The following is a 57076-nucleotide window of genomic DNA, read 5'->3' on the forward strand; positions in this document are numbered from 1 at the left end:
TCGCCCGCCAGCACGATCCGCTTCCGGCCCTGCCGGGCCAGTCCGGGCTCGGCGGACAGGAGGGCCTGCGTGTACGGATGCGCGGGTACGTCGTACACCTGCTGGTGCTCGCCCAGCTCGGCGACCCGGCCCAGGTACATCACCGCGACCCGGTCCGAGACATGCCGGACTACGGACAGGTCGTGGGCGACGAAGATGATGCTGAGACCCAGCTCACGCTGCAGCCGCATCAGCAGGTTCACCACCTGGGCCTGGACGGAGAGGTCCAGCGCGGACACCGGCTCGTCGCAGAGCAGTACGTCGGGGTTCAGCGCGATCGCCCGCGCGATCCCGATCCGCTGCCGTTGACCGCCGGAGAACTGGTGCGGGAACTTCGTCTCGTCCTCTGCCCGCAGCCCGACCAGCTCGAGCAGCTCCCGGACCCGGTTCCTGATGTCCAGGCCGCGGGAGACGTCCGGGTGGACCTCCAGCGGCTCGGCGATGATCTCGCCGACCCGCATCCGCGGATTCAGGCTCGAGTACGGGTCCTGGAAGACGACCTGGACATTCTGGCGCCATTTCCGCAGCTCGCGGCCCCGGAGCTTGCTGACGTCGACACCGCCGTACGAGAGCTCGCCCGAGGTCGGCTTCTCCAGGGCGGCGAGCAGCCGGACCAGTGTGGACTTCCCGCAGCCGGACTCGCCGACGATGCCGAGCGACTCGCCTTTGCGCAGGGTCAGATCGACGCCGTCTACTGCACGGACCAGGGTCTTGGTGCCGAAGGACAGCGCCGGGCTGATGTCGTAGTGCTTCACCAGATCCGTTGCCACCAGCAACTCGTCCGCCATCACACCGCCTCCTTCGCCACAGTCATCCGATTCTCCGCTCCGCGGTGGCAGACGTACGCCGGATGCACGCGGCATCACGTCCTGGCGCGACGGTGAGCAACGGCGGCACCTCGTTGGCGCACTCGTCGATCGCGATCGGGCACCGCGGCCGGAATGCACATCCGGACGGGATCGAGCGCAAGGACGGCGGCGTACCGGGGATCGTCGGCAGCTCCTGACCCTTCAGGTCGGCCGACGGCATCGAGCCCAGCAGCCCTTCGGTATAAGGGTGAACGGGATGCTCGAGCGCCGCCGCGGTCGAGGCCCGCTCGACCACATGACCGGCGTACATCACCACCACGTTGTCCGCGACGTCCGACACCACCCCGAGGTCGTGCGTGATCAGTACGACGCCCATGTCCCGATCGGCCTGCAGTTCCGCGATCAGCTCGAGGATCTGCGCCTGCACGGTCACGTCGAGGGCCGTGGTCGGTTCGTCCGCGATCAGTACGTCAGGGTCGAGCGCGAGTGCCATCGCCAGCATTACCCGTTGCCGCATGCCACCGGAGAACTCGTGCGGGTAGTCGCCCACCCGCTTCGCCGCGGCCGGGATCCGGACCTGGTCGAGCATCTCCGCGGCCCGCTTCATGGCGTCCTTCTTGGACAGGCCGCGGTGGACCCGGTAGCACTCGGCGATCTGGGTGCCGACCGACTGGACCGGGTTCAGCGCCGACAGCGAGTCCTGGAACACCATCGTGATCCGGTCGCCGACGATCTTGCGCCGTTCCTTGGTCGTCATCGAGATCAGGTCCGCGCCGCGGTACTCCGCCGTACCGGAGACGATCCGGCCCGGCGGCATCTCCAGGATCCCGGTCAGCGCCTGGGTCGACACGCTCTTGCCCGACCCCGACTCCCCCAGGATCGCCAGCGTCTCCCCGGCCCGCACCTGCCAGGACACCCCGTCGACGGCTCGCACCGCGCCCCGAGGCGTGTCGAACTCGACGGTCAGGTCGTCGACCTTGAGCAGTACTTCACCGCTACTCATCGCATCAACTTCGGGTCGAGGGCGTCGCGGATCGAGTCGCCGATGATCATGAACGAGATCGTCATCGTCGAGATGAACAGCGCCGGCCAGATGAACAGGTGCGGGGTGTCCCGGTACGACGCCGCGACACCGAACTGCGAACCCCAGGAGATCGACGGCGGCTGCAGCCCGACCCCGAGGAACGTCAGCGCGGCCTCGAGGCCGACCATGCTACCGATGCCCAGCGTGGTCATCGCCAGCAGCGGCGCCATCGCGTTCGGGAACACGTGTTTGCGCAGGATCCGCAGCGGCGGCACACCGATCGACCGGGCGGCCAGCACGTACTCGCGGTTGCGGACCGAGAACACCGTGGCCCGCATCAGCCGCATCCCGCCCGGCCAGCCGATCAGCAGGATGACGCCGACGATGATCCAGATGCTGCGGTTCGGCACCGAGTTCAGGATCACGATCAGTACGACGATGCCCGGCACCGAGAACAGCACGTCGGCGGTCCGTGAGATCAGCCCGTCGACGAAGCCCGGAAAGTAACCGGCCAGCAGGCCGAACGTCCCGGCCAGCAGGAAGACGCCGAAACTCGCGCAGATGCTCACCAGCACCGACGGCCGGGCGCCGTAGATCACGTTGGCGAAGTAGTCGCAGCCCTGGATGTCGAAGCCGAACGGATGCCCCGGTCCGTGGCCCTGCCGGCTCTTGCCCAGCTCGCAGAACCGCGGATCGGTCGACGTGAACAGCCTCGGCACCGCGGCCATCAGGAAGAACAGCAGGAGGAGCAGGCTGCAGACCAGGAACTGCGGCTTACGCAGCAACGCGCGCAGCAGCTCCCGGTTCGACAGGGTGCGGCCGTCGCCGAGCTCCTGCGCCTCCGCACCGACCGTGCTCGAGATCGATTGGATGTCAGACATTGCGAACCCTCGGATCCAGAACGCCGTACAAGAGGTCGACCAGGAGGTTGATCAGGATGAACGAGATGAACGCCAGCGTCGACAGCAGCACCACGACGCCACCCTCCTTCAGCTTGATCGCCTGGAACATGAACTGGCCGAGCCCGGGCAGGTTGAAGATGCTCTCGGTGATGATCGCGCCGCCGAACATCCCGGCCAGGTCGATCCCGATGAACGTCACGATCGGGAGCAGCGCGTTCGGCAGGATGTGCTTCCACAGCACCCGCTGCTCGCCCAGCCCCTTGGCCCGTGCGGTCTTCACGAAGTCGGCGTTCACCGTCTCCACGATCGATGTCCGCATCAGCCGGGCCAGGCCGGCGAACCCGAGGACGCCGATCACCAGCGCCGGCAGCAGGTACGCCCGCGGGAACCCTTCGAGCACCCCGGAGACCGGGAACCACTTCAGCTCGACGCCGAACAGGTACTGCGCGGCGAAGTACGCCACCAGCCCGGGCACCGCGAGCAGTACGAGCGTTGCCAGCAGCAACGACCTGTCGATCAGGCCGTTGCGCTTGAAGCCGGCGTAGATGCCGAAGAACAGGCCCAGGGTCCACTGGAACGCGTTCGCCAGCAGGGTCAGCTTCAGTGTGACCGGGATCCGCAGCCGGAGCTGGTCGGCGATGTCCGCACCGGCGAACGTCGTACCGAAGTGGCCGGTGAGGATGTCCTTCATGCTCAGCAGGTACTGGACGATGAACGGATCGTCGAGGTGGAACTGGGCCCGCTTGGCCGCCAGCACGGCGGCCGGGATCGGCTTGTCACCGGCCAGTTCCCGCAGGGGGTCTCCGGGCATCGCGAACACGAGCGCGAAGACCCCCAGCGTGACGATCAGGCCGATCGGGACGGCCGCCACGATCCGACGGAGCATGAACCGGATCACGTTAGTTGTCGCGGGGCTCCCAGTGGTTCAGTACCGAGGGATTCCGCGACTCCCTCCCCTCGGTCATCAGAAATTGTCGGACCCGATTGATTAGATGCATTCCGTGTCCAGGTTCCGGATGTATCCGACTGCAGCGCAACAGCCAGCACTGCTGGAGCAGTGCAGGCATGCCAGGTATGTATGGAACCTGGCCCTGGAGCAGTGGGCGATGTGGACCCGCGACAAAGGTGCTACGCCGGGGTACACCGAACAATGTCGCCAATTGACCGAAGCGCGAATCTCGTTCAGTTGGCTGCGGTCCGGATCGCAGACCGTGCAACAGCAGGCGTTGCGTGACTTCGACCGGGCGGTGAAGAATTTCTATACCGGGACTCGCAAGCGACCGAAGTGGCGCAAGGCGGCCCTGCACGAAGGTTTCCGGATCGTTGGCCGCCAAGCCCGCCGGATCGTGAACCTGAGCCGCAAGTGGGCAGCGGTCAACGTACCGAAGGTCGGCTGGGTCCGCGTCCGGCTCTCGCGTGCCGTTCCCAACGCCAGGTCGTATCGGGTGACGCTTGACCGCGCTGGCCGCTGGCACATAGCGTTCGCCGCCATCCCACCACCGCTTCCGGCACCGGGCACTGGTCAGATCATCGGCCTGGACCGCGGGGTGACGGTGTCTGCGGCGCTGTCCAACGGCGAACTGCTGACGTGTCCCAAGCTGACGAGCCGTGAGGAGGATCGACTCACCAGCCTGCAGCGCCGTCTGTCTCGATGCCGTCGCGACTCCAAGCGTCGTCGGCGAGTGAAGACGGCGATCGCCAAGCTGTACGCCCGGGCTCGCGACCGCCGCATGGACTGGGTGGAGAAGACCAGCACCGACCTTGCCCGCCGGTTCGACGTCATCCGCGTCGAGGATCTGCGCATCGCGCAGATGACCAAGCGGCCCAAACCCAAACCCGACGGCGAAAAGCCAGGTAGCTACCTCCCCAACCGTCGCCGTGCTAAAGCCGGACTCAGCCGACGCATCCTGGCCAACGGTTGGGGCGCCTTGGTACGTCGCCTGGCAGACAAGGCTCCCGCACGAGTCGAGAAGGTCAACCCCGCGTACACCTCGCAGACCTGCAGCGTCTGCGGGCATTGCGCACCGGAAAACCGCAAGAGCCAAGCGGTGTTCCGGTGCGTAGCCTGCAGACATCAGGCGCATGCGGACGTGAACGCGGCAGTCAACATCGCGGCCGGACGGGCCGTCAGCGCACGCCGAGAGACGCCAATTCGGGTCCCGCCGAAGCGTGAACCTCAACTGTCTACCTCCACGTAGTAGTTGGAATCCCTGTTCATCACGGCGGGGAGGACGTCAATTGAACGTGGCGTAGAGGGCCGACACCCCGACGTACTTCGAAACCCGCGGCTCGATCTTCGCCGAGTGCAGGTACGCGTTCGACTTGGTGTACAGCGGGATCAGCGGCAGGTCCTCGAGCGCGATGTCCTCGGCCTGCTGGTAGAGCTTGATCGCCTTGTCCTGGTCCGGCTCGGCGTCACCCTTGGCCAGTACGGCGTCCAGCGCGGGGTTGCTGTAGCCGGCGAAGTTCGCGTCACCGTTGGACTTGAACATCGGGGTCAGGTAGTCCTCGATCGACGGGTAGTCGTGACCCCAGCCGCCGAACCGCAGGCCGTCCAGCTTGCGGCTGTCGGCCAGTTCGGTGATCTCCGAGCCCTGCTTGCCGGTGTACTTGACGGTCAGGCCGAGGTTCTGCCGCAGCATGTTGCCGATCGCCTCGGCGAAGATCTGCCCGGTCGCCGACGTGGTGCTGTAGCTGATGTTGACCGGACCGGAGAATCCGCCGGCCTCCTGCAGCAGCTGCTTGGCCTTGGCCGCGTCGAAGTCGCAGTATTTGCAGGCGTTGTCGCGGTAGCCGTTGATATCCGGCGCGATCAGGCCCTTGGCCGGCTCCGACAGCCCGACCAGGTCGGCGAACGCCTTGCGGTCGATCGCCAGCGAGAACGCGTGCCGCAGCTTCGGGTTCTTGTACCGGGTGTCCCAGGCCGGGAACACCAGGTAGTTCGCGCCGGAGCTGACGCTGGTCACCCACTGATCGGGGGCGTCGTTCTTGAAGCTCTGCACCTTGGTCGACGGCACGTCGGTGAAGTCGACGTTGCCGGCCAGGAACTCGTTGTACGCCGTGTCCGCGTTCGGGATGAACCGGTAGGTGATCGAGTCCGCCTCGGGCGCGTTCGGGCCCTTGTAGCCGTCCCACTTCGCCAGCTTGATGTCGTCACCGGCGTTCCAGTCGGCAGCCAGCTTGTACGGGCCGTTGCCGATCGGCTTGCGCTTGTACGCGTCCGGGTTCTTCCGCACCTCTTCCGGCAGCGGGGCCAGGCCGAGGTACTGCAGGGTCAGGCCGAACTGCGAGAACGGCACTTTGAGCTTGACCGAGAAGGTCAGGTTGTCGATCAGCTTCAGGCCGCTCATCGTCTTCACCGAGGTCGGCTTCGGCGTGGCGCCGTCCGGGGTCGGCGGGTTCAGCGCGTCGTACCCCTCGACCTTGGAGAAGAAGCCGTTGTTCTTCCAGGCGTTCGAGCCCTCGGCGGTCATGTTCCAGCTGTCCACGTAGTCCTTCGCGGTCAGCGGCTGGCCGTTCTGGAACGTGTTGCCCGGTTTGAGCTTGATCGTCCAGGTCTGGCTGGTCTTGTCCGGTGTGACCGAGTCGGCCAGCACGTTGACGGTCTTGCCCGAGTTCGGGTCGGTGGTCACCAGCGGGGCGAACATCGCCATCGCGATCTGGATCCCCGGACTGCCGTTCTCGTTCAGCGGGTTGATGTACTCCAGCGGGTCGGCGGCGATCGCGATGATCTCGCTCTTCGCACCACCGTCGCCACCGGAGCCGCCACTGGACTTTCCGTCTCCACAGGAGGCGAGCACCAGCGCTAGGCCGAGTGCCGCCCCCACTACCCCAGTCAGACGTCGCACGGTCAAACCAACTTCCTCGGCGGGAGGGCCGCTAGGCGGGCGGATCAAGCGTCATGGTGGCTGGTCGAAACTGCGCATGTCAACGTTGTCAGGCGCAAAGCGGCGGCGCGTAACGTGAGCGTTACTTTTCCAAGACCTCAGACGACCAGGCCACCATCCCGAAGGATCCGCCCACCTTAATCACAACAGTGCCCCCAAGTCATCAGACCTCACCCCAGATCCCACCCAATTCCCATGTGCGCACAAATGCGCACATGGGCACTCGGCCGTGTAAACGACTGATCACTGACAGCCAGCGACCTGAAGCGCGCGGAGCCCGCGGTTAGTTCGGCGGGATGTTTTGGTTCAGGTGGAAGAGGTTGGTGGGGTCGTATTTTTGTTTGAGGGACTGGAGGCGGTTGTAGGTTGACGGGCCGTAGGCGGAGCGGATGCGGGCGGGGCCTTCGTCGGTGAGGAAGTTGACGTAGACGCCGGACTGGTGTGGCTCCATCGCCCGTGAGGACTCACGGACCCAGTCCTGTTGTGCGTCGAATCCTTCCGGACCGGGAGTCGCGCCGACGAAGTTGAAGGTGTGTCCACTGGTCCGGCCGCCGAACGCCGTACTGTCCGCAGGCACCCGGGAGATCGCGCCGCCGAGCTGGAAGATCGGGTACGACGTGTACGGCGAATCGATCGCGAGACCACGCTCGACGGCGATGTCGATCACCTCGTCGGTCAGCTCGCCGACGTCACACGCGCGCATGTAGTACCACCGGCCGCGCGGGAAGCTCGGGTCGAGCATCGACTGCAGGGAGAGGAACGGTCGCGCCGTACACAGGTCCAGCAGCGGCGGCGCGAACGCCTTCAGCGGCGCGACCACCCGCTCACCGTCCTCGATCGAACCGCAGTAGTTCACGACCATCGCGACCACCGGCCGACCGTGCAGCTCGGCCGGGATGGTCGGTACGGCCGGGAGCCAGCGGTGGATGATCGCGGTGGTCAGTTCGTCGGGTACGTCGGTGATCCAGTCCCGGTAGAAGCGCAGCAGCTCCGGCGACCGGTCCATCGGCCACGCGAGCAGACCGCCGTACACGATCGGCCCGACCGGGTGCAGCCGGAACTCGAACTCGGTGACGATCCCGAAGTTCCCACCGCCGCCGCGGATCCCCCAGAACAGGTCGGGGTTGACGTCCTCGCTCGCGGTCACCAGCTCGCCCTCGGCGGTGACCACATCGACCGAGAGCAGGTTGTCGATGCTCAGCCCGTACTTGCGCATCAACCAGCCGATACCGCCGCCCAGCGTCAGCCCGGCCAGACCGGTATGGGTGACGATGCCGGACGGCGTGGCCAGTCCGAACGCCTGCGTCTCCCGATCGAGCTCTCCCAGCAGCACACCCGCCTGCGCCCGAGCGGTACGCCGGACCGGATCGACCCGGATGCCCTTCAAGAGCGCCAGATCCAGCAGGATGCCACCGTCACAGGTCGAGTGACCGGGGAAACTGTGGCCGCCACCGCGGATCGCGACCGGCCCACCGGTACGACGGGCGTACGCGAGCGCCGACCGGATGTCGGCCACCCCGGTACATCGCGCGATCAGTCCGGGCCGACGGTCGATCGACCCGTTCCAGACCTTCCGCAGGTCGTCGTACGCCGGTTCGCCCGGATGGACCAGCTCGCCGCGGAAGTCGTCGTCCAGTGCCTGAATTTCCGGAGTTGTCGTGCTCATGCCTGCCCCCAAGCCTCTCCCCCAGGCCTTCTCCGTCAGTTTCCTCCTGACGGTCCGGGGTGTCGAGGTGCTCAGAGGTCGAAGGCGGTGGTGTCTTCGTCGAAGGGGCCCATGACGGTGAGGGCGGGGGTGCCGGCGTAGAGCTCGGCGGCGAGCTGGGTGACGTCGTCGAGAGTGACGGAGTCGATGCGGTGCAGGATGTCGTCGACGGTGGGGAGTTCGCCGTAGACGAGTTCGGCCTTGGCGATCCGGGTCATCTTGGCGCCGGTGTCTTCCAGGCCCATCACGACCGAGCCGCGCATCTGGCCCTTGCCCCGCAGGAGTTCGTCGGGGGTGATGTTGCCGTTGGCAATCGACTTGAGTTCGCCACGGACGACGTCGAGGACCTCGGTGGCCTTCTTCGGCAGGCAACCGGCGTACACACCGACCATGCCGGCGTCGGCGTACGCCGAACCGAAGGTGAAGACCGAGTACGCCAGACCGCGCTTCTCCCGGACCTCCTGGAACAGCCGCGACGACATCCCGCCGCCGACGATCCCGTGCAGTACGCCGGCCACGTACCGGCGCTCGTCGTTGCGGACCAGGCCCGGCATCCCCATCACCAGGTGCGCCTGCTCGACGTCACGGTGATGGACCTGCACGCCGCCGTACGTCGGAACCCGCCGGGCGGAGGCGCGCCGTACCGGAGCCGGCTCGGCCTCGGCGGTCACCCAGTGGCGCTCGAACGCCTTGCGGACCAGGCGAACGACGTCGGAGTGCTCGACGTTGCCGGCGACCGAGACGACGATGTTGGAGGGCTTGTAGCGGCGCCGGTACCAGCCGACGACCTGCTGGCGGGTCAGCCCGGCCACGGACTCGGGTGAACCGGTGATCGAGCGGCCGAGCGGGGACTTGCCCCAGAGTTGCTCGGCGAACAGATCGTGGATGTGGTCCGACGTCTCGTCGGCGTGCATCGCGATCTCTTCGTCGATCACGTCGCGCTCACTCTCGACGTCCACGCCGGTCAGCGTGGCGGAGGTGATCATATCGCAGATGACGTCGACCGCGAGCGGAAGGTCGGAGTCCAGCACCCGCGCGTAGTAGCACGTGTACTCCTTGCCGGTGAAGGCGTTCATCTCGCCGCCGACCGCGTCGATCGCGGCGGAGATCTCGAGCGCGTCGCGGCGCTCGGTGCCCTTGAACAACAGGTGTTCGAGGAAGTGTGTGGCGCCGGCCAGCTGCTCCGGCTCGTCCCGGGAACCGACGCCGACCCAGACGCCGAAGGTCACCGACCGGAAGCCCGGGACGGACTGGGACAGCACACGGAGCCCGGAGGGCAGGATGGTCCGTTTGACCGGACCACCCGCCTCCGGGCTCAGCAGTGTGCTGGTGGTTGCTCGAATCACTCTGCGGACTCGGCAGCCTTCTCTTCAGACTTCTCGTCGCCCTCGATGACCGGGATCAGCGACAGCTTGCCGCGGTCGTCGATCTCGGCGATCTCGACCTGGAGCTTCTGGCCGACCGAGAGCACGTCCTCGACCGCCTCGACCCGCTTGCCACCGGCCAGCGGACGCAGCTTGCTGATGTGCAGCAGGCCGTCCTTGCCCGGCAGCAGGCTGATGAACGCACCGAAGTTGGTCGTCTTCACGACCGTACCCAGGTAGCGCTCGCCCTTCTCCGGCATGGTCGGGTTCGCGATCGCGTTGATCGCTGCCCGCGCCGCCTCGGCCGACGGACCGTCGGTCGCGCCGATGTAGACGGTGCCGTCGTCCTCGATCGAGATGTCGGCGCCGGTGTCCTCGGTGATCTGGTTGATCATCTTGCCCTTCGGGCCGATGACCTCGCCGATCTTGTCGACGGGGACCTTCACCGAGATGACCCGCGGTGCGAACTCGCTCATCTCACCCGGCGCGTCGATGGCCTTGGCCATCACGTCCAGGATCGTCAGCCGCGCGTCCTTGGCCTGCGTCAGCGCACCGGCCAGCACGCTGGCCGGGATGCCGTCCAGCTTGGTGTCCAGCTGCAGGGCGGTGACGAAGTCCTTCGTACCGGCGACCTTGAAGTCCATGTCGCCGAACGCGTCCTCGGCGCCGAGGATGTCGGTCAGCGCGACGAACTCCTCCTTGCCGTCGACCTCACCGGAGATCAGACCCATCGCGATACCGGCGACCGGGGCCTTCAGCGGCACACCGGCGGACAGCAGCGACAGGGTGGAGGCGCAGACCGAGCCCATCGAGGTGGACCCGTTCGAGCCGAGCGCCTCGGAGACCTGACGCAGCGCGTACGGGAAGTCCTCGCGCGACGGCAGCACCGGCACCAGGGCCCGCTCGGCCAGCGCGCCGTGACCGATCTCGCGACGCTTCGGCGAACCGACCCGGCCGGTCTCACCGGTCGAGTACGGCGGGAAGTTGTAGTTGTGCATGTACCGCTTGCGCGTCTCCGGGGAGAGCGTGTCCAGCTGCTGCTCCATCCGGAGCATGTTCAGCGTGGTGACACCCATGATCTGGGTCTCGCCGCGCTCGAACAGCGCCGAACCGTGCACCCGCGGGAGCACCCGCACCTGGGCCTTGAGCGGCCGGATGTCGGCCAGCCCGCGGCCGTCCATGCGGATCTTCTCCGTCAGCACGCGCTGCCGGACCAGCTTCTTGGTCAGCGAGCGGAAGGCTGCGGACAGCTCCTTCTCGCGGCCCTCGAAGTCGGCAGCCAGCTTCTCCACCGTGGCGGCCTTGACCGCGTCGGTGGCGTCGTCACGCTCGTGCTTGCCGGCGATGGTCAGCGCCTGGGCGAGCTCCTCGGTCGCGGAAGCCTCGACCGCGGCGAACGCGTCGTCCTGGTAGTCCGGGAAGACCGGGAACTCACCGGTCGGCTTCGCGGCCCGCGCGGCCAGGTCGGCCTGCGCCTCGACCAGGGTCTTGATGAACGACTTGGAGGCCTCGAGGCCCTCGGCGACGATCTCCTCGGTCGGCGCCTGGACACCGGCCGCGACCTTGTCGAAGGTGGTCGGGGTCGACTCGGCCTCGACCATCATGATCGCGACGTCACCGGTCTCGGTCACGCGACCGGCCACGACCATGTCGAAGACGGCGTCCTCGAGCTCGGTGTGGGTCGGGAACGCCACCCACTGGCCGTTGATCAGCGCGACGCGGACGCCGCCGATCGGGCCGGAGAACGGCAGGCCGGCCAGCTGGGTCGACATCGACGCGGCGTTGATCGCGAGGACGTCGTACAGCTTGTCGGGGTTGAGCGCCAGGACCGTGATGACGACCTGGATCTCGTTCCGCAGGCCGGACACGAACGACGGCCGCAGCGGGCGGTCGATCAGCCGGCAGGTCAGGATGGCCTCCTCGGAAGGACGACCCTCCCGGCGGAAGAACGAGCCCGGGATGCGACCGGCGGCGTACATCCGCTCCTCGACGTCCACCGTCAACGGGAAGAAGTCGAACTGGTCCTTGGGCTTCTTGCTGGCCGTGGTGGCCGAAAGCACCATCGTGTCGCCGTCGAGGTAGGCGGCGGCGGATCCCGCGGCCTGCTGGGCCAGACGGCCCGTCTCGAAGCGGATGGTGCGGGTGCCGAAGCTGCCGTTGTCGAGGACGGCTTCAGCGAACTCTGCGCCCTCCATGGGCGCGTTTGTGGATCCCGACACGGGATACCCCTCTCTCACAGTGTGACGACTGCGAGGCGCGAGCTTGCGGGGTGCCGGTCTTCGATCGAGGCCCGCGGGTGTCGTGCCAAAGAATCTGGTCAGTACCCGAAAGCCACTACCGAGGACCGGTCGTCCTCCCGCCACGCGCTTCGCGTCGCCTCGTACGTCTTGCGTGCTTTCTATTCAGTTGTGACCCACGCCCTTGAACGTGCACAGGGCGTGGATACGCGAGGAGCGGCCACCCGAGCTCGGGGGCCGCTCCTCACGACGTCATCGGCGGAGGCCGAGCCGCTCGATCAGGGACCGGTAGCGGTTGATGTCCTTCTTCGCCAGGTAGTTCAGCAGCCGGCGGCGCTGGCCGACGAGCAGCAGCAGGCCACGACGGCTGTGGTGGTCGTGCTTGTGCTCCTTGAGGTGCTCGGTCAGGTGCGCGATGCGGTGCGTCAGCAGCGCAACCTGGACCTCGGGAGACCCGGTGTCACCCTCGGTCAGGGCGTACTCACCCATGATCTTCTTCTTCGTGGCGGCATCAACAGATGACACGGAGTTCCTCTCGATTTCCGTTGCGCGGCGCACCGGGGCATTCTTCACCCGAGCACTCTCAGTCCGCGGCCGTTCAGACGGCAGCAGCCAGGGTATCAGTCCGTGGACGCGTCACCCTAATTCCCCGTAAGGATACGTCGCGCTCCGTCGACATCGGCTTTCATCTGCACGAGCAGCTCGTCGATCGTCTCGAAGCGGATCTGGGTTCCGCGCAGCCGGGAGACGAAATCCACCGCGATCTTCGCGCCGTACAGCTCCAGGTCGTCGCGATCCAGTACGTACGACTCCACCCGCCGGTCCACGCCGTCGAAGGTGGGGTTGCTGCCGACGCTGATCGCCGCCGGCAGGGGTTCGTCGTACGCCGGAGCTCCGGGGGCGGGCTCGAGGACAGTCAGCCAGCCTGCGTACACGCCGTCGACCGGGATCGCGGCGGCCGGGTCGGCGGGGATGTTCGCGGTCGGGTAGCCGAGCTCACGGCCCCGCTTGTCCCCCTCCACGACCACGCCGGTGACCCGCAGCGGCCGTCCGAGCGCCTCGGCGGCGGCCTCGACGTCGCCCTCGGCGATCCGCTCCCGGATGTACGTCGACGACCACGGCTGCTCGCCGCCCGCCAGGCTCAGGCCCTCGACCTGGAAGCCCGCCTCGGCACCGGCTGCGATGAGCGTGTCCACGTGCCCGGCGGCCCGATGGCCGAAGCGGAAGTTCTCGCCGACCACGACCGCCTTCGCGTGCAACGCCCGGACCAGCACGCGGTCGATGAACTCCTCCGGCGGCCAGCCGGCGACCTCTTTGGTGAACGGGAGGATCAGTACGGCGTCGGCGCTGTACCGGGTCAGCAGCTCGGCGCGCTCCTCGGCGCGGCTGAGCATCGCCGGCGCCCGGTCCGGCCGCAGCACCATCACCGGGTGCGGGTCGAACGTGAGCGCGACGACCGGGAGCCCACCGAGCTCGGACGCCAGCGTCTTGGCGTGCGCGAGCACCTCCTGATGCCCTCGGTGTACGCCGTCGAAGTTGCCGATGGTGACGACCGTCGGCCCGAATTCCGGGCTCACCTGGTCCAAACCGTGCCAGACACGCATGACAGCAGGATTCCATGCCGCGTTTCGAATTCGCGCGGCAGGTCCACGATCACCCCTTGTGATCGGGCGGTAACTCAACTTAGGGTGGGCCCGGCACAGCCAAGCCTGGGGAGGTCCTGTGAAGCTTCGACGCCTGGTCGCAGCCTGCGCATCGCTGGTTCTGGTCGGCACTTTGCCGGTGGCCAATGCGTCGGCGGCACCTACCTTCAGGCACTACGTCGCGCTCGGGGACTCCTATACGTCGGCGCCGCTGGTGCCCTTGCCGGATCTGCTCTCGCTCGGGTGCGTGCGCTCGTACAGCAACTATCCGAAGATGCTCGCGATCGCTCTCCGGGTGCACAGCTTCACCGACGCGAGCTGTGGTGGCGCAGACACCACGAACATGACGCAGCCGCAGAGCACGCCGATCGGGACGGCCGCGCCGCAGTTCGACGCGCTGACGCCGGACACGGACCTGGTCACGCTCGGGATCGGCGGGAACGACTTCGGGGTGTTCGGGGACATCGTCGGCACCTGTCCGGGGCTGCGGGCCTCGGATCCGAGCGGGGCGCCGTGCAAGGCGCACTTCACGGTCGACGGTGTGGACACATTGAAGGCGAAGATCGCCGAGACGCAGACCCGGATCTCGATTGTTGTCCAAGGCATCAAAGCACGGTCGCCCAAGGCCACGATCCTGCTGATCGGGTACCCGAAGATCGCCCCGGAACACGGCACCTGTCCGTCCATCCTCCCATTCGCGGACGGCGACTACGGCTACCTGTACTCGATCGAGCAGGCATTGAACTCGGCCGTGTCCACAGCCGCTGCCGCAACCGGAGCGACGTACGTCGACACCTTCGGACCGTCGACCGGTCACGACGCCTGCGCACCGGACGGGCAGGCCTGGATCCAGGGCAAGGACATCAACCTGCTCCGCGCCCTCAACTACCACCCACGCTACGAAGGCCAGGCCGGCGTCGCATCGCTGACCTACAAGAAGCTGACCGGTGCGCCCGCTGTGGTGACCGCGGCCGAACAGTCCACCTGGGCGGCACACGCCCGTACGTTGGCGACGCAGGCCGCCGCCTCCCCCAAGGCCGTGAAGGCCTCCCTAGACCGCCTACGGACCAGCGCGCAACGCTGACCCTTTCCAATCCGTACGGCGGACCCCGGGCCGAGCCACCTCACGCGTGGCCCGGCCCGGCGGTATTCAGAGCCGGTCCGTCAGGTCCGTGAGGGCCTGGCCCAGTGGGAGGTTGACCCGGTGGGTGGCGTACGGGTCGCCGCGGGTCAGGCCCTGGTTGATGATCAGGACCGGCGTACCGGACTTGGCGGCGTGGCGGACGAAGCGGAAGCCGGACATCACCGTGAGGGACGAGCCGAGGACGAGGACGGCGTTCGCGTCGTCGATCAGGTCGTAGCAGCGCTCGACCCTGGACTTCGGGACGTTCTCACCGAAGAAGACCACGTCTGGTTTGAGTACGCCGGTCCGGCAGGTCGTGCAGTCGACCAAGTGGAAGCTGCTGACCGCTTCGGCTGGGAGTTCGGCGTCGCCGTCGGGGTTGATCCGGGTGACCTCGGCCTCGAACGTCTCGTTGGCCGCACGCAGGCGACGGTCGAGTGCTTCGCGGGCTGACGTCGTACCGCATTGCAGGCAGATGACTCGGTCGAGGTTGCCGTGGAGCTCGATCACGTTCTTGGCGCCGGCGGCTTGGTGCAGGCCGTCGACGTTCTGGGTGATCAGGCCGCTCAGGTACCCGCGGGCTTGGAGGGCGGCGACGGCTCGGTGGCCGTCGTTCGGGTCCGCTCGGGCGATCGTCCGCCAGCCGAGGTGGCTGCGTGCCCAGTACCGTTGCCGGCCCGACTCACTCGCCACGAAGTCGCCGTACGTCATCGGCGTGTGGGTCCGCAGACTGCCCGTCTCGCCCCGGTAGTCCGGGATGCCCGACTCCGTGGAGATCCCAGCCCCACTCAGTACGACGACTCCCCCACCGGCCACGATCTCCGCAACCGCCCCCACGTCGGCGGCCCCGGGCGCCAACGCCAGAACCTCAGGCCCAGGAGCCCACTCCAAAGTAGGACGAGAACGCACCCCACCAGGATAGAACGCGGGGAAAGCCGGTGTGGGTCAGTCGACCCGGGGTGGGCCGGCTTTGAGGCGGCGTTCTGCGGACTCGCGGGTTGTGGTGGACCAATCGGCGTCGATCCACCAGGTGGCGCCGGCTTCGGCCCACGGGCGGACGGTGTCGGCTGCCTTCGGGTCGTCGGCGGAGGTGGTGCCTTCGGCGACCACGTCGTACCCGTCCATCGTCAAGCCGTGCGTGGCGCGCTCGGCTCGGATCCAGGCGACGCCTTCGGCGAGGAGCTCTGGGGTCAGGTCACCTGGTTCGCTGCCGGGCGGGACGATGTAGTTCGGCAGCCAGCCGTCCTGGAGGGCGGCTCGGCGCATCGACTTCGGGCGCGGCCAGGCGCCGACCACCCAGGTCGGGATTCGCGGCTGCTGCACCGGCGGTGGTGGTGCGGGTGGTTCGAGGTTCGCGACCTTCTTGGAGCGGTAGTGCCGGCCGGCGAACTCGAACGGCTCGTCGCGCCACAGGTACGGCAGCATCTCCAGCGACTCGTCCATCAGCTCGGCCCGGACCTTCCGCCCCGGATCCTCCTCGAACAACCAGAACCGCTCGTCCCCCGCCACCCCGAGCCCGACCGCCAGGATCACCCGCCCGTTGCTCAGGTTGTCCACGGTCGACGTCTGCCCGGCCACGTCCCACGGTTTCCGTCGCGGCAACGGCGTCAGCATCGTCCCCAGCCGAATCCGCTCGGTCGTCATCGCAGCGGCACCGAGCATCACCCAGGCGTCGATCCCCCAGATGGACTCCCACACGAAGAATCCGTCCCAGCCATGCTCCTCAGCCAACGCTGCCAACTCAGCCGCGTCCCGCGCATCCCCAGCCGCCATTACGAAGCCATATCTCATCCCCCGACGGTAGAACTTCCCACCGACAAAACCGGACCCCACAGATCCGTCTGGAACGATGTCGGGTCATGAGTACCGTCGGAGGACCGGACTGTCTGCTGGTGACGGGGATGCCCGGAGCCGGCAAGTCGACCGTGACCAGGCTGGTCGCCCAGCGGCTGGAGCGTTCCGCCCGGCTCGGCGGCGACGAGGTCAACGCGATGATCGTCAACGGCTTCGTCTGGGCACTAGGCGAGCCCGCCGACGAAGCAATGCGCCAGGTGGAGCTACTCCACCGCAACCTCTGCGCGCTGGCGAGCAACTTCTGCGACGCCGGATTCACGCCGCTGATCGACGCGATGATCCCTTCCCGCGAGAGGCTCGACTTCTTCCTCGAACTCCTCGCCCCACGCCGGCTCCTGTTCATCGTCCTCGCACCCGGCATCGACACCTGTCGATACCGCAACACGATCAGAGACCCCGGCGAACGCTTCGACTTCGACGGCTACGACAACCTCGAAGCCACCATGAAACGCGAACTGGGCAACGTCGGCTGGTGGTTCGACACCGCGACCCTCACCCCAGAGCAGACCGCCGACCGCATCCTCCAGGAAGCACCCAGCCGCGCCCGCGTGAGCTCAGCTCACGAAGACGGCGGTGGGTTTGGCTAGGGGGCCGTGGGGTTCGTAGAGGGCCAGGAAGGTGCCGGTGGGGTCGAACATGGCGGTTTGGCCTGGTTCGAGTTTGAGGCCCGGCAGCGGACGGCCGGTGCGGATGGCGGCGGCCTGGTCGGCGTCGGCGTCGTACCGGGGAAAGGTGCCGGCGGCAACGGCTGCGATCGGGAGCCAGGCGAAGTCCTCGGCCAGCGACTCCAACGTATGTGCCGCCGACAGATCAAAAGCCCCGACCCGCGTACGACGCAACGCGGTGAGGTGGCCACCGACGCCAAGCTCAGCCCCGAGGTCCCGAGCCAGCGCACGGATGTACGTCCCACTCGAGCAGTCGACCGACACATCCACGTCGATCGCGTCAGCACCCACGCGTACGTCGAGGATGTCGTACCGCGACACCGTGACAGAGCGAGCCTTCAACTCGACCTCTTCACCGGCCCGAACCCGTTCGTACGCGCGTTTCCCGTCGACCTTGATCGCGGACACCTTCGACGGCACCTGCGAGATGTCTCCACGGAACCCAACCACCGCAGCGGCGATCGCCTCCGCCGTGACGCCCGCGACCGACGCCGTGGCCAGAACCGAGCCCTCGGCGTCGTCAGTCGTCGTGGTCGAGCCGAGCCGGATGGTCGCGTCGTACGACTTGTCCGCCAGCTGCAGGTGACCCAGCAGCCGGGTGGCGCGGTTGATGCCGACGACCAGGACGCCGGTGGCCATGGGGTCGAGTGTCCCCGCATGGCCGACCTTGCGCGTCCCGGCCAACCGACGGATCCGGGAGACGACAGTGTGCGACGTCATCCCGTCCGGCTTGTCGACGACAACGATGCCGTCGGACGCCGGCGTGAAGTCCATGCCGGTCACTCGGACTGGTCGTCCTCTTCGTCGTCCTTGCGCTTGTACGGGTCCGCGTCGCCGGCCGGCTTGGCGCCCGCGGCGGACTTGGCCACCTCGGCGTCGGCCTCGCGGGCCTTGGCCAGCAGCTCCTCGATCTGACCGGCAGTCTCCGGCACCGCGTCCAGGAAGAACGCGACGCTCGGGGTGTGCCGCAGGCCGAGGGCCTTGCCGACCTCACTGCGGATCAGACCGCGCGCCGACTCCAGTGCCGCCGCGGTCGATGCCCGCGCCTGCTCGTCGCCGTACACGGTGTAGAAGACGCTGGCTTCGCGCAGATCGCCGGTCAGCCGGGCGTCCGTCACCGTGACGAAACCCAGCCGGGGGTCCTTGACCCGGCGCTCGAGCAGCTCGGCGACGAGCACCTGGATCCGGTCGGCCAGCTGCTTCGCCCTTGCTTCACCCATCAGGGCTCACTCCCTCATTCATGAACAACGTCCGGAGAGGACATAGCCTCTCCGGACGTTACTCCGGTGACCCGGCACGGTTGCCGGGTCACCGTCTTCGGATCAGTTGCGCGGCTTCTCGCGAAGCTCGAAGGCCTCGACGACGTCGCCGATCTTGATGTCGTTGTAGCCGTTGATGGTCAGACCACACTCGAAGCCCTCGCGGACCTCGGACGCGTCGTCCTTGAACCTCTTCAGCGACGACAGCTCGCTGTTGTCGACGACCACCGCTCCGTCCCGGATCAACCGGACCTTCGCGTTGCGCTTCAACAGGCCACTGGTCACCCAGCAACCGGCGATGTTGCCCACCTTCGAGGAGCGGAAGATCTCGCGGATCTCCGCCTGGCCCAGCGTGACTTCCTCGTAGATCGGCTTGAGCATGCCCTTCAGGGCCGCCTCGATGTCGTCGATCGCCGCGTAGATGACCGAGTAGTACCGGACATCGACGCCCTCGCGCTCGGCCAGGTCACCGGCCTTGCCCGCCGGCCGCACGTTGAAGCCGATGATGACGGCGTTCGACGCGATGGCCAGGTTGACGTCGTTCTCGTTGATCGCACCGACGCCGCGGTCGATGACGCGGAGGTTGACCTCGTCGCCGACCTCGATCCGGACCAAGGCGTCTTCCAGTGCCTCGACCGAACCGGACACGTCACCCTTGAGGATGAGCAGCAGCTCCTGCGTCTCGCCCTTCTCCATCGAGGCCATGAAGTCCTCGAGGGTCCGGCGCGCACGACGCTTGGCGTTGGCTGCCGCCCGGGCGCGGGCTTCGCGCTTCTCGGCGATCTGCCGTGCCCTGCGGTCGTCGTCGACGACCAGGAACTTGTCACCCGCACCTGGTACGGCGGTCAGACCGAGCACCAGCACCGGACGCGACGGGGTCGCCTCCTCGACGGGGTCGCCGTGCTCGTCGAGCATGGCCCGGACCCGGCCGTACGCCGGTCCCGCCACCATCGAGTCGCCGACCCGCAGCGTGCCGCGCTGAACCAGCACGGTCGCCACCGGGCCACGGCCCTTGTCGAGGTTGGCCTCGATCGCGATGCCCTGGGCCGGCATGTTCGGGTTGGCCCGCAGGTCCAGCGCCGCGTCCGCGGTCAGGATGACACCCTCGAGCAGCCCGTCGATGTTGATCCGGGACTTCGCCGAGACGTCGACGAACATCGTGTCGCCGCCGTACTCCTCCGGCACCAGGCCGTACTCGGTCAGCTGACCGCGCACCTTGGCCGGGTCCGCACTCGGTACGTCGATCTTGTTCACCGCGACCACGATCGGGACGTTCGCCGCCCGGGCGTGGTTCAGTGCCTCGATCGTCTGCGGCATCACACCGTCGTCGGCCGCGACCACCAGGATGACGATGTCGGTGGCCTGCGCACCACGGGCACGCATGGCGGTGAACGCCTCGTGACCCGGGGTGTCGACGAAGGTGATGGCCCGCTGCTCGCCGTCGACCTCGGTCGTCACCTGGTACGCACCGATGTGCTGGGTGATGCCACCGGCCTCCTTGGCGACAACGTTCGCCTCGCGGACCGCGTCCAGCAGCTTGGTCTTACCGTGGTCGACGTGACCCATGACGGTCACCACCGGCGGCCGCTTGACCAGGTCGCCCTCGCCGCCTTCGTCGGTACCGAAGTCGATGTCGAACGACTGGAGCAGCTCGCGGTCCTCGTCCTCCGGGGACACGATCTGGACGTCGTAGTTCAGCTCGGTGGCGAGCAGCTGCAGCGTCTCCTCGTTGACCGACTGGGTCGCGGTCACCATCTCACCGAGGTGGAACAGCACCTGCACCAGCGACGCCGGGTCGACTCCGACCTTCTCGGCGAAGTCCGTCAGCGACGCACCACGGGCAAGGCGCACGACCTCGCCGTCACCGTGCTTGACGCGTACGCCGCCAACCGCCGGCGCCTGCATGTTGTCGAACTCCTGGCGCTTCGCCCGCTTCGACTTACGGCCACGGCGCGCCGGACCACCCGGACGCCCGAAGGCACCCTGCGTTCCGCCACGACCGCGGTTACCCGGACCGGGACGGCCACCGCCACCACCGGGCGGGCCGCTGGGGCCGCCACCGCCACCTGGGCGGAAGCCGCCACCGCCACCGCCGCCACCTGGGCGAGCGCCGGCACCCGGACCACCGGAGCCGCCACCGGGGCGACCACGGCCACCGCCGCCACCGCCTCCGCCGCCCCCACCGGGACCGGACGGGCGACCGGTGAACGTGCCGGCCGAGGACTTCGGCATCATCGCCGGGTTAGGACGCGGGGCGCCCGGCACACCACTCGGACGCGGCCGGTCGTTGCCCCGACCGCGGTCGTCACCACGGGACTGCGGCGGACGCGGCGCCATCCCGGCCGGGCTCGCACCCTGACCGGAGCCACCCTGTCCACCCTGGCCCGGGCGAGCGCCACCGCGCTGCATGCCCTGGGTCGAGCTGAACGGGTTGTTGCCCGGACGCGGCGCACCCGGACGCGGGCCACCGCCACCTTGGCCACCCGGACGCGGCGCACCTGGTCGCGGAGCACCGCCCGGACGTGGCGCACCACCCGGACGCGGCGCGGAGCTGGAGCCACCCGGACGCGGACCGTTGGAACCCGGTCCACCCGGACGCGGCCCAGGCCGGGCCGACGGCTCGGCGGCGGGACGCTGCTGGGACCGTGCGGCCGGCTGGGCCGGCGCAGGGCTCGGAGCGGGTGCGGCCGGCGCGGAAGCCGCAGCGGCCGGAGCCTCGAACGACGGCGCGGCCGCGGGGGCCTCCGTCTTCGCGGCCGGAACCTCGACCGCGGGAGCGGTCTCCTGCCGCGGCGCGGGCTTCGGGCCCGGACGCGGACCCGGCTTCACACCTGGGGTCGGGACTGCCTTGGCCGGAGCCGGAGCGGACTCCGCCTTCTCGGTCACCGGCGCCTCGGCGGCCGGAGCCTCAGCCTTGGCCGCGGGGGCCTCGACAGCTGGGGCAGGGGTCGCCGGCGCGGCCGGAGCGGGACGCTCGGCCGGCTTCGGTGCAGCCTTCGGGGTCGATTTCTGAGCCGGCTCGGCAGGCGCGACCGGTGCGGTCGCCTGCGGAGCGGCAGATGTACTTGCGGCAGCCTTCTTGGCCGCGCGCTTCTTCGGCGGGTTCTTCTCGAACTCCTCCGCCAACCGCCTCACGACTGGCGCCTCGATCGTCGAGGATGCCGACCGGACGAATTCGCCCATGTCGTTCAGTCTGGTGAGGACGACCTTGCTGGTAACTCCGAGCTCTTTCGCGAGCTCGTAGACCCGGACCTTTGCCACTACTCTCCCTCTGGTCCGAGCCTGGGCAAGGACCGTTAGTTGACGTACGTGCTCATCGCATTGCACTCATCGGTAGACACTCATCGAGTGGTCATGAGTCGATGACCCGCCTTCATGTCGTCGCGACTGGTGTCGCGGGCAGTCGGGTGACTGCCTTCTGCACTACTTTCCCTATCACGCTGCGCGATGTACTCCTGCAGCCCGGTCACATCGAGCGGCCCCGGGACCTTGAAGGCCCGTGGGAACGCCTTGCGCCGGACGGCCAGATCGAAACACTCGGCCACCGGGTGCAGATGCGCCCCACGGCCAGGCGCCCGACGATCGGGATCCGGAAGGACAAGTCCTCCGGACACCGTCATCCGCAGCAGGTCAATCGGACTGGACCGCTTCCGGCACCCGATACAGGTACGCTCCCGGGCCTTGCCAGGGCGCGCGTCTGTAGTCACTGTTGCGTGATCCTCGGGGTTTGGTTGCGACTCAGTCGACCGACCGAGAGATCAGTCTACCTTCTCGTCCTCACGAGTCACATCCGTATCCGGCCGGATGTCGATCCGCCACCCGGTCAGCCGGGCGGCCAGGCGGGCGTTCTGCCCTTCCTTGCCGATCGCGAGCGAGAGCTGGTAGTCGGGTACGACGACCCGCGCCGCACGTGCCGCGGCGTCCACAACCTCAACAGACGTAACCTGCGCCGGGGACAACGCATTCCCGACGAAGGTGGCCGGATCGTCGCTGTGGTCGATGATGTCGATCTTCTCGCCGTGCAGCTCGTGCATGATGTTTCGTACCCGCTGCCCCATCGGCCCGATGCAGGCACCCTTCCCGTTCACCGACGGATTCAGCGTCCGTACGGCGATCTTGGTCCGGTGACCGGCCTCCCGGGCGATCGCGGTGATCTCGACGGTTCCGTCGGCGATCTCCGGGACCTCGAGGGCGAACAGCTTCTTCACCAGGTTCGGGTGGGTCCGGCTGACCGTGATCTGCGGGCCCTTGAAGCCCTTGCGGACGCCGACCACGTACACGCGCAGCCGGGAGCCGTGCTCGTACTTCTCCCCCGGCACCTGCTCCGGCGCCGGCAGCACGGCCTCGATCTTGCCGAGGTCGACCATCACCGAGCGCGGGTCGCGACCCTGCTGGACCACGCCGGAGACGATGTCGCCCTCCTTGCCGGAGAACTCGCCGTACCGGACCTCGTCCTCGGCGTCGCGCAGCCGCTGCAGGATGATCTGCTTGGCCGTGGTGGCCGCGATCCGGCCGAAGTCGGCCGGGGTGTCGTCGTACTCGCGGGCCGTCGCGCCGTCCTCGCCGAGCTCCCGCGCGTACACGGTCACGTGGCCGGTCTTGCGGTCCAGCTCGACGCGGGCGTGCTGCTGCGCTCCCTCGGTCCGGTGGTACGCGACCAGCAGGGCCGCCTCGATCGCCTCGGCGACGACCTCGATGGCGATGTCTTTCTCTCGTTCCAAAGACCGCAGCACGGCCATGTCGATATCCATGTCAGTTCTCCTCCACCGTGCCGTCTGCGGCAGGTTCGTCGTTGCCGGCAGCCCGGTTGAATTCGATCTGGACCTTGGCCTTGGCGACATCGGCGTACGCGACCGACTGGGTCTTGCCGTCCACGTCCAGTTCGGCCGCCTCGTCGGAGGCGGACTTGATCCGGCCTGTCACCTTCCCGCCCTCGTTCAGCGTCACCGCGACGAGTCGCTTGACGTTGCGGCGCCAGTGCCGGGGCAGGGTGAGCGGCCGGTCGACGCCAGGGCTGGATACTTCCAGCGTGTAGGCGCCACCGCCCATGATGTCGTCGGTGTCCAGCGCCTTGGAGATGGCCCGGGTGACATCGGCGACGTCGTCCAGGTTGATCCCGCCGTCCCGGTCGACCAGGACGCGCAGCAACCGGCGTCGGCCGGCCGGCGCGAGGTCGGCGGCCTCCAGGTCGCAGCCGAACTGCTCGACGATCGGCCGCAGGAAGTTCTCGAGGCTCGTGGTGTCCGTGTGGTCAGTCCTTCGGCTCACAGGTTGACCTGCCTCTCTCTCCAGTTGTGCACCCGTTCCACCCCCGGCGGTCCGGCCGAGGGCAGTAGCCCACCATATCCGGCCGGTCGCAGTGTCCGCGTCACCGGCTCGTCCCAGGCCGGTCACCGGCGCGTCACCAGGTATCGTTCCGCCGTGCCTGCCGAACCCCGCCTGTCCCGACGCAGCGTGATCGCGACCGCTGCGCTAGTCCCCGGCGCCGTCGCGCTGGCCGGCTGCAAGGACGACCAGCCAGGCTCGAGTACGCCGGGTGCCGTCAACCCCACCTCGTCGGGTAAGCCGCCCGAGGAGACACCGACGGTCGACCCCGCGATCGTCGCGGCACTCAGTACGGCGGCGGCCCAGGTGACTCAATTGTCGCTCATGTTCGCCGGCATGACCCGGAAGTTCCCCGCCCTGCGGACCCAGCTCGCGGCCGGCGCGAAGTACCACGCGAGTCACCTGGCCAAGCTGAAGGAAACTGCCGGCGTGACCGCGGCCGCCGGCAAGGCTCCCGTCGTACCGAGCTCGTCGGCGGCCGCGCTGCTCGCCCTGGCCAACCAGGAGAAGGCCATGGCGATCGCCCATACGACCGCGGCCGCCAAGGTGTCCGGCGCTCCTGCTCGCCTGCTCGCGATGATCGCGGCCGCCGAGACCCAGCTGGCGACCACGCTGACCCCGAAGAAGAAGGCAGACGCCTCGTGAACCAAGTCGAAGCTCTGCAGGCTGCACTGGCCGGCGAACACGCCGCGCTATACGGCGTCGGAGTGGCCGGCGGGAAGCTCAGTGGCGCCCGCTTCAAAGCCGCGACCGATTCCTACGAGCAGCACCGCCGCAACCGCGACCGCCTGGCCGCACTGGTCGTTGCGGCCGCCCAGACCCCGGTCGCAGCAGAACCGGCGTACGACCTGCCGCAGGCGGTCACGAACGCAGCAACCGCGGCTGCACTGATCCTGCTGATCGAGCGCCGGGTGGCGGCCGTGTACGGCGACCTGGTCGAGGCGGCCGAACAAGCTCCGGTCCGGGCGCTCGCGATCGAGAGTCTGCTCGAAGCCGCCACCGCACAGATCGCCTGGGGCGGCGCCCCGGTCGCGTTCCCGGGCCTCGCCTGATGGCCAAACGCTGCCCCTGCGGTCTAGGTGCGACGTACGACGACTGCTGCGGCAGCCTGCACGAGGGGCACACGTCAGCCACCACCGCCGAGCAACTGATGCGCTCGCGCTACACCGCCTTCGTCGTCGGCGACACCGCGTACCTCCTGCGCACCTGGCACTCGACGACCCGCCCACCAAAGCTGCGCCTGAGCGACAACATTCGGTGGACGGGTCTCGAGATCCTCGGGAGCACCGGCGGGAGCGCCTTCCACTCCGACGGCACCGTCGAGTTCCGCGCGAGCTACGCCGGCGGCTCCCAGCAGGAGAACAGCCGCTTCGCCCGCGAGAACGGCGAATGGATGTACGTCGACGCTATCGACGGCGGCGCCACGGGCCGGTGATGGCGTACGTGATGCCGGGCGTGTAGACGTTGAAGAACATCGTCCGGCCGTCGGCGGAGAAGCCGACGCCCGACAGTTCGCCGTACTCCGGCTCCTCCGGCGTGCCGTTGTTCACCCGGTTCCGGGCGAACTTGAACACCTTGCCGTCCTCCGTCGTACCGAGGATGTGCTGCTCGCCGAGCCCGTCCTCGCACATCATCAGACCGCCGTACGGCGACATCGTGATGTTGTCGGGTGCATCGAACTCCGGGTCGTCCGATCCGGGCGAAGGCCGGGTGAAGATCACCTCGAGCCGCAGCGTCCCCTTCCGCGGGTCGTACCGCCAGACCTGCCCGTCGTGGTCGACCTTCGGGCCGAGCTCGGTCCGGGCGAACGATGAGACGAAGTAGACGCAGCGGTCCCGATCGCCCCACCAGCAGCCTTCGAGCTTGTAGCCACCGGTGATCGGCTTGGCGAAGTCCTGCGCCCGGACGGACTCGGTCGTCGCCAGCGGATCCGGCACCTTGACCCACTGAACGCCGCGGAACAACGTGCCCGGCTCCTGGACGACGGACAGGTCCGGCAGACCGGGGATGTGCATGGCCTGCAGCTCCCCACCCGCGCGCAGGGTTCCCCAGCCACCCCGCGGGCGCTTCGGCAGGAACCGGTAGAAGCCTCCGAGCGGCGCGACGAACGCGTCCTCGGTCTCGTACACGATTCCGGTCGACGGATCGATCGCGACCGCCTCGTGCTGGAACCGGCCCATCTCCTTCAGCGGGAACGGATGCACGTTGCGGCGATCGTCGTACGGGTCGACCTCGAAGATGAAGCCGTGGTCCTTGGTGTAGCCGCTCTCGCCGGCCTTGAGCTCGGTCTCCTCGCAGGTCAGCCAGGTGCGCCACGGGGTATGGCCGCCAGAGCAGTTGATCGCCGTACCACCCAGGCTGACGAACTCCTTGGTGGCGCCGTTGTGGCGGTCGACCACCAGCGTGCTGGTACCACCGGCGCCGGCCGGGTCGTACGTACGGTTGGCCGGAGCGACCACCTTGATCGCCGAGGTCGGGCTGCACTCGTGGTTGCGAACCAGGCGGGTGCCGCCGTGACGGTCCGGGAACACGCCCATCCCGTCGAACCGGCTCGGGATCTCGAGCCCGTCCGGCCGGACCGTGCCCTCGCGCGACAGGATCTGGTAGTGGAACCCGTGCGGCAGGTCGAGCATCCCGGCCGGGTCCTCGATCAGCGGGCCGTACCCGATCTTCGGCCCGGACGTGCCGAGCGCGGGCTGCGCCGTGTACAGCGCCTCCACCGAGCCGGCCAGGCTGACCGCGACTCCGGCTGCGGCGGCACGGCCGACGAACTGACGCCTGGACAGGGAGTTGGACTGGACTTCGGACACGGTGAGGCCTCCTCGTGGGCGGAAAGAGCTGCCGGTCACCGATGAACGTACGGTGAACGGCAGGCAACGACAAGGCGAACCGCGTGCCCTTCTCGTGCGGACCGCTAGGCACCGAGGACGTGCTGGATGCCTGCCACCGCGGCGCCCCGGGCCCAGTCGGAGAAGGTCAGCGGGGTGGCGAGGAGTTCGAGTGTGCAGCGCTGGGTCTCCAACGGCCCGGGGCGGAGCCGATCGTCGATCACCTCCTGCAGCGCCGGTGAGTCGGTGAACGCCGCGATGTCCTCGCCGGCCAGCACGATGCAGGTCGTCTGGAGCGCCCCCGCGAACGAGGCCACGACATGCCCGAGCGCCCGGGCCGCGTCGTCGAGCCGACGGGCTGCGAGCGCGTCGCCGCCGGACCGGGCCCGGACGAGGTCGGTCAGAGTGACGGGGTGCTTGGCTCCCGCCGAGGCGTTGCGCTCGAGATCCTCCCGGTTCAGATAGGCCGCCACGCAGCCCCGGTGGCCGAGGCCGCAGCTGGGCCCGCTGCTGTCAACGGGTGCGTGCGCCAGCAGATGACCGTTGTCGATCAGTTCCTCGACGGCGATTCCTTCCCGGACGACGCCCACACCGAGCCCGGCGCCGACGGTGATGATGCCGAAGGTCGAGTGAGTGCGGCCGGCGCCGAACCACAGTTGCTCGCGCGCCAGCGCGGTGACGTCGTTGGTGACGATGATCGGCAGGCCGGTCCGATCCTGTAGCGGTCCGCCGAGATCCACCTCGCTCCAGCCCAGGAACGTCCCCTCCCGGACGACCGAGCGGCCGGCGATCACCCCGCCCACGGACACCCCGACCCCGTCCACGCTCGGCACCTTCGGAGCGAGCCTGTTCACCAGTTGGGCGATCAGCTTCACGGTGGCCGCAACCGGCACGACACCGTCCCCCTCGCGCCGGGGCAGGGCCGCCCTCGTGGTCGCCTTGACCTCACCGAACAGGTCGCAGACGACGCCGTACGCCGTGTCGCCGGTGAGCTTGACGCCGACGACGTGCCGGGCACTGGGCACCGCGGTCAGGACGTGGCGAGGCCGGCCGATCGCTGCCACCGACTCGGGGTCCTCGGTGGCGATGCCGCCACCGATGAGGGCCCGCGCCAACCGGGACATCGACGCATAGGAGAGGTTGAGCCGGTCGCCCAGATCACCCCTCGTCGCCGGCCCGTGGATCAGCAACTGGCGGGTGACAGCGAGCTCTCCCGCGGTCAGCAGCCCTCGCTCACCGGCCGACCGTTCAGACGCACCCGTCACTGCCATCCGCCCAGCTTACAAAGACGCCTTGTGACCCTTGTCACAGTGGCCAGCATGGCTTATTTTCAATCTGACTGTAAATAGGCCCCAGACCCCGGCGTGCACAGTCCCCGGGCGAAGGAGAGCTAAATGGTCACAACGACCTCGATCCGGCCGGCGAAGACCGGCCACGCCAGGAACGGTCCGCGCGACGACACCCGTCTGGCGCTGCTGTTCATCCTGCCCGCACTGGTCGGCTTCGCCGTCTTCCTGGTCTGGCCGACCTTGCGCGGGATCTATCTCAGCTTCACGAAGTTCAATCTGCTCACCCCGCCGGAGTTCAACGGCCTGGACAACTACGTCCGGATGATCCAGGACCCGGTGTTCTGGAACGCGCTGAAGGTGACGCTGTACTACGTGGTCCTGAACATCGGCTTCCAGACGGTGCTCGCCCTGGTGATCGCGGTGATGATGCAGCGGCTGACCCAGCGGACCTGGCTGCGCGGCATCGTACTGACGCCGTTCCTGGTCTCGAACGTGGTCGCCGCGATGGTCTTCCTCTGGATCCTCGACTACCAGCTCGGCATCGGGAACACGATCCTCGCCTCGATCGGCCTGGAGCGGATCCCGTTCCTGTCCGACAGCGCCTGGGTCATCCCGACCATCGCCTTCATCAACGTCTGGCGGCATGTCGGCTACACCGCGCTGCTGATCTTCGCCGGCCTGCAGACGATCCCCGAGACCGTCTACGAGGCGGGCCGGATCGACGGCGCGAGCGAGGTACGGATGTTCCGCAGCATCACGGTGCCACTGCTGCGCCCGATCCTGTCGCTGGTCCTGATCATCACGGTGGTCGGCTCGTTCCAGGTCTTCGACACCGTGGCGATCGCGACTCGCGGTGGCCCGGTCGACTCCTCGCGGGTGCTGCAGTTCTACATCTACGACGTCGCGTTCAGCCGTTTCCAGTTCGGCTACGCGTCGGCCATGTCGGTGGCGCTGCTCGCCGTACTGGTGATCGTGACCTTCGTCCAGTACCGGCTCACCCGCGCCGAGTCCTCCGACCTGGCCTGAGGAGGAATCATGACCACCGACACCACTGCGAAAGTCGCCACCGTGGCCCCCGTGACCGTCAAGGACCGCCCGGCCGCTCCGAGCGAGCCGCACCGGTTCAGCCCCGGTCGTGCACTGGCCTGGACCTTCATGATCCTGGTGATCCTCGTCAGCCTGTTCCCGTTCTACTGGATGCTGCGCACTGCGCTGTCCAGCAACAACGCCCTCTACGCCGGCTCCGACAACCTGCTACCGGTGCAGACCTCGGCCGGCGGGTTCGAGCGGGTCTTCGGGCTGCAGACCGGGCAAGAGGCCATCGACGCCGGTGGCGCCGGACAGGCGATCAACTTCTGGCGCTACCTGTTCAACTCCGTCGTCGTCGCCACCCTCATCACGGCCGGGCAGGTCTTCTTCTCCGCGATGGCGGCGTACGCGTTCGCGCGGCTGCAGTGGAAGCACCGTGAGAAGGTCTTCGCCTTCTTCCTGGCCGGCCTGATGATCCCGGCCATCTTCACCCTGCTGCCGAACTTCGTGCTGATCAAACAGCTGGGTCTGGTCGACACCCTGCTCGGCATCGCGCTACCGACGATGTTCATGACGCCGTTCGCGGTGTTCTTCCTGCGCCAGTTCTTCCTCGGCATCTCCCGCGAGGTCGAAGAGGCCGCACTGATGGACGGCGCCTCCAAGGTCCGGGTGTTCTTCCGGCTCATCCTGCCGATGTCGGTGGCCCCGATCACGACGCTGGCGATCCTGACCTACATCGCCTCCTGGAACGAGTACTTCTGGGCGCTGATGGTCAGCTACACCGACAAGTCACGCGTCCTCACCGTCGCGCTCGGCGTCTTCAAGTCCCAGACGCCGCAGACCGGCCCGGACTGGTCCGGACTGATGGCCGCCACGCTCGTCGCCGCCCTGCCGATGCTCGTGCTGTTCATGCTCTTCGCGAAGCGCATCGTCAACTCCATCGGCTTCAGTGGGATCAAGTGAGGAGCCCGGCATGATCACCTTCCGGCAACGGATCCGCACCGCGGTCGCGCTGCTCACCGCGGCGGCCCTGACCGCGTGCGGCGGTACCACCGGCAGCAGCGCGAACGGCACCATCGAGTACTGGCTGTGGGACTCGGCCCAGCAACCGGGCTACCAGAAGTGCGCAGATGCGTTCCAGCAGGCCAACCCCGGCCTGAAGATCCACATCTCGCAGTACGGCTGGGACGCCTACTGGTCCAAGCTGACCGCAGGCTTCATCGCCGACACCGCACCCGACGTGTTCACCGACCACCTGTCGAAGTTCGCGCAGTACGTCGATCTGAAGGTGCTCCGCCCGCTCGACGACCTCGGCCCGACCAGCGACATCAAGGACGGCGACTACCAGGAGGGCCTGGCGGAACTGTGGAAGGGCCAGGACGGCAAGCGGTACGGCGCCCCGAAGGACTGGGACACGATCGCGATCTTCTACGACGCTGCCGCTCTCAAGGCGGCCGGCGTGGATCTCGCCGAGCTGCAGAACCTCACCTGGAACCCCCAGGACGGCGGCACCTTCGAGAAGCTCGTCGCCCATCTCACCATCGACGACAAGGGCGTCCGGGGTGACGAGCCGGGCTTCGACAAGTCCCACGTGAAGACGCACGGGCTCGCTTCCGAGGGCTCCGGTGGCGGTGGCTGGGGTCAGACGCAGTGGTCGGCCTTCGCCGGCAGCGCGGGCTGGCAGGCGACCGACAAGAACCCGTGGGGTACGAGGTTCAACCTGAACCAGCCGGCCCTCCAGGACACGCTGAGCTGGTACTTCGGCCTGGTGCAGAAGGGATACATGCCCAGCTACGAGGAGATCGGCGGCGCGAACGCGATCGGCACCGACAAGCAGATCCAGTCCGGTACGGCGGCCCTGGGCCTGAGCGGGTCCTGGATGATCTCCAGCTTCACCAAGCTCACCGACTCCGCCGGCAAGAAGCTGGACATCGGTCTGGCGCCGACCCCGATCGGGCCGAGCGGGAAGCGGGCGTCGATGTTCAACGGCCTGGCCGACTCGGTCACCACGCTGTCGAAGCAGCCCGAGAACGCCGCGAAGTGGGTCAAGTTCCTGTCCGGCGAACAATGCCAGAACCTCATCGGCCAGTCCGGCGTGGTCTTCCCGGCCAGGCCGGCCGGCACCGACCTGGCGATCGCCTACAACAAGTCCGAGCGCAAGCTCGACGTCACCCCGTTCACCCAGCAGGTCGCGGACAAGACGACGTTCCTGTTCCCGGTCACGACGAACGCGGCCGACATCGCCGCGCTGATGGCGCCACGGTTGGACGCCGTTTACATCGGCAGCTCGCCGATCAGCTCGCTGACGAAGCTCAACACCCAGCTGGACGATCTGTTCAAAGTCGCCCAGTAGGGCCAGGCCGGGTGGACCACGGCGGTCCACCCGGCCTCCCGCAGCGTTACTGGTAGCAGGGCTTGCTGAACTCGTACTTCTCCGCGGTCTTCCCGGTGAAGAAGTCCTTCTCCACCGTCACTCCGGTCGGGGCCTTCGGGTCGACCTTGGAGATGATGCTCTGCCGGAACACCCGGTCGTTCGGCTCGCCGCCGAACTTGCCGGCCGCCGCCGGCAGCATCCCTTCGTAGTCGACCGTCTCCAGCGACTTCACCGCGGCCAGCAGCCCGGCCCGGGTCAGGTCCTTGGACTCGACGGCCTTCTGCAGGGCGGCCTTCATCGGGTACGACCAGACCCAGCCGGCCGTGTAGCCGTCGTTCGGCGCGGCCTTGAAGGTCGCCTGGTCCAGCGCCCCGGCGAGCGCCTTGTGCCCAGGCGTGTCGGTCCCGTACGGCGCCCAGGGTCCGGACTGCCGGTACAGCGCAGTCAGCGCGGGCGCGGCCGGGCTCTTCAGCAATGCCGGGTTCCAGGTCGGGCTGGTGCCGATGAACTGGCCCTTGAACCCGTTCTGCGCGGCGCCGCCGACGATGGTCGCCGCCTCGGTCGGGCCGGTGCTCACGATGACCAGATCGGGCTTGGCAGCGAGCAGCTTCTGGATCGCGGCGCCCTGGTTCTCCTGCCCGGGCGCGGTCGGGATGTCGGTGAACTTCATCCCGTTGGCCTCGGCCGCGAGCTTGGTCCCGGCCGCCGCGTCGTCGCCGTAGTCACCCGGGAAGTGCACCGCGGCGACACTCTTCGACTTCAGTGTCTCGGCCGCGAAGTCGACCGAGTTCATCGACTCGAAGCAGTAGTTCGTCCCGGACTCCAGGATCACGTCCTCGAACGCCCAGGCCGAGGTCCACGACGCCGGTACGCCGATCACGCTGCTGGACTTGAGATCGCCGAGGATGGCCGCGGTCGTCGGCGAACCGAGGGTCTGGGCCAACCCCAGTACGTCGGGCTTGATCTCGGCGTACACCTCGTTGTGGGTCTGCGGGTTGTACTTGTTGTCCTTGACGTACTTGGTCACGTCGACCTCGAAGGCCCCGATCCCGCCGGCCTCGTTGACCCGCTTCCAGAACGCCTTCTGGCTTTCGGTGATCGGTACGCCGAGAGCCTTGAACGGACCCTCCGTGAGGTCCGAGATCGACCCCAGGTAGATGCAGCCCTTGGCCTTGTCCACCGCGGCCGGGCAGGCCTCCTTGGTGACCCCGACGTCGAACTTGACGCCGGAGTCGCCCTCCTGTGTCTCCGGTGCGTCGTTCCGGCATCCCGCAACGGTGGTTGCGATCATCGCCAACGCCATTACCAGCGCGATGGTGGGCCCTCGTCGAACGGTCATCGATACTCCTTCAGTGCGAGAACGGCCATGACTTCCAATAGGTGCGGAGCCGGATCCAGATGCCGAACAGCCCCCGCGGTTCGAAGATCAGGAAGCCGATGATCAACAGGCCGTACAGAATCGTTTCGACCTGGAAGACCGTGATGCCCCCGGATCCGGAGCTGCCACTGATGAACGGCAGGACGGCGGGGAGTTCGCGGGTGACCCGCGGCAACAGCGTGATGAACAGCGCGCCGAGCACCGATCCCGAGATGGTGGCGACACCGCCGATCAGGATCATCGCGATGTACTGCACCGACATCCCGAGGTTGAACGATCCGGGCTCGACGAAGCCGATCATCACGTACAACAACGCACCCGCGACGCCGGCGTAGAACGACGACACCGCGAACGCGATCATCTTGTAGCGGGTCACGTCGACCCCGACCACCTCGGCGGCCAGGTCCCGGTCCCGGACCGCCGCTAGCGCCCGGCCGATCCTGGACCGGACGAGATTGCGGGCCAGTACGCCGAAGATCACCAGCAGCACGAGCATCAGCAGATACAGCTTCTGCGCCTTCGTGAACAGCTCCCCGTCGACCGCGAACTCGATCCCGAACAACTCCGGTACGGCGGCCGGCCGCCCGACCCCGACTCCCCCGGTGAGATCGCGCCAGTGCTTGAAGATGTGCTCGCCGATGAACACCAGCCCGAGCGTCACGATGGCCAGGTACAACCCGCGCAGCCGAGCCGTCAGTGGCGCGACGATCAGCCCGGCCAACCCCGCGACCAGACCGGCGGCGAGCAACCAGACCGGCAGCGACGTGATCCCGAACCCGATCAGCCGGGTGCTGTCCGGATCCCCTGACACAGCCGCCGCCGTGTACGCCCCGATCGCCAGGAAGAACGCATGCCCGAGCGAGACCTGACCGCCGTACCCGGTCACGATGTTCAGGCCGATCGCGCCGATCGACGCGACACAGGCAGTGGCCAGGACGACGAGGATGTCGTCGGTGAGCAGGAACGGCAGCGACACCGCGGCCACTGCCAGGACGCCCGTCCACATCCGCTTGGCCGGTGTGTTGAGCAAGGCCATGTCCTGCTTGTACGACAGGTAGAGCAGCGGTCGGCTCATATCCTTTCCACCTCTCTGCTGCCGAAGAGGCCATAGGGTCTGATCAAGAGGACGAGCAGCATCAGCAGGTAGGGGACGACGAGGAAGAAGTCGCCGCCGAAGACCGGACTCAGGTTTCCGCCGTAGTTGCCGATGAGCGCCTCGACCACCCCGATCGCAAGGCCGGCGATCACCGCCCCACCGAGTGAGTCGAGACCGCCGAGGATGATCACCGGCAAGGCCTTGAGGGCGGTCAGCCAGAGGTTTTGCTCCAGGCCGATGCCGGTCGAGAGGAATACTCCGGCGAGTCCGGCCAGCGCCGCCGCAAGCGCCCAGGACAGCGAGAACACCCGCCCAACCGAGATGCCCTGCGCGAGCGCGACCTCCTGATCCGACGAGGCCGCCCGCATCGCCAGCCCGGTCCGCGACCAGCGATAGAAGGCGAACAGCGCGGCGACCACGATCAGCGTCGTCACCAGCGTGGCGAGATGCCGCTGGTCCACCTTGACGCCCAGTACGCCGACCTGCCCCAACCCCCACGGGTCACCCATCTGGCGGATGTCCAGGCCGATGAAGGAGTTGACGACCGTACGGACGACGATGTCGACGCCGAGCGTGATGATCGCGATCACGAACACGGGCTTGCCGATCATCGGCCGCAATGCCAGGCGCTCCACGCCCGCGCCGAGCAGCGCGGTCAGCACCAGCGCGATCACGACGGCGAGGAAGAAGTTCATCGACAGCACGAAGTAGCTGACCAGCAGCGCGCCCGCCATCATGAACGCCGGCTGGGCGAAACTGATCACCCGCATCGACTTGTAGACGATCACGAAACCCAGCGCCAGCAGGGCATAGATCGATCCGTTGCCCAGACCGCGGACCACTGTCGCGACGAACTCGTTCACCGTGCACCCCCGGCGTACATGGATTCGACCAGCGCGGCGAACGACGTCGCGACCGCGGTGCGCTTCAGCTTCTGGGTGGCGGTCAGCTCGCCGTCCTCGTGATCGAGCAGCTTCGGCAGCAGCCGGAAGGACCGCACCTGCTCGACCGTCGCGAACCGTTCGTTGACCTCGTCCACGACCGTTTGCACCAGCGCGATCACCTCGGGTTTTGCGGACAGATCGCCGTACGTCGAGTACTGAAGCCGGTGGACCTGGGCCCAGTGGCCGACCGTGTCGGGCTCGATCCCGATCAGCGCGGCGAGGAACTTGCGCCGGTCCCCGATCACCAGCGCTTCCTTGATGTACGGCGATGCCTTCAGCGCGTTCTCGAACTCCGACGGGGCGATGTTCTTCCCACCGGCCGTGATGATGATGTCCTTCATCCGGTCGGTGATGCGCACATGCGTGTCGCCGACCCACTCCCCGACGTCGCCGGTGTGCAGCCAGCCGTCCGGCTCGAGGACGCTCGCGGTCGCGTCCGGGTCGTGCCAGTAGCCGGCGAACGTGCCGGGATGCCGGGTCAGGATCTCGCCGGTGCTCTCGTCGATCCGCACCTCGACGCCGTCATGCGGCTCGCCGACCGTTCCGACCTTCACCCGGCCGGGACGGTTGGCCGTCGCCACCGCGGTGTTCTCGGTCATGCCGTACACCTCGTGCATCGGCAGGCCGAGACCCATGAAGAACCGCAGCACTTCCGGCGCGATCGGTGCGGCCCCACACGCGGCGTACCGGACCTTCCGCAACCCGACGCGGTCCTTGAGCGCGCGATAGCAGAACAGCCAGCCGGCCAGGTAGACCGCTCGAGAGGCAGCCGTATGGCGTCCGTCGTTGGCCGCGAGTACGTCGCCGATCCAGTCCGCCCGCCGGAGCCAGAAGCCACCGATCACGCGCTTCACCGGATCGGCCGACTCGATCCGGATCCGCACACCGGCCGCGATCTTCTCCCAGATCCTCGGCACGCCGAACAGGACGGTCGGCTGGACCTCGTGCAGATTGGCCGCCACGGTCTCGATCGACTCGGCGAAGTGCACGCAGACCCCGGCACCGGCGCCGAACCAGCCGCTGAAGATCCGTTCGGCGACGTGACACAACGGCAGATAGGACAGCACGCTGTCGCGCGGCGACGGTGGTGGCGAGGTGAACCCGCCGCGCTCGATCAGCTCCTGGATGGCGAAGTCGACGTTCGCCGCGGTCAGCATCACGCCCTTCGGCGGGCCAGTCGTGCCGGAGGTGTAGATCAGTGTCACCACGTCGTCCGAGGTGGCCGCTGTCATCCGCTCGGTCACCGCGTCCGGTCGCTGCTCGGCATGGTCGGTGCCGAGGGCAAGGAATTCGGGCCACGCGATCAGGCGCGGGTCGTCGTACCGGTTCCGGATGCCGCGGGGCTCGACGTACACGATGTGTTCGAGGTCGGGAAGGTCGTCGACCGCGAGTGCCTTGTCGACCTGCTCCTGGTCCTCGGCGATCAGTACCTTCGCGCCCGAGTGGCGCAGCAGGTAGGCGACCTCGGCGACCGGGTTGGTCGGGTAGAGACCGACCGTGGCGGCACGGACCGCGACGGTGCCGACGTCGGTGTAGAGCCACTCCCGCCGGTTCTCGGAGTGGATCGCGACCCGGTCGCCCGGCTCGATGCCAAGGGCAAGCAACGCGTGGCCGACGAGGTTCGCGGTGTGCCAGTACTCGGCCCAGCTGACCTGCTGCCAGATGCCCAGATCCTTTTCCCGCAAGGCGATCGCACCCGGCGTCTCGGCTGCCCGGTCGCGCACCCGGCTGGCGATCGTCTTCATCGCATCACCTGGTGTTCCTCGCCCAGGTAGGCGCGGACCACATCGGGATCGGTCGCCACCTCACGCGGCAAGCCGGTCCGGATCGGCTTGCCGAAGTCGATCACCATGATCCGGTCGGCCAGATCCATCACCAGGCCCATGTCGTGCTCGACCATCACCATCGGCAGCCCCAGTTCGTCGCGGATGTCGAGGATGAACCGGGCCATGTCCTCGGTCTCCTCCAGGTTCATCCCGGCGACCGGCTCGTCCAGCAACAGCAGCTTCGGTTCGGACGCGAGCGCCCGGCCGAGCTCGACCCGCTTCTGCACGCCGTACGGCAGCAGGCCGACCGGGAGTCGCCGCCACTGCGCCAGCTCGAGGAAGTCGACGATCTCCTCGACGGCCTCGCGGTTGGCCAGCTCGTTGCGCCGGGCCGTACCGATCCACGCGAACGCGCTGAGCACCCCGTACGGGTGATGGTGGTGGCGGCCGAGCATGAGGTTGTCCAGCACGGTCAGGTTGGAGAACAGCTCGATATTCTGGAAGGTGCGGGCGATGCCGAGGCGGGCGATCTGGTGCGGCCGGCGACCGAGCAGATCCTCGTCGCCGAAGCGGACCGCGCCGCGGTTCGGGCGGTAGACACCCGAGAGCACGTTGAAGATCGAGGTCTTGCCGGCGCCGTTCGGCCCGATCACCGCGAACAGTTCGCCCGGGTTCACGGTGAAGCTGACGCCGTTGAGCGCGGTCACACCGTCGAACGCGAGTACGACGTCCTCGAACCTGAGTACCGGATCCGTCATGACAGCCACCGCTTCCGGCGGCGGTAGTGTTTGACGTCGCGAAATGACCTGGCCGATCCCTCGGCGCCGAGGCCGAGGTAGAACTCACGGACGTCGCCGTCCGCCAGGAGCTCGGCCGCGGGTTTGTCCATCACCATCGCGCCGTTCTCGAGGACATAGCCGTGCTCGGCGATCGACAACGCCATCGCCGCGTTCTGCTCGACCAGGAGCACGGTGGTGCCCTGCTGGTTGATCTGGACGATCACGTCCCGGATCTGCTGCACGATCAGCGGCGCCAGGCCGAGGCTCGGCTCGTCCAGCAGCAGGTACTTCGGATCCGACATCAGTGCTCGTCCGATCGCCAGCATCTGCTGCTCGCCGCCGGACAGGTACCCGGCCAGCTTGCGGCGCCGGTCGGCCAGCACCGGGAACAGCGCGTAGGTCCGGTCGAGGTTCGCCCGGATCGAACGCGGGCTGACGTGACCGCCGATCCGCAGGTTCTCCTCGACGGTGAGGTCGGCGAGGATCCGCCGGCCTTCCAGCACCTGCTTGATGCCCAGGGCAGCGATCCGGCTGGCGCCGTACGTATGGATCGGCTCGCCGTCGAGGGTGATCGAGCCGCGCCGGACCGCACCGTTGTGCACGTCGAGCAGGCCGGAGAAGGCGCGCAACAAGGTGGACTTGCCGGCGCCGTTCGCCCCCAGCAGGGCAACGATGCGCCCTTGCGGGACCTCGAGGCCGACGCCCCGCAGCACCAGCATCACGTCGTCGTAGACGACCTCGAGGTTCTTCGCAGCCAGCACCCGGCCTCCAGGATCCCCGACGGTTCCCAACCCACTTGGCGAGTGAGTGTGACAGCACGCGCAGTGAACTGAGAAGACCTGGCAGCCAGGAAATCTGACCCGTCACCCAAACCGTGACCGACGGTCAGGTGTGAAACCAGTTACGCCACTGGTATTACAACGAACGAACCCAGTTCGCGAGCAGCGTCGCGCCCGCGTCACCGGACTTCTCCGGATGGAACTGAGTGGCGGTCAGCGGACCGTTCTCGACCGCGGCGACGAAGCGGTCACCGCCGTACGTCGTCCAGGTGACGAGCGGGCTGACCGACTCGCGGGTGTCGGTGAGTTGCCAACTGCGGACGCCGTACGAGTGGACGAAGTAGAAGCGTTCCTTCTCGATGCCGTCGAACAGCGCGGTGCCGGTCGGGACGTCGACCGTGTTCCAGCCCATGTGCGGGACGGGCTCGGCGGATTCGGGCTGGAGCCGCTCGACCGTGCCGGGCCACTGGTCGCAGCCCTCGGTCTCGACGCCGTGCTCGATGCCGCGGGCGAACAGGATCTGCATGCCGACACAGATCCCCAGCACCGGGCGGCTGCCGGTCAGCCGGCGGTCGACGACGACGTCGCCTCGCACCGCGCGAAGGCCGGTCATGCAGGCCTCGAAAGCACCGACACCTGGGACCAGGAGGCCATCCGCGTTCAGCGCTTCGTCGTAGTCGGAGGTGACGGTGACGTCCGCGCCGACGCGTTGCAGCGCCCGCTCCCCCGACCGGATGTTGCCGGAGCCGTAGTCGAGCAGGACGACCTTCTTGCTCACAGTGCCGACCTCACAGGGCGCCCTTGGTGGAGGGAATGCCCGGCTGCCGCGGGTCCGGCTCGGCCGCCGCCCGCAATGCTCGGGCGAACGCCTTGAACTGGGCCTCGACGATGTGGTGCGGGTCGCGGCCGGACAGCACCCGGATGTGGATGCAGATCGCAGCGTTGAACGCGAGCGTCTCGAACACGTGCTGGGTCAGCGAACCCGCGTAGTCGCCGCCGATGATCGCGTATACCTGTCCGTCCGGCTCGCCGGTGTGGACGCAGTACGGGCGCCCGGACAGGTCGACCGTGCAGTGCACGAGCGCTTCGTCCAGCGGCACGGTCGCGTCGCCGAACCTTCTGATCCCTCGCTTGTCACCCAAGGCCTCGCGCAGCGCCTGGCCGATCCCGATCGCGGTGTCCTCGACCGTGTGGTGCGCGTCGATCTCGAGGTCGCCGACCGTGTTCACGTGCAGATCGAGCAGCGCGTGCTTGGCCAGCGCGTTGAGCATGTGGTCGTAGAACCCAACCCCTGTTGAGATCTCGGCGCGACCGGTGCCGTCCAGGTCGAGCTCGACCAGGACCTTGGACTCGCTGGTCTCGCGGTCGATCCGCGCACTCCGGCTCATGTCAACCTTCCCGTGTCTGTCTTGAGGACGCGCTCGAGTGAAGCGCGGAATGCGGCCATCTCCTCGCTGGTGCCGATAGAGACCCGCAGCCAGCCGTTCGGTCCGGTCTCGCGGATCAGTACGCCGTCGTCCAGCAGTGACTGCCAGACCGCGTGCCGGTCGGCGAACGTCCCGAACAGCACGAAGTTCGCGTCCGAGTCGACCGCGCGCAACCCCTGCGAACGCAGCCAGTCGACGGTCTCGTCCCGCTCGACCCGCAGCTGCTCGACCCGGCCGAGCAACTCGTCGGAGTGCCGCAACGCCGCCCGCGCGACCGTCTGGGTCACCGCGGACAGGTGGTACGGCAGCCGGACGATCCGCAGCGCGTCCACCAACTGCTTGCTCGCGGCAAGGTATCCGACCCGCCCGCCGGCCAGTGCGAACGCCTTCGACATCGTCCGCGCCACCGCGAGATTCGGGTACGACGGCAACAACGTCACCGCACTCGGAGTCCCGGTACGACGGAACTCCGCATACGCCTCGTCCACGACGACGACCGACCCCATCGCGGAGGTCCGGGCCGCGATCGCCTCGACCACGTCGATCGGGAGCGCCGTACCGGTCGGGTTGTTCGGTGAGGCCAGCAGGACGACCGACGGGCGGTGCCGCGAGATCGCCGCGAGCGCCTTGCTCTTGTCGAGGGTGAAGTCCTCCGCCCGTCGCCCCGTGACCCAGTCCGTATTGGTGTCCCGCGCGTACTCGGGATACATCGAGTACGTCGGCGCGAAGGAGAGCGCCGTACGTCCGGGGCCGCCGAAGGCCTGCAGGATGTGCAGCATCACCTCGTTTGACCCGTTGGCGGCCCAGACCTGCTCGGCCGTCAACTGCGCACCGGACTCGCGGCCCAGGTACGCCGCGAGGTCCGCGCGGAGGTCGAGGAACTCGCGATCCGGGTAGCGGTTCAGGCCGCGAGCCGCCTCGGTCACCGACGCGGCGATGTCCGCGACGGTCTCCTCGCTCGGGGGGTACGGGTTCTCGTTGACGTTGAGGAGGATCGGGACATCCAGTTGCGGGGCGCCGTACGGCTCGAAGCTCTTCAGCTCCTCGCGGATCGGCAGCCCGTCGAAACGACCCATCACTTCTCCCCAGGGAATCGCACGGACACCGCGGCCCCGTGAGCAGGCAGGTCCTCGGCGTGCGCCAGCGCGACCACGTGGCCGGCCACCTCCTGCAGCGCGTCGCGCGAGTAGTTGATGACGTGCACCGCCTTCAGGAAGCTGCGGACCGACAGGCCCGACGAGTGGCACGCGCAGCCTGCTGTCGGGAGCACGTGGTTGGAGCCGGCGCAGTAGTCACCGAGCGAGACCGGTGACCAGCCGCCGACGAAGATCGCGCCGGCGTTGGTGATCAGCCCGGCCCGCTCCTCCGCGTCCGCGGTCTGGATCTCCAGGTGCTCAGCGGCGTACGCGTCCACGACAGCCGTGCCCTGCTCCAGATCGTCCACGAGTACGACGGCCGACTGCTGCCCGTCGAGTGCTTCGTTGACACGGTCCTGGTGCTTGGTCTTCGCGACCTGCCGGGGCAGCTCCGCCTCGACGGCGGCCGCCAGGCTCTCGGATGGCGTGACCAGCACGCTGGCGGCCATCGGGTCGTGCTCGGCCTGGCTGATCAGGTCAGCCGCGACGTGCTCGGCGTTGGCGGTGTCGTCGGCAAGGATCGCGATCTCGGTCGGACCGGCCTCGGAGTCGATCCCGACCTCACCCAACAGGAACCGCTTGGCGGCGACCACATAGATGTTGCCGGGCCCCGTGATCAGGTTGACCTTCCGGCATCCGTCAAAGCCGTACGCGAACCCGGCGATCGCCTGCGCGCCACCCATCGCGTACACCTCCTCGATCCCGAGCAACGCACACACCGCAAGCACAGTCGGGTGCGGCAGACCACCGAACGCTGCCTGAACTCCTTCCCCGCCCCACCGCCCCGGTCGCTGTGGCGGGGATGCCACCGCCAGCGACGGCACCCCGGCAACCTGCGCCGGTACGACGTTCATCACGACGCTGGACGCCAGTGGCGCACGGCCACCGGGCACGTAGAGACCGACCCGCTGCACCGGCACGAACCGCTGGGTGACCCGGCCACCCGGCGCCGGCTCGGAGGCGATATCGGGAGTGAGCTCGTCCTGACTGACCTCGCGGACCCGGCGGATCGACTCCTCGAAGGCCGACCGCACCGTCGGATCGAGCTCCTCGAGGGCCGTCTTCAGCGCGTCGGCCGGAACCCGGACGTCCTCGACGTGGACATGGTCGAACCTCTCGCCGTACTCCCTGATCGCCTCGAGGCCGCGATGGCGGACGTCCAGGCAGATCGGTCGGACGACGTCGAGAGCCTTCTCGACGTCGAACACGGCTCGGGGGACGAGGGCATTCACTTCGGCTTGGAGGTCGGAGACCTCTCCGGCCGCCACTCGGCCCCGCAGGTCGACGCGGCGAATCATGGCGCCAGTCTAGTGGTGACGCCCCGGCGGGCTCGCGCCATATCCATCAGCTGGCAGTTACGAGGCGTGATCAGGGGTTCGCGTCCACTACTCTCGTCAACATGGACTCCCGCCTACCGCTGCTCACTGTCGACACAGTGATCTTTCCCGGGCTGGTGCTCCCCATTCCGGTCACCGATGTCCAGGGCCGCGCGGTCGTCCGCGACCTGGTGGAGAACGGTGGCGAACTGGTCTGCGGGGCGCTCGCCGTGCGGGACGGCTACGAGCTGGGCGAGCGGGTGTTCCGGTCGCTGTACGGCACCGGCTGCGCGGCGACGATCTCCGAGATCACGCTGGATCCGGACGACGACGGTCCGGTCGAGATCACGCTGACCGGCAACCGGCGGTTCAAGGTGGCCGAGCTGGACGGCGGCGGCGACTACCTGGTCGCCGACGTCGAGTGGCTCGACGAGGAGCTCGGCGACGACCCGCTCGGGACCGCGATGATCGCGGTCGATCGCTTCCGCAAGTACGCCGAAGCCGTCAGCCAGATCAGCCGCCCGGGCCTGCACATCGGCGACCTCCCGGACGACCCGAGCACGCTGTCGTTCCTGATGTCGGCCGCGATGACGTTGCTCACCCCCGACCGGCAGAAGTTGCTCGAGGCGAGCGATGTCACCGCCCGACTGGCCCAGCTCGTCGGCCTGCTGGACGGCGAACTCGCCGCCATCACGGCCCTCCCCTCGCTCCCGGCCGTCGACCTGATCAGCTGGTCGACAATGTCGCCGAACTGATCGCGCGGGCGATCGCCTGGCCGGTGGGCGCATGCTCGGGGTCGATCACGTGCTGCGCCATGACTCCGACCAGGAGGGCGTAATAGTAGGACCCCACCTCCCGCGCCCGCTCGACATCGGCCGCAGGATCGAGGCCGGCGAAGAGGGCGGCCAGACCGAGTCGGGCTCGTTCGGTGGCCTCGGCCAGCGCCGCCCGGAGGGTGGATTCGTGTTCGACCATCGCGAGTACGCCGAACTGCGCGGCCCACACGTGGTGATACCTCGCGAACAGATCGACGACGTACGTCCAGACCTGCTCGGGTGACCGGGCACCGCCGGCGATGAGCGCTTCCAACTCCTCGCTCCACTCGCCCATCAGCTCGATCGCGGCCCGCATCAGCAGGGCCTCCTTGGTGCCGTAGTGGTACCCGATCGATCCCAGGTTGGTGCCCGACGCGGAGACCAGGTCCCGGGCCGTGGTCCGCGCGTACCCCTTCTCGGCCAGGCAGGTCTTCGCCGCCGCCAGCAATGCCTCGCGATGTCCCATGCAGAACAGCGTAGCAGGGATTTACACATCGTATTATACGTTGTATAAATCTCTTAGCGAGGTCACCGAGTGAGGAGCGAGACGATGGACGGCAAGTACGTACTGATCACCGGCGCCACCAACGGGATCGGCCTGGCCGCCGCCCGCGAGCTGGCCGCTCGCGGCGCCCGGATCGGACTGGTCGCCCGCAACCGCGCGAAGGCCGAGAAGGTCGCGGCCGACCTCGGCGGGGCAGACGTGTTCGAGGCGGACCTGACCTCGCAGGCCTCGATCCGCGCGATGGTCGCCGAGGTGAAGGACCGCGCGCCGGCCATCGACGTACTGATCAACAACGCCGGCGCGATCTACGGCTCTCACCAGCTCTCGGCGGACGGGATCGAGCTGACCTGGGCGCTCAACGTCGTCGCGCCATACCTGATCACCACGCTGCTCGCCGACCACCTCTCCGCCGGCGCCCAGGTGATCGGGACGGCGTCCGACGAGCACGAGAAGGCCAAGCGGATCGACTTCGACGACCTGGCCGGCGAGCGGTACTTCTCGACCGGCGCCAAACTGACCGGCGGATCCCTGCGCAGGTACGGCGAGACCAAGCTCGCGCTGATCCTGCTGAGTGCGGAGCTGGGGCGGCGGATGCCGGCGATCCACACCTACGTCTTCGAGCCCGGGCTGGTCTCGACCGGGTTCAACACCAACAACGGCGTGCTGATGCGGGCCATGATGGCGATGACCAAGCCGTTCGCCCGGACTCCCGAGCAAGGTGCCGAGACCATGGTCTGGCTGGCCACCTCGCCGGACATTGCCGACGACACCGGCCTCTACTACTCGCGGGAACGGCGTACCGATCCCTCGACCGCCGCGCAGGACCAGGCCGCGGCCGGGCGGCTCTGGGAGACTTGTGCCGAGCAGACCGCGCTACCGAATTGAATCCCAGCGCGGTATGGTCTTGGTATGAGCAAGCAGATCACAGTGCGGTTGCCGGATGAGCTGGTCGACTTCATGGACCAGCTCGTCGCGACCGACAAGGCAACGAGCCGGGCGTCCGTGGTCGCCCGGGCGATGGAGCGTGAGCGCCGCCGGGAGCTGGCCGCCCGCGACCTGGCCATCCTGACCGAGCACGGCGACTACCCGGACCTCGAGGGTCTGTCCCCCGCGGCTGCCGGGACCGTGCTCACCGACCTCGACTGATGCGTCCGATCCACATCGCCCGGCTCGACAAGCCGCGGCCGGTCGTGGTCCTCACCCGCGAGCTGATCCGCCCGCGCCTGACCAACGTGACGGTCGCCCCGATCACCAGCACGGTCCGCGGTCTGTCCACCGAGGTCCTGGTCGGCCCGGACAACGGCCTCGACCACGTGAGCGCGATCTCCTGCGACAACGTCCAGACCATCCCGAAGGTCCAGCTCGGCCGCCTGATCGGCTACCTCCACCCCGACCAGGAGCCGGCCCTCGCGGAGGCCATCAACCTCGCCTTCGACCTAGAGCTGTAGAAACGTCGCCCGATTCGCCAGGACGTACGCCGCGGCGGCTCGATACCCGCCGGCGTGATCCTCGTCCCGATGTACGTCGAACGCCGGGTCACCCGCCCGTACCTGCTGGTCGATGTACGCCGCGAACGCCAGCAGCCTGATCCCGATCAGGTCCACCAGCTCGGCCGGCGCGACTCCCAGGCCATAGGACTCGCAGAACAGGCGCAGCCGCCCGGCCCGGTCGGGTTCCTCCGGCCAACCGAAGGGCTCGAGCGAGGCCGACGGGTGGAACGGGACGAACTGGTGTGCGGCGTACGCGAGATCCCACCGGCGGTTCGACGGGCGGATCGTGTCCCAGTCGATGATCCCGGTGACCTCGGAGCCCTCGAAGACGAGATTCCAGGGCGCCAGGTCGTGATGACCGATGCAGTCGATCGCGACCGGCGTCGCGACCTCCAGCGCGTGCCACTCCCCTGGCTCGGGCGGCTCGAAGCCCTCGGTCGCATCGTGGAGCCGGCGGATCGCGCGGGCCACACTCACCAGCGCTTGATCGGATCGGAGTTCGTCGGTCAGGGGCGGGTATCCCGTGGTTCCTGGAAGGTACGACAGCGTCTCGGTCGCATCGTCCACCGCCAGCAGCCGCGGCGCGAGGTCGAAGCCGACCTGCTCGAAGTGCCGCAGCAGCGCGTGCGTGTTCGCCGTACCCCGGCGGCGGCGCACGGTGTCGCCCCGGCGGACCGGTTGCGCGAACCGGCCGCCGGAGAGCGCCTCGTCCACTCAGCCCAGCTTGGAGACGTCGCGGACCGCGCCCTTGTCGGCGCTGGTGGCCATCGCGGCGTAAGCGCGCAGGGCCTGCGAGACCTTGCGGTCACGGGCCTTCGGGGCGTAAACGCCGTTCAGGGCGTCCCGCCGGGTGGCTAGTTCTTCGTCGGAGACCAGCAGCTCGATCGAGCGGCCGGGGATGTCGATCTTGATCTGGTCGCCGTCCTGGACGAGTGCGATCGTCCCGCCGGACGCGGCCTCGGGTGAGGCGTGACCGATCGAGAGTCCCGACGTACCGCCGGAGAAGCGGCCGTCGGTGACGAGGGCGCAGACCTTGCCCAGGCCGCGGCCCTTGAGGAACGAGGTCGGGTAGAGCATCTCCTGCATCCCCGGTCCGCCCTTCGGGCCTTCGTACCGGATCACCACGACGTCGCCCGGCGTGACCTGCTTGGCGAGGATCTTCTCGACCGCTTCCTCCTGCGACTCACACACCACCGCGGGACCCTGGAACGTCCAGATCGACTCGTCCACACCGGCCGTCTTCACCACGCAGCCGTCGACGGCCAGGTTGCCCTTCAAGACGGCGAGACCGCCGTCCTTCGAGTACGCGTGCTCGAAGTCGCGGATGCACCCGCCGGCCGCGTCGGTGTCGAGGGTCTCCCACCGCTCGGACTGCGAGAACGCCGTCGCCGACCGCTTGCAACCCGGCGCCGCGTGCCACAGCTCGACGGCCTCCGGCGACGGCGAACCCCCACGGACGTCCCAGTTCTTCAGCCAGTCGTCGATCGAGTCGCTGTGCACGGTGTGGATGTTCTCGTTCAGCAGCCCGGCCCTGTGCAGCTCACCGAGGATCGCCGGGATGCCACCGGCCCGGTGCACGTCCTCCATGTAGTAGGTGCCGCCGGGTGCGACGTTCGGCGCGACCTTCGCCAGGCACGGCACCCGGCGGGAGACCGCGTTGATGTCGTCCAGGTCGAAGCCGACCTCGGCCTCCTGCGCGGCCGCGAGCAGGTGCAGGATCGTGTTGGTCGACCCGCCCATCGCAATGTCCAGCGCCATCGCGTTCTCGAACGCTTCCCGGGACGCGATGTTGCGCGGCAGCACGGTCGCGTCGTCGTTGTCGTAGTACCGCTTGGTGATCTGTACGACGGTCTCGCCGGCCTTCTCGTACAACGCCTTCCGGGCGGTGTGCGTGGCCAGCACCGAGCCGTTGCCCGGCAGCGACAGGCCGATCGCCTCGGTCAGGCAGTTCATCGAGTTGGCCGTGAACATGCCCGAGCAGGAGCCGCAGGTCGGGCAGGCGTTCTCCTCGATCCGCAGGATGTCGGCGTCGGAGACGTTCTCGTTGACGGCCTCGGACATCGCGTCGATCAGGTCGAGCTTGCGGACGGTCCCGTCGACCAGCGTGGCCCGGCCGGCCTCCATCGGGCCGCCGGAGACGAAAACGGTCGGGATGTTCAGCCGGAGCGCGGCGTTCAGCATGCCGGGGGTGATCTTGTCGCAGTTCGAGATGCAGACCAGCGCGTCCGCGCAGTGCGCCTCGACCATGTACTCGACGGAGTCCGCGATCAGGTCGCGGGACGGCAGGCTGTAGAGCATGCCGCCGTGGCCCATCGCGATCCCGTCGTCGACGGCGATTGTGTTGAACTCGCGGGCGATGCCGCCGGCCGCGTGGATCGCCGCGGAGACGATCCGGCCGACCGGCGCGAGGTGGGTGTGACCGGGGACGAACTCGGTGAAGCTGTTCGCCACCGCGATGATCGGCTTGCCGAAGTCCTCGCGGGCTACCCCGGAGGCCTGCATGAGCGCGCGGGCGCCCGCCATGTTGCGGCCGTGGGTGACGGTACGGGACCTCAGAGCAGGCACGACGACATCTCCTCGCAGTAGAACGACCCTACTGATGTTGCCACGCCCGTCCGGATGGCGGTACGCGGGTCCCGGATCGTGGAGGAGTGATTCTGTCGGCGGGTCGACCTAGCCTGAGAACATGACCGGGTTCGTGCACCGCAGCCGTGCGGTGCACCCTGCCCTGCGGCCGTACGTCGGAGACCTGAGCGGATATGCGTACGCGGGCGATCCACCCTCGCTCCATCGTGGGCTGCCGTCGCGGTTCCTCACCCTGGTGATCACGCTGGACGAGCCGCTCGGCGTCGCCTGGCCGGGTGCACCGGTCGAGAAGTTCGACGCCCTGGTCGGCGGTCTGCACTCGACCGCGATCCACGTCGGCGCGACGCCCAGCCGCGCGGGCGTGCAGGTGTCGCTGACCCCGGCCGCCGCGCGCGCCTTGCTCGGTCTGCCGCCGGTGGAGCTCGCCTCCACGGTGGTAGGCCTCGACGACGTGCTCGGACGGCCTGCCCGGGCGCTGACCGAGCAACTGCGGGAGGCGCCGAGCTGGGACGCGCGCTTCGATCTGATCGAGGGACTCCTGCTCCAGCGGTGGTCCGGCGACACAGTGCCGGAGCCGCGTCCGGAGATCGACTGGGCCTGGCAGCGGCTACGCGACACCGGCGGTGCGATCGGCGTACAGGAGCTGGCGACTGAGGTCGGGTGGAGCCGGCGGCACCTGACGGGCCGGTTCACCGCGGAGTTCGGGCTGGCGCCGAAGGTGGCGGCGCGGGTGATGCGGTTCGAGCGTGCGATCGGGCAGCTGCGCCGTCGGCCGGCGACCCGGCTGGCCGAGCTGTCGGCGGAGTTCGGGTACGCCGATCAAGCCCATCTGACCCGCGAGTTCCGGGCGATCGCGGGCTGCTCACCGCGGCAGTGGATGACGGAGGAACTCCCAAACGTCCAAGACTTCGTGCCGGCCTGGGCCGCAGAGTCGGAGGCATGAATACCACGACAGAGCAGACAGTGATCGGGGTCTGGCCGACCCTCGTGTACCGCGACGGCCAGGCGGCCCTGAAGTTCCTCACCGAAGGCCTCGGCTTCGCCCTGGTCGTGTCGTATCCCGGCCCGACCGAGGGATCGATCGCGCACTCACAGCTGACCTGGGCGGCAGGTGGTGGCGTGATGGTGAGTTCGACCGACGCGAAGACGGAGCCGGACGAGTTCAGTCCGATCGCCGACGCAACCCAGTCGGTCTATCTCGTCCACGATGACCCGGACAGCCTGATCGGTCGCGCCGTCGGCGCCGGAGCCGTTGTCGTCCGTGGGCTCAAGGACGAGGACTACGGCTCCCGCGGCTTCACCGTGCGCGATCCCGAAGGCAACTTGTGGAGCGTCGGCACGTATGCGGGTTCGCAGTAATCCACAGGCTTGTGCAGGTACCCAGCATCGCCGCGACGATCTCACTAGACTCGCGGGGTGACCGAGACAACCGGACTGCCCGTTTCCGAAGCCGTCGAAGTGCTCAGCCGGGTCTTCGGGTACGACGCCTTCCGCGGCGAGCAGGCCGAGATCATCGACACGGTCGTGGCCGGTGGCGACGCCCTCGTGCTGATGCCGACCGGTGGCGGGAAGTCCCTCTGCTACCAGATCCCCGCGCTGGTCAGATCCGGTGTGGGGGTGGTGATCTCGCCCCTGATCGCGTTGATGCAGGACCAGGTCGACGCACTGACGGCTCTCGGCGTACGGGCGGGATTCCTCAACTCCACGCAGGATTTCGAGCAACGGCGCGAGGTCGAGCAGGCGTTCCTGGCCGGTGAGCTGGACCTGCTGTATCTCGCGCCCGAGCGGCTCCGCGTCGACGCGACCGTACGGTTGCTCGACCAGGGAAAGATCGCGTTGTTCGCGATCGACGAGGCGCACTGTGTGTCGCAGTGGGGCCACGACTTCCGGCCGGACTATCTGATGTTGTCGGAGCTGCACGAGCGCTGGCCCGATGTACCGCGGATCGCGCTGACCGCGACGGCGACCGAGGCGACCCATCAGGAGATCGCCACCCGGTTGAAGCTGACCGAGGCCAAGCACTTCGTCGCGAGCTTCGACCGGCCGAACATCCAGTACCGGATCGTCCCGAAGGACAACCCGCAGCGGCAGTTGCTCGATCTGCTCCGCACCGAGCACGCCGGCGACGCGGGCATCGTCTACTGCCTGTCGCGCAACAGCGTCGAGAAGACCGCGGCCTTCCTGACCCAGAACGGGATCGAGGCCGTGCCGTACCACGCCGGCCTGGACAGCCGGACCCGCGCGGCCAACCAGTCCCGGTTCCTGCGCGAGGACGGCCTGGTGGTGGTTGCGACGATCGCGTTCGGGATGGGGATCGACAAGCCCGACGTGCGGTTCGTGGCGCATCTCGACCTGCCGAAGTCGGTCGAGGGGTACTACCAGGAGACCGGTCGCGCCGGACGCGATGGGTTGGCTTCGACCGCGTGGCTGGCCTACGGGCTGCAGGACGTCGTACAGCAGCGGAAGATGATCGACACGTCCGAGGGTGATCTCGCGCATCGGCGCCGGCTCAGCTCGCATCTCGACGCGATGCTCGCGTTGTGCGAGACCGTGCAGTGCCGGCGATCCCAGCTGCTCGCGTATTTCGGTCAGCAGGGCGACGCCTGCGGGAACTGCGATACCTGCCTGACCCCACCGGAGTCGTGGGACGGGACGATCGCGGCGCAGAAGCTGCTGTCGACCGTGTACCGGCTGCAGCACGAACGCGGCCAGAAGTTCGGGGCGGGGCAGTTGATCGACATCCTGCTCGGCAAGGAGACCGAGAAGGTCAAGCAGTTCCGGCACGAACAGCTGAGCGTGTTCGGGATCGGCACCGAGCTCAAGGACAGCGAGTGGCGCGGCGTGATCCGGCAACTGCTCGCGCTGCGATTGCTCACGGTGGAAGGCGACTACGGCACGCTCGTGCTCACCGAGGAGAGCAGCGAGGTGCTGGGCCGCCGGCGCGAGGTGATGATGCGCCGCGAGCCGGAACGGGTGCGGTCGAAGTCGGGTTCCCGGTCGTCCGGCGGGAAGAAGGCCGCGGCCGACCTGTCCCCCGAGGCCGCGCCGGTCTTCGAGCGGCTCCGGACCTGGCGAGCCGGTGTCGCCAAGGAGCAGGGCGTTCCGGCGTACGTCATCTTCCACGACGCGACACTGCGGCAGATCGCCACCGACCTCCCGGGCACGCTGGCCGAGCTCGGCACGATCAGTGGAATCGGTGAGAACAAACTGGCCAAGTACGGCGACGGCGTACTGGAGGCATTGTCCGCCGACGAGTGATGTCGAGTCCGGCTGCGGTCCTTCGACGCGGTGGTAGGAGCGCGGACGGACCGCGTTCGCCGGAGTCAAGGAGCAACCTCATGTCTTCATCGGTGCTGTTGATGTCGATGTCCCTCGACGGGTACATCGCGGGTCCGAACGACCGGCCGGGCAACCCGGGCGGCGACGGGTTCATGCGGCTGCACGAGTGGTACGAGGGACCCGACGGCGAGTTCGGGCGGCCGACCGGACCGGACGGCGAGATCTGGGACGATATCCAGGCGAGCGGCGCAGTGCTGGTCGGCCGCAGGACCGCGGAGCAGGTCGATTACTACGGCGGCTCGCACCACGGCGTTCCCGTCTTCGTGTTCAGCGGCCGGCCGGCTCCGGAGTCGGTGCCGAAGTCCGTGACGTTCGTGGACGACATCGCGAATGCGATGGCGCAGGCGAAGGTCGCTGCCGGTGATCGGGACGTGATCGTCCACGGTGCCTACACCGCACAGAAGGCACTCGAGGCCGGTGTCCTGGACGAGCTGCAGATCGACCAGATCCCGGTGCTGTTCGGCCAGGGGCTGCGGTTGTTCGATGTGCTCCCGAACCGGATCGAGCTGGACGTGGTCAAGGTGATCGACACTCCGGCGGCTACGCACATCCGCTACCGGGTTCGCCGCTGAGGGTGTGACGGCGGGTCGGGCCCACTGCGTCTCCTTGAGGAATACCTACGATTGGAGACGTTTTGCCGACCTCTGCTCTGAGCTCTGTGCTGACCGGACTGCTCACCACGAGCCTTGTCGCTGTGCCGACGCCCCTTGCCTGGCAGCCGTCACCGGTGCCGGACGGGAACGCGGTGCTCTACACCACCGAGCAGGCGCAAGGCGAGCAGTGGGCCGTCGGGATCGAGCTCGAGCAGCAGGACGGCGGCCCGGCCGTCGCGTTCCACCCACTCGCCTGGCGCCATGACGCAACCGGGTGGCATCCGACCAAGAGCGTCGTACCGGACGGACGGCTGGACGACCTGTTGGTGCGGGGGCGCAACGATGCCTGGGCGGTTGGCGCGACCGACGATGTCGACAGCGTGGGCATCGTGCAGCACTGGACCGGCAAGGCGTGGAAGAAGGTCGCGACGCCGGCGACGACCGGCTCCGGCTTCACAGCGATCTCTCCGGTCGGCAAGCAGTTGCTGGTGGGTCAGTACAACTCGGCCGAGTCGTCGACTGCCGTCCTGCGGTCGACGGCCAACGGCTGGAAGGTGCTGCCGAGCGACGGACTGCAGAACGTCGTGTACATCGACGACCTCGTCGCACTACCCGGCGGGCAGATCCTCGCGGCCGGGATCGGCGGGATGTCGACGTACGACGGCACCGCCTGGAAGCCGGTCAAGCTGCCGCTTCCGACCGATCGGGTCAGCGAGATCGCCCACCTGCTGGTGCGATCCGCGACCGACATCTGGGCCGTCGGCGAGAAGCCCAGCGACGAGTACTGGCGCCAGCCGCTCGCACTGCACTACGACGGCAAGACCTGGACCGAGGTCCCCGCACCGGTCCGGACGGGCCAGTTCCACGACGTCGACCTCGTCGACGGCAAGCTCGTCGCAGTCGGCGGCGACCCGAACACCGGCGAACCCCTGGTCGCCGAGTACGACGGGACCAAGTTCGTCACGGCCACGACGCCGCCGGGCGCCGGGTATCTGCACGGCTCATCCTCCACCGGCAAGCAACTGACCACCGTCGGCGTCGCCCTCCAGTCCGGCCTCGAGCTCCCCTACGTTGCCGTAGGCAAACACAAGCCCGTCAACTGAGCAACGCCACCAGCAGATCGCTGCCCCCGTCGTCACCGTCGTCAACTGGTGGCGGCGACAAAGCTGATGCCTGGCTCCGCGGCATTCCGGCTGTGGGGCGCAGGTTGCGCTACGGCCGGAGTCCCACCGGCTACGTCATCCCCTGGCCGGACCACCCCACTGCAAACCAGCTGACCCCCGACGCCCCATCACTACACACCCGGATCCAGTACGCCGCTCACCGACCACTCGCTCACTTTAGGAAGCTGGCTGACGGCGAAGGTTGTTGGCTGAGAGCAGATCTTGCGCAGACGAAGGCGAACTCGGGCTAGCGTTTCCGAATGATTACGACGCGCGACCTCACCTACGACGTGGATGGGCTGACCATGATCGCCCACCTCGCACAGCCAGCTGGTGACGGACCCTGGCCTGCGGTGCTCGTCGGGCACGACGGGATCGGCCTCGACGACTACCAGCGCGCCCGCGCCGACGACCTGGCCGAGCACGGTTATCTGGCGCTGGCGATGGACTACAACGGTGGCCAGACGTTCTTCGGCAATCCGGAGGCGATGCTGGCTCGGGTCATGCCGCTGCTCGGCGATGCGGACCGAATGCAGGCTGGGGGGCGTGCCGCGCTCGACGTGCTGTTCGCGCAAGCTGGTGCGGACCCCGACCGGCTTGCCGCCCTCGGCTACGGCGCCGGCGGCCGGATCGTGCTGGAATTGGCCAGGACAGGGGCGCCGTTCAAGGCCGTTGCTGTAATCCATCCGGCCTTGCCAGAGCCCCGCCCCGAGGACTGGACCACTGCGACCGGCCCGTTCCTACTGGGTACGGGCTCCGAAGACCCGATCTGTACCCCGGATCAGCTCCTGACCTTTGGTCAGGCGCTCGAGAAGGCGGGGGTCGACTGGCGCGTGAATGTGTACGGCGGAGCCGAGCATGCCTTCTGGGCTCAGCCGCTGAATGCCGACGGGCGGCCGACAGGCGGGACGACCCACGACGCGGCCGTTCCCGGGGTGAGCTATCACGCGGCGCACACGCCGCGTGCCTGGCGGGACGTGCTCGACCTGTTCCAGGAGTCCATCGGGACCTCATCCGAGATCGCGCCATAAGGTCCGCGGACGTACCCGCCGGCGATGCCGTGCGCGCCGCCTGGTCGCGCGCCTCGGACACCGGAATGACGGTGCCGGAGTCGGCGTCCCCGTCGTACTGACGACCGGCGCTGCTGGTGATCGGCCGGGTCGGTGAGGCTGCGGATGTCGCGGCGGCGTACGTCTACCTGATGAACCAGGGCTATGCGACCGGCAGCATCGTCTCGGTCGACGGCGGGCACGTCCTTGTTTGATTCAAGCCTGGCAGAGTGGGTGCTGTGGCACGCATTCTGATCACCGGATCCGCCGACGGCCTCGGGCAGCAGGCCGCGGCCGAGCTCATCAACCAAGGGCACGCGGTCGTGCTCCACGCTCGCAACGAGGCCCGGGCGGCCGACGCCTTGGCCGCCCTACCGAAGGCCGAAGCCATCCTGACCGGCGACCTGTCGAGTATCGCGGAGACGCGGGACCTGGCTGAGCAGGCGAACGCGTCGGGCCGGTTCGACGTGGTCATCCACAACGCGGCGGTCGGTTATCAGGAGCCGCGGATCGAGACGGTCGACGGGCTCGAGCACGTATTCGCGATCAACGCGTTGGCGCCGTACGTGTTGACTGCTTTGATCGATCGGCCGGATCGGCTGGTCTATCTGAGCTCAGGCATGCACGAGGGCGGGGACGTCGCACTCGACGATCTTCAGTGGGTCCGACGGCGGTGGCGCGGAGCGCAGGCGTATTCGGACTCGAAGCTGTACGACGTGATCCTTGCGTTCACGGTCGCCCGGCTGTGGCCCGGCGTACTCTCGAACGCCGTGGATCCGGGCTGGGTCCCGACCAAGATGGGCGGCCGGGGTGCACCTGGTGATCTGAGCCAGGCGCATCTGACTCAGGTCTGGCTGGCGACCGCGCCGAGTACGCCGAGCGGCGAGTACTACTACCACCTGCGGACCCATCGGACTCATCCGGCTGCGTCGGATCCCGAGCTGCAGGCGGCCTTCCTGGACGCCTGCAGCTCGCTCACCGGGGTCGCGTTTCCTGGTCATTCCTGAGACACGTACAGCCGGTTCCCGTCCTGGTCACGCAGGCTGAACATCGGCGGGACGTCGGGCCACTGGAGCAGTTCGGTGGTCTCGACTCCCCCGGCGCTGAAGTGCTGATGGGCTGCCTCGGCGTTCGGGCTGGCCAACCGGATGCCGGTGTCGACGCCGGCCGGGTTGTCCTCCGACGCCGGCACGAGGGCGATGGTCGCGGCCGCGCCGGACGGTGCGACGACGATCCACCGCCCGCCGAACTGCGGCAGCGGCGCATCCATCACTAGCTCGAAACCGAGGGTCTTGGTGTAGAACTCGACGGCTGCGTCCTGGTCGGTGACCGGTACGCCGACGGTCCGGATTCCGCTGAGGTGGCTCATCTCTGGATCTCCTTCTGGTGAGAACTGCTGTCACTCAGGAGGTAGAGACCGACCCGGGGATTTCGACATCGCCGACGAGATTCTTTTCCGTGGTCAGTCCGTAGACGACCAGGTATTGGTCGGGGGCGTCGAGTACGGCGAGGACTTCGTACGGGAGGGTGAGGTCGCCGAGGGTCGGGTGGTGGAAGCGTTTGTGGCCGGAGACGTGCCGTTTGACGTCGCGGCGAGGCCAGCGGGCGGCGAACTCGGGGCTGGCGGCGAGGAGTTCGTCGACGAGCGCGCGGTAGTCGGGGTCGTCGACCAGGTGACCGGCGGCGGCGCGGAGGTGCGCGACGGTGTCGTCAGCGACCTGCGGCCAGTCGGCGAACAGGTCACGAGCCCGCGGATCACAGAACACATACCGCGCATTGTTGGGCCGCCGGCCGGTCGCTTGCAGTTGGCCGGGGTGCGCGTCTGAAGCAGGCTGCCGGTCGAGGTGCTCGTCGCGTGCGGGGAAGCGACCGGGGAAGAGGATGCGCGCGGGCTCGTTCCAGGCGAGGACGTCGCCGATGCGGCCGAGGACCACGGCTGCGGTCGGCGGCGCGAGGAGCGTAATCATCCGGAGGGCCGACTCGGAGACCTCCTCCGGCGGCAGGGCCGGGGGCCTCGCGGCGAGCGCCTTCAGGTGGGCGGCTTCGTCGGGGGTCAGCTGCAGCGTCCTGATCAGGGATTCGAGCACGCTCTCGGACGGATGAGCCGCGTGCCCCTGCTCCAGCCGGGTGTAGTAACCAGTGCTCAGTCCGGCCAACTCCGCGATCTCCGCCCGCCTCAGACCAGGCGTACGGCGTGGTGCGTCGTCACCCGTCGGGGTCAAGCGGCCGCGGCGCTCCCGGAGGAACGCGCCGAGCTCACGCTGCCGACCGGCGTACCGCGACATCACTCCTCACCTCCTGGGTGTCCCTGACAGGTGCACCCGGCAACCTTTTCTGCGGGCCTTCGAACGACCACGGTAGTCGGTGTGGTCAGTACACGTTCCGCAGTTCTCTCGTCCTCCCTCTCCTTCTTCCTCATCACCCTGAACGCTTCGATGGTCACCACCGCCCTGCCCGTCATCGGCCGGGACCTCGGCGACGGACCCGGTCTCGCCTGGGTGCTGACCGGGTATTCGCTTGTCTTCGCGATCTTTCTCTTGCCGGCCGGCGTCTGGGCGGACCGGGTTGGCGCCCGGCGCGCGTTCATGCTCGGAATCGGCCTGTTCGCGGCCATGTCGGTGGTCTGTGCGCTCGTCGGCAATCTCGTCGTGCTGCTGGCGGCCCGGGCGGTACAAGGTGCCGCCGCGGCCGCTGTCCTTCCGGCGGGGCTGTCGATGCTCAATGCGTCGATCACCGACCCGGCCGATCGCGCCCGGGCAGTCGGCCGGTGGGCTGCCGCCGGGGCGGTCGCGCTGGTGGTCGGCTCGCCACTTGGCGGTGCAATTACCACGGCATTCGGCTGGCCCGGCACCTTCTGGCTGAGCGTGCCCGTCGCGCTGATCGCCCTCGCCACCGCACCTCACACCCCGGCGACCGCGGCCCGTTCGTGGGGACTGCGAGGCCTGCTCGGCGCACCGGCGGTGGTGGTCAGTTCGCTCACCGGCTTCGCGCTCAACTTCTCGTCGTACGGCGCGATCTTTGTCGTCACGCTCTTGCTCCAGCAGGACCTCGGGCAGTCCGCGTGGACGACCGGACTCGTCTTCGTCCCGATGACCGTGCTGATCATTCCGTCGAACCTCCTGGCGGGCCGGCTGACCGCGCGGGTCGGGGCACGGCGGATCCTGCTGGTTGGCCAGGGGTTGATGATCGTCGGGCTGGTCGGACTCGCGTTCGCCCCGGCCGAGGTGTGGCAGTTGGTTCTGTGGCTGCTGCCCATCGGTGCCGGCGCGGGGCTGATCGCCCCGGCCGCGACCACGCTGATGCTCAATGGCGTACCGGCGGAGCGGAGTGGGTTGGGCGCAGGTCTGCTGAACGCGGCCCGTCAGTTCGGCAGCGGCGCCGCGCCCGCGATCCTCGGCGCTCTGCTGACGGTCAGCTTCCGCCTGAGTGTGTTGCTCGCGGCAACCGTGATCGCGCTGCCGGCCGGACTACGAGAGGCTCGCCGATGATGAACTACGAGGACGCGGGCGGCGACGGTACGCCGGTCGTCGCGCTGCACGGGACCTTCGGTCGCGGACTC

General features: G+C 68.2%; 57 protein-coding genes (2 of these 57 only partly in view). 22 read left to right on the top strand and 35 right to left on the bottom strand.

Going from position 1 to position 57076, the window contains the following annotated elements:
- The 4 genes in view from AB0L70_RS11735 to AB0L70_RS11750 are tightly spaced (at most 22 nt apart) and all read right to left on the bottom strand, a layout consistent with a single transcriptional unit that may run on beyond the window.
- On the bottom strand, positions 1-827 hold the 5' portion of the coding sequence (locus tag AB0L70_RS11735) for a dipeptide ABC transporter ATP-binding protein (protein WP_363682787.1). The gene continues 181 nt to the left of window position 1, outside the view; only the first 827 of its 1008 coding nucleotides appear in the window; it begins with the start codon at positions 825-827; its stop codon lies off the left edge, out of view.
- Positions 828-849: 22 nt separating this feature from the next.
- A complete protein-coding gene (locus AB0L70_RS11740; protein WP_363682789.1) occupies positions 850-1851 on the bottom strand; it encodes an ABC transporter ATP-binding protein in 1002 nt (333 codons plus the stop codon).
- A complete protein-coding gene (locus AB0L70_RS11745) occupies positions 1848-2753 on the bottom strand; it encodes an ABC transporter permease (RefSeq protein ID WP_363682791.1) in 906 nt (301 codons plus the stop codon). Before AB0L70_RS11745 ends, AB0L70_RS11740 begins: the two co-directional genes overlap by 4 nt.
- Positions 2746-3660: an ABC transporter permease gene (locus tag AB0L70_RS11750; RefSeq protein ID WP_363682793.1), complete on the bottom strand. Its 915-nt coding sequence runs from the start codon at positions 3658-3660 to the stop codon at positions 2746-2748. Before AB0L70_RS11750 ends, AB0L70_RS11745 begins: the two co-directional genes overlap by 8 nt.
- Before the next feature lie 106 nt (positions 3661-3766).
- Here AB0L70_RS11750 and AB0L70_RS11755 point away from each other — a divergent pair, with 106 nt between their 5' ends.
- Positions 3767-4972 carry a transposase gene (locus tag AB0L70_RS11755; protein WP_363682795.1) on the top strand — a complete coding sequence of 402 codons (1206 nt, stop codon included), beginning with the start codon at positions 3767-3769 and terminating at the stop codon, positions 4970-4972.
- Between the two features lie 36 nt (positions 4973-5008).
- Here AB0L70_RS11755 and AB0L70_RS11760 read toward each other — a convergent pair whose 3' ends face one another.
- The 6 genes from AB0L70_RS11760 to AB0L70_RS11785 form a co-directional block, all read right to left on the bottom strand.
- Entirely contained in the window at positions 5009-6622 is a 1614-nt protein-coding gene (locus tag AB0L70_RS11760; protein WP_363682797.1) for an ABC transporter substrate-binding protein, read from the bottom strand.
- A 322-nt stretch (positions 6623-6944) separates the two neighbouring features.
- Positions 6945-8327, bottom strand: a complete 1383-nt coding sequence (locus AB0L70_RS11765; RefSeq protein ID WP_363682799.1) for an FAD-binding oxidoreductase — start codon at positions 8325-8327, stop codon at positions 6945-6947.
- Between the two features lie 71 nt (positions 8328-8398).
- Complete coding sequence (locus AB0L70_RS11770) at positions 8399-9712, bottom strand: pitrilysin family protein (RefSeq protein ID WP_363682801.1); 1314 nt, start codon at positions 9710-9712, stop codon at positions 8399-8401.
- Complete coding sequence (locus AB0L70_RS11775) at positions 9709-11925, bottom strand: polyribonucleotide nucleotidyltransferase (protein ID WP_363682803.1); 2217 nt, start codon at positions 11923-11925, stop codon at positions 9709-9711. Before AB0L70_RS11775 ends, AB0L70_RS11770 begins: the two co-directional genes overlap by 4 nt.
- 294 nt (positions 11926-12219) lie before the next feature.
- The gene (gene rpsO / locus AB0L70_RS11780; protein ID WP_130379758.1) at positions 12220-12492 is read right to left on the bottom strand and encodes a 30S ribosomal protein S15; all 273 of its coding nucleotides are present in this window, start codon (positions 12490-12492) and stop codon (positions 12220-12222) included.
- 116 nt (positions 12493-12608) lie between these two features.
- Positions 12609-13571, bottom strand: a complete 963-nt coding sequence (locus AB0L70_RS11785; protein WP_363682806.1) for a bifunctional riboflavin kinase/FAD synthetase — start codon at positions 13569-13571, stop codon at positions 12609-12611.
- 118 nt (positions 13572-13689) lie between these two features.
- On the opposite strand from AB0L70_RS11785, the gene AB0L70_RS11790 reads away from it, so the two are divergent.
- Positions 13690-14694, top strand: coding sequence for an SGNH/GDSL hydrolase family protein (locus tag AB0L70_RS11790; protein ID WP_363682808.1), 1005 nt, complete (start codon positions 13690-13692; stop codon positions 14692-14694).
- Positions 14695-14760: 66 nt separating this feature from the next.
- On the opposite strand, the gene AB0L70_RS11795 is transcribed toward AB0L70_RS11790, so the two are convergent.
- Both AB0L70_RS11795 and AB0L70_RS11800 read right to left on the bottom strand, forming a co-directional pair.
- Positions 14761-15642, bottom strand: a complete 882-nt coding sequence (locus AB0L70_RS11795) for an NAD-dependent protein deacetylase (protein WP_363682810.1) — start codon at positions 15640-15642, stop codon at positions 14761-14763.
- Positions 15643-15678: 36 nt separating this feature from the next.
- Complete coding sequence (locus AB0L70_RS11800; RefSeq protein ID WP_363682812.1) at positions 15679-16524, bottom strand: LLM class flavin-dependent oxidoreductase; 846 nt, start codon at positions 16522-16524, stop codon at positions 15679-15681.
- Between the two features lie 68 nt (positions 16525-16592).
- Between AB0L70_RS11800 and AB0L70_RS11805 the strand changes: the two genes are divergently transcribed.
- Positions 16593-17174, top strand: coding sequence for an AAA family ATPase (locus AB0L70_RS11805; protein WP_363682814.1), 582 nt, complete (start codon positions 16593-16595; stop codon positions 17172-17174).
- Here the strand turns inward: AB0L70_RS11805 and truB are convergent.
- From truB to rimP, 6 genes are all read right to left on the bottom strand, one after another.
- The gene (gene truB / locus AB0L70_RS11810) at positions 17142-18026 is read right to left on the bottom strand and encodes a tRNA pseudouridine(55) synthase TruB (RefSeq protein ID WP_363682816.1); all 885 of its coding nucleotides are present in this window, start codon (positions 18024-18026) and stop codon (positions 17142-17144) included. The genes AB0L70_RS11805 and truB overlap by 33 nt on opposite strands.
- A 5-nt stretch (positions 18027-18031) precedes the next feature.
- Positions 18032-18472, bottom strand: a complete 441-nt coding sequence (gene rbfA, locus AB0L70_RS11815; protein ID WP_363682818.1) for a 30S ribosome-binding factor RbfA — start codon at positions 18470-18472, stop codon at positions 18032-18034.
- Between the two features lie 102 nt (positions 18473-18574).
- The gene (gene infB, locus AB0L70_RS11820; protein WP_363682820.1) at positions 18575-21772 is read right to left on the bottom strand and encodes a translation initiation factor IF-2; all 3198 of its coding nucleotides are present in this window, start codon (positions 21770-21772) and stop codon (positions 18575-18577) included.
- A gap of 80 nt (positions 21773-21852) precedes the next feature.
- Positions 21853-22218, bottom strand: a complete 366-nt coding sequence (locus AB0L70_RS11825; RefSeq protein WP_363682822.1) for a YlxR family protein — start codon at positions 22216-22218, stop codon at positions 21853-21855.
- A gap of 51 nt (positions 22219-22269) precedes the next feature.
- On the bottom strand, positions 22270-23262 hold the full coding sequence (gene nusA, locus AB0L70_RS11830; RefSeq protein WP_363682824.1) for a transcription termination factor NusA: 993 nt from the start codon (positions 23260-23262) through the stop codon (positions 22270-22272).
- Between the two features lies 1 nt (position 23263).
- Positions 23264-23779, bottom strand: coding sequence for a ribosome maturation factor RimP (gene rimP / locus AB0L70_RS11835; RefSeq protein WP_363682826.1), 516 nt, complete (start codon positions 23777-23779; stop codon positions 23264-23266).
- A gap of 153 nt (positions 23780-23932) precedes the next feature.
- Between rimP and AB0L70_RS11840 the strand changes: the two genes are divergently transcribed.
- From AB0L70_RS11840 to AB0L70_RS11850, 3 genes are read left to right on the top strand one after another with little or no spacing between them, the layout of a single operon-like run.
- Positions 23933-24481, top strand: coding sequence for a cell division protein FtsK (locus AB0L70_RS11840; RefSeq protein ID WP_363682828.1), 549 nt, complete (start codon positions 23933-23935; stop codon positions 24479-24481).
- On the top strand, positions 24478-24888 hold the full coding sequence (locus AB0L70_RS11845; RefSeq protein WP_363682830.1) for a ferritin-like domain-containing protein: 411 nt from the start codon (positions 24478-24480) through the stop codon (positions 24886-24888). Before AB0L70_RS11840 ends, AB0L70_RS11845 begins: the two co-directional genes overlap by 4 nt.
- Positions 24888-25271 (top strand): YchJ family metal-binding protein, encoded by a 384-nt coding sequence (locus AB0L70_RS11850; RefSeq protein ID WP_363682832.1) that lies wholly within the window; start codon positions 24888-24890, stop codon positions 25269-25271. The genes AB0L70_RS11845 and AB0L70_RS11850 overlap by 1 nt, the downstream gene beginning before the upstream one ends.
- On the opposite strand, the gene AB0L70_RS11855 is transcribed toward AB0L70_RS11850, so the two are convergent.
- The gene (locus AB0L70_RS11855) at positions 25243-26646 is read right to left on the bottom strand and encodes an alkaline phosphatase PhoX (RefSeq protein WP_363682834.1); all 1404 of its coding nucleotides are present in this window, start codon (positions 26644-26646) and stop codon (positions 25243-25245) included. The two genes, AB0L70_RS11850 and AB0L70_RS11855, sit on opposite strands and share 29 nt — an antisense overlap.
- Before the next feature lie 104 nt (positions 26647-26750).
- Entirely contained in the window at positions 26751-27935 is a 1185-nt protein-coding gene (locus AB0L70_RS11860) for an ROK family protein (RefSeq protein ID WP_363682836.1), read from the bottom strand.
- Between the two features lie 123 nt (positions 27936-28058).
- On the opposite strand from AB0L70_RS11860, the gene AB0L70_RS11865 reads away from it, so the two are divergent.
- From AB0L70_RS11865 to AB0L70_RS11875, 3 genes are read left to right on the top strand one after another with little or no spacing between them, the layout of a single operon-like run.
- Positions 28059-28979 (top strand): sugar ABC transporter permease, encoded by a 921-nt coding sequence (locus AB0L70_RS11865; protein ID WP_363682838.1) that lies wholly within the window; start codon positions 28059-28061, stop codon positions 28977-28979.
- A 9-nt stretch (positions 28980-28988) separates the two neighbouring features.
- Positions 28989-29945, top strand: coding sequence for a carbohydrate ABC transporter permease (locus tag AB0L70_RS11870; protein ID WP_363682840.1), 957 nt, complete (start codon positions 28989-28991; stop codon positions 29943-29945).
- Between the two features lie 10 nt (positions 29946-29955).
- Positions 29956-31335, top strand: coding sequence for a sugar ABC transporter substrate-binding protein (locus AB0L70_RS11875; RefSeq protein ID WP_363682842.1), 1380 nt, complete (start codon positions 29956-29958; stop codon positions 31333-31335).
- A gap of 46 nt (positions 31336-31381) precedes the next feature.
- Here the strand turns inward: AB0L70_RS11875 and AB0L70_RS11880 are convergent, their stop codons facing one another.
- The 10 genes from AB0L70_RS11880 to hisD all read right to left on the bottom strand — a co-directional run bounded on the left by AB0L70_RS11880 (position 31382) and on the right by hisD (position 41959).
- Complete coding sequence (locus AB0L70_RS11880; protein WP_363682844.1) at positions 31382-32695, bottom strand: ABC transporter substrate-binding protein; 1314 nt, start codon at positions 32693-32695, stop codon at positions 31382-31384.
- 10 nt (positions 32696-32705) lie between these two features.
- Positions 32706-33809: a branched-chain amino acid ABC transporter permease gene (locus AB0L70_RS11885; protein ID WP_363682846.1), complete on the bottom strand. Its 1104-nt coding sequence runs from the start codon at positions 33807-33809 to the stop codon at positions 32706-32708.
- Positions 33806-34693, bottom strand: a complete 888-nt coding sequence (locus tag AB0L70_RS11890) for a branched-chain amino acid ABC transporter permease (protein ID WP_363682848.1) — start codon at positions 34691-34693, stop codon at positions 33806-33808. Before AB0L70_RS11890 ends, AB0L70_RS11885 begins: the two co-directional genes overlap by 4 nt.
- Positions 34690-36519, bottom strand: a complete 1830-nt coding sequence (locus AB0L70_RS11895) for an AMP-binding protein (protein ID WP_363682850.1) — start codon at positions 36517-36519, stop codon at positions 34690-34692. The genes AB0L70_RS11890 and AB0L70_RS11895 overlap by 4 nt, the downstream gene beginning before the upstream one ends.
- A complete protein-coding gene (locus AB0L70_RS11900) occupies positions 36516-37298 on the bottom strand; it encodes an ABC transporter ATP-binding protein (RefSeq protein WP_363682852.1) in 783 nt (260 codons plus the stop codon). Before AB0L70_RS11900 ends, AB0L70_RS11895 begins: the two co-directional genes overlap by 4 nt.
- On the bottom strand, positions 37295-38038 hold the full coding sequence (locus AB0L70_RS11905; protein WP_363683389.1) for an ABC transporter ATP-binding protein: 744 nt from the start codon (positions 38036-38038) through the stop codon (positions 37295-37297). The genes AB0L70_RS11900 and AB0L70_RS11905 overlap by 4 nt, the downstream gene beginning before the upstream one ends.
- A gap of 196 nt (positions 38039-38234) precedes the next feature.
- Positions 38235-38876, bottom strand: coding sequence for an imidazole glycerol phosphate synthase subunit HisH (gene hisH / locus AB0L70_RS11910; RefSeq protein ID WP_363682854.1), 642 nt, complete (start codon positions 38874-38876; stop codon positions 38235-38237).
- A gap of 10 nt (positions 38877-38886) precedes the next feature.
- The gene (gene hisB / locus AB0L70_RS11915; RefSeq protein ID WP_363682856.1) at positions 38887-39486 is read right to left on the bottom strand and encodes an imidazoleglycerol-phosphate dehydratase HisB; all 600 of its coding nucleotides are present in this window, start codon (positions 39484-39486) and stop codon (positions 38887-38889) included.
- Positions 39483-40601: a histidinol-phosphate transaminase gene (locus AB0L70_RS11920; RefSeq protein ID WP_363682858.1), complete on the bottom strand. Its 1119-nt coding sequence runs from the start codon at positions 40599-40601 to the stop codon at positions 39483-39485. Before AB0L70_RS11920 ends, hisB begins: the two co-directional genes overlap by 4 nt.
- Positions 40601-41959, bottom strand: coding sequence for a histidinol dehydrogenase (gene hisD / locus AB0L70_RS11925; protein WP_363682860.1), 1359 nt, complete (start codon positions 41957-41959; stop codon positions 40601-40603). Before hisD ends, AB0L70_RS11920 begins: the two co-directional genes overlap by 1 nt.
- A 101-nt stretch (positions 41960-42060) precedes the next feature.
- On the opposite strand from hisD, the gene AB0L70_RS11930 reads away from it, so the two are divergent.
- Positions 42061-42732, top strand: a complete 672-nt coding sequence (locus AB0L70_RS11930; protein ID WP_363682862.1) for an LON peptidase substrate-binding domain-containing protein — start codon at positions 42061-42063, stop codon at positions 42730-42732.
- Here AB0L70_RS11930 and AB0L70_RS11935 read toward each other — a convergent pair.
- Positions 42704-43258, bottom strand: coding sequence for a TetR/AcrR family transcriptional regulator (locus tag AB0L70_RS11935; protein WP_363682864.1), 555 nt, complete (start codon positions 43256-43258; stop codon positions 42704-42706). The two genes, AB0L70_RS11930 and AB0L70_RS11935, sit on opposite strands and share 29 nt — an antisense overlap.
- A 69-nt stretch (positions 43259-43327) precedes the next feature.
- Here AB0L70_RS11935 and AB0L70_RS11940 point away from each other — a divergent pair, with 69 nt between their 5' ends.
- Genes AB0L70_RS11940 through AB0L70_RS11950 form a run of 3 tightly spaced genes read left to right on the top strand, consistent with a single transcriptional unit; the run spans position 43328 to position 44745 of the window.
- On the top strand, positions 43328-44182 hold the full coding sequence (locus AB0L70_RS11940; RefSeq protein WP_363682866.1) for an SDR family NAD(P)-dependent oxidoreductase: 855 nt from the start codon (positions 43328-43330) through the stop codon (positions 44180-44182).
- A 24-nt stretch (positions 44183-44206) separates the two neighbouring features.
- Entirely contained in the window at positions 44207-44443 is a 237-nt protein-coding gene (locus AB0L70_RS11945) for a YlcI/YnfO family protein (RefSeq protein ID WP_363682868.1), read from the top strand.
- A complete protein-coding gene (locus AB0L70_RS11950) occupies positions 44443-44745 on the top strand; it encodes a type II toxin-antitoxin system PemK/MazF family toxin (RefSeq protein ID WP_363682870.1) in 303 nt (100 codons plus the stop codon). Before AB0L70_RS11945 ends, AB0L70_RS11950 begins: the two co-directional genes overlap by 1 nt.
- Here the strand turns inward: AB0L70_RS11950 and AB0L70_RS11955 are convergent.
- The gene (locus AB0L70_RS11955) at positions 44734-45501 is read right to left on the bottom strand and encodes a phosphotransferase (RefSeq protein WP_363682872.1); all 768 of its coding nucleotides are present in this window, start codon (positions 45499-45501) and stop codon (positions 44734-44736) included. The genes AB0L70_RS11950 and AB0L70_RS11955 overlap by 12 nt on opposite strands.
- Complete coding sequence (gene ilvD / locus AB0L70_RS11960; protein WP_363682874.1) at positions 45502-47352, bottom strand: dihydroxy-acid dehydratase; 1851 nt, start codon at positions 47350-47352, stop codon at positions 45502-45504.
- A 121-nt stretch (positions 47353-47473) separates the two neighbouring features.
- On the opposite strand from ilvD, the gene AB0L70_RS11965 reads away from it, so the two are divergent.
- From AB0L70_RS11965 to AB0L70_RS11995, 7 genes are all read left to right on the top strand, one after another.
- Positions 47474-48316, top strand: a complete 843-nt coding sequence (locus tag AB0L70_RS11965) for a helix-turn-helix domain-containing protein (RefSeq protein ID WP_363682876.1) — start codon at positions 47474-47476, stop codon at positions 48314-48316.
- Positions 48313-48732, top strand: coding sequence for a VOC family protein (locus tag AB0L70_RS11970; protein WP_363682878.1), 420 nt, complete (start codon positions 48313-48315; stop codon positions 48730-48732). The genes AB0L70_RS11965 and AB0L70_RS11970 overlap by 4 nt, the downstream gene beginning before the upstream one ends.
- 57 nt (positions 48733-48789) lie before the next feature.
- Entirely contained in the window at positions 48790-50631 is a 1842-nt protein-coding gene (gene recQ / locus AB0L70_RS11975) for a DNA helicase RecQ (RefSeq protein ID WP_363682880.1), read from the top strand.
- 80 nt (positions 50632-50711) lie between these two features.
- The gene (locus tag AB0L70_RS11980) at positions 50712-51284 is read left to right on the top strand and encodes a dihydrofolate reductase family protein (protein ID WP_363682882.1); all 573 of its coding nucleotides are present in this window, start codon (positions 50712-50714) and stop codon (positions 51282-51284) included.
- 62 nt (positions 51285-51346) lie between these two features.
- On the top strand, positions 51347-52408 hold the full coding sequence (locus tag AB0L70_RS11985; RefSeq protein ID WP_363682884.1) for a hypothetical protein: 1062 nt from the start codon (positions 51347-51349) through the stop codon (positions 52406-52408).
- A 320-nt stretch (positions 52409-52728) separates the two neighbouring features.
- Positions 52729-53499 (top strand): dienelactone hydrolase family protein, encoded by a 771-nt coding sequence (locus tag AB0L70_RS11990; protein WP_363682886.1) that lies wholly within the window; start codon positions 52729-52731, stop codon positions 53497-53499.
- Between the two features lie 257 nt (positions 53500-53756).
- The gene (locus tag AB0L70_RS11995; protein WP_363682888.1) at positions 53757-54524 is read left to right on the top strand and encodes an SDR family NAD(P)-dependent oxidoreductase; all 768 of its coding nucleotides are present in this window, start codon (positions 53757-53759) and stop codon (positions 54522-54524) included.
- On the opposite strand, the gene AB0L70_RS12000 is transcribed toward AB0L70_RS11995, so the two are convergent.
- Together AB0L70_RS12000 and AB0L70_RS12005 are read right to left on the bottom strand one after the other, a co-directional pair.
- On the bottom strand, positions 54515-54886 hold the full coding sequence (locus tag AB0L70_RS12000; RefSeq protein WP_363682890.1) for a VOC family protein: 372 nt from the start codon (positions 54884-54886) through the stop codon (positions 54515-54517). The two genes, AB0L70_RS11995 and AB0L70_RS12000, sit on opposite strands and share 10 nt — an antisense overlap.
- Positions 54887-54920: 34 nt before the next feature.
- Positions 54921-55802 (bottom strand): helix-turn-helix transcriptional regulator, encoded by an 882-nt coding sequence (locus AB0L70_RS12005; RefSeq protein WP_363682892.1) that lies wholly within the window; start codon positions 55800-55802, stop codon positions 54921-54923.
- Positions 55803-55883: 81 nt separating this feature from the next.
- On the opposite strand from AB0L70_RS12005, the gene AB0L70_RS12010 reads away from it, so the two are divergent.
- Together AB0L70_RS12010 and AB0L70_RS12015 are read left to right on the top strand one after the other, a co-directional pair.
- Positions 55884-57005: an MFS transporter gene (locus AB0L70_RS12010; RefSeq protein WP_363682894.1), complete on the top strand. Its 1122-nt coding sequence runs from the start codon at positions 55884-55886 to the stop codon at positions 57003-57005.
- Positions 57002-57076 carry the start of an alpha/beta hydrolase gene (locus AB0L70_RS12015; RefSeq protein WP_363682896.1) on the top strand. 669 nt of this gene lie beyond the right edge of the window, so only the first 75 of its 744 coding nucleotides appear in the window; its start codon is at positions 57002-57004; its stop codon lies beyond the right edge, outside the window. Before AB0L70_RS12010 ends, AB0L70_RS12015 begins: the two co-directional genes overlap by 4 nt.

This window comes from Kribbella sp. NPDC051952 (genome assembly GCF_040680855.1).
Lineage (GTDB): Bacteria > Actinomycetota > Actinomycetes > Propionibacteriales > Kribbellaceae > Kribbella.

Bases quoted from the DNA above. Each gene is read 5' to 3' on its own strand.
- AB0L70_RS11740 (WP_363682789.1), bottom strand. From the start codon at position 1,851: ATGAGTAGCGGTGAAGTACTGCTCAAGGTCGACGACCTGACCGTCGAG.
- AB0L70_RS11745 (WP_363682791.1), bottom strand. From the start codon at position 2,753: ATGTCTGACATCCAATCGATCTCGAGCACGGTCGGTGCGGAGGCGCAG.
- AB0L70_RS11750 (WP_363682793.1), bottom strand. From the start codon at position 3,660: ATGCTCCGTCGGATCGTGGCGGCCGTCCCGATCGGCCTGATCGTCACG.
- AB0L70_RS11755 (WP_363682795.1), top strand. From the start codon at position 3,767: ATGCATTCCGTGTCCAGGTTCCGGATGTATCCGACTGCAGCGCAACAG.
- AB0L70_RS11765 (WP_363682799.1), bottom strand. From the start codon at position 8,327: ATGAGCACGACAACTCCGGAAATTCAGGCACTGGACGACGACTTCCGC.
- AB0L70_RS11775 (WP_363682803.1), bottom strand. From the start codon at position 11,925: ATGGAGGGCGCAGAGTTCGCTGAAGCCGTCCTCGACAACGGCAGCTTC.
- AB0L70_RS11785 (WP_363682806.1), bottom strand. From the start codon at position 13,571: ATGCGTGTCTGGCACGGTTTGGACCAGGTGAGCCCGGAATTCGGGCCG.
- AB0L70_RS11800 (WP_363682812.1), bottom strand. From the start codon at position 16,524: ATGAGATATGGCTTCGTAATGGCGGCTGGGGATGCGCGGGACGCGGCT.
- AB0L70_RS11805 (WP_363682814.1), top strand. From the start codon at position 16,593: ATGAGTACCGTCGGAGGACCGGACTGTCTGCTGGTGACGGGGATGCCC.
- truB (WP_363682816.1), bottom strand. From the start codon at position 18,026: ATGGACTTCACGCCGGCGTCCGACGGCATCGTTGTCGTCGACAAGCCG.
- rbfA (WP_363682818.1), bottom strand. From the start codon at position 18,472: ATGGGTGAAGCAAGGGCGAAGCAGCTGGCCGACCGGATCCAGGTGCTC.
- nusA (WP_363682824.1), bottom strand. From the start codon at position 23,262: ATGGATATCGACATGGCCGTGCTGCGGTCTTTGGAACGAGAGAAAGAC.
- AB0L70_RS11850 (WP_363682832.1), top strand. From the start codon at position 24,888: ATGGCCAAACGCTGCCCCTGCGGTCTAGGTGCGACGTACGACGACTGC.
- AB0L70_RS11860 (WP_363682836.1), bottom strand. From the start codon at position 27,935: ATGGCAGTGACGGGTGCGTCTGAACGGTCGGCCGGTGAGCGAGGGCTG.
- AB0L70_RS11865 (WP_363682838.1), top strand. From the start codon at position 28,059: ATGGTCACAACGACCTCGATCCGGCCGGCGAAGACCGGCCACGCCAGG.
- AB0L70_RS11870 (WP_363682840.1), top strand. From the start codon at position 28,989: ATGACCACCGACACCACTGCGAAAGTCGCCACCGTGGCCCCCGTGACC.
- AB0L70_RS11875 (WP_363682842.1), top strand. From the start codon at position 29,956: ATGATCACCTTCCGGCAACGGATCCGCACCGCGGTCGCGCTGCTCACC.
- AB0L70_RS11880 (WP_363682844.1), bottom strand. From the start codon at position 32,695: ATGACCGTTCGACGAGGGCCCACCATCGCGCTGGTAATGGCGTTGGCG.
- AB0L70_RS11885 (WP_363682846.1), bottom strand. From the start codon at position 33,809: ATGAGCCGACCGCTGCTCTACCTGTCGTACAAGCAGGACATGGCCTTG.
- AB0L70_RS11895 (WP_363682850.1), bottom strand. From the start codon at position 36,519: ATGAAGACGATCGCCAGCCGGGTGCGCGACCGGGCAGCCGAGACGCCG.
- AB0L70_RS11900 (WP_363682852.1), bottom strand. From the start codon at position 37,298: ATGACGGATCCGGTACTCAGGTTCGAGGACGTCGTACTCGCGTTCGAC.
- AB0L70_RS11905 (WP_363683389.1), bottom strand. From the start codon at position 38,038: ATGCTGGTGCTGCGGGGCGTCGGCCTCGAGGTCCCGCAAGGGCGCATC.
- hisB (WP_363682856.1), bottom strand. From the start codon at position 39,486: ATGAGCCGGAGTGCGCGGATCGACCGCGAGACCAGCGAGTCCAAGGTC.
- AB0L70_RS11920 (WP_363682858.1), bottom strand. From the start codon at position 40,601: ATGGGTCGTTTCGACGGGCTGCCGATCCGCGAGGAGCTGAAGAGCTTC.
- hisD (WP_363682860.1), bottom strand. From the start codon at position 41,959: ATGATTCGCCGCGTCGACCTGCGGGGCCGAGTGGCGGCCGGAGAGGTC.
- AB0L70_RS11930 (WP_363682862.1), top strand. From the start codon at position 42,061: ATGGACTCCCGCCTACCGCTGCTCACTGTCGACACAGTGATCTTTCCC.
- AB0L70_RS11935 (WP_363682864.1), bottom strand. From the start codon at position 43,258: ATGGGACATCGCGAGGCATTGCTGGCGGCGGCGAAGACCTGCCTGGCC.
- AB0L70_RS11945 (WP_363682868.1), top strand. From the start codon at position 44,207: ATGAGCAAGCAGATCACAGTGCGGTTGCCGGATGAGCTGGTCGACTTC.
- AB0L70_RS11950 (WP_363682870.1), top strand. From the start codon at position 44,443: ATGCGTCCGATCCACATCGCCCGGCTCGACAAGCCGCGGCCGGTCGTG.
- AB0L70_RS11965 (WP_363682876.1), top strand. From the start codon at position 47,474: ATGACCGGGTTCGTGCACCGCAGCCGTGCGGTGCACCCTGCCCTGCGG.
- AB0L70_RS11970 (WP_363682878.1), top strand. From the start codon at position 48,313: ATGAATACCACGACAGAGCAGACAGTGATCGGGGTCTGGCCGACCCTC.
- AB0L70_RS11980 (WP_363682882.1), top strand. From the start codon at position 50,712: ATGTCTTCATCGGTGCTGTTGATGTCGATGTCCCTCGACGGGTACATC.
- AB0L70_RS11990 (WP_363682886.1), top strand. From the start codon at position 52,729: ATGATTACGACGCGCGACCTCACCTACGACGTGGATGGGCTGACCATG.
- AB0L70_RS12000 (WP_363682890.1), bottom strand. From the start codon at position 54,886: ATGAGCCACCTCAGCGGAATCCGGACCGTCGGCGTACCGGTCACCGAC.
- AB0L70_RS12005 (WP_363682892.1), bottom strand. From the start codon at position 55,802: ATGTCGCGGTACGCCGGTCGGCAGCGTGAGCTCGGCGCGTTCCTCCGG.